At 69.9% G+C, this 55,533-nt stretch carries 50 protein-coding genes (1 of these 50 running past the window's edge); 29 read left to right on the forward strand and 21 right to left on the reverse strand.

The annotated features are described in order from the left end of the window. Nucleotides 1-26: 26 nt before the first annotated feature. From AC07PR_RS03345 to AC07PR_RS03360, 4 genes are read left to right on the forward strand one after another with little or no spacing between them, the layout of a single operon-like run. Complete coding sequence (locus tag AC07PR_RS03345; RefSeq protein WP_495134402.1) at nucleotides 27-563, forward strand: ferritin-like domain-containing protein; 537 nt, start codon at nucleotides 27-29, stop codon at nucleotides 561-563. 4 nt (nucleotides 564-567) lie between these two features. Beyond that, the gene (locus AC07PR_RS03350; protein ID WP_495134403.1) at nucleotides 568-2,064 is read left to right on the forward strand and encodes a phospholipase D-like domain-containing protein; all 1,497 of its coding nucleotides are present in this window, start codon (nucleotides 568-570) and stop codon (nucleotides 2,062-2,064) included. Then, complete coding sequence (locus AC07PR_RS03355) at nucleotides 2,055-4,328, forward strand: AsmA family protein (protein ID WP_495134404.1); 2,274 nt, start codon at nucleotides 2,055-2,057, stop codon at nucleotides 4,326-4,328. Before AC07PR_RS03350 ends, AC07PR_RS03355 begins: the two co-directional genes overlap by 10 nt. Nucleotides 4,329-4,357: 29 nt before the next feature. Next, nucleotides 4,358-4,771 carry a response regulator gene (locus AC07PR_RS03360; protein ID WP_377155262.1) on the forward strand — a complete coding sequence of 138 codons (414 nt, stop codon included), beginning with the start codon at nucleotides 4,358-4,360 and terminating at the stop codon, nucleotides 4,769-4,771. Nucleotides 4,772-4,899: 128 nt separating this feature from the next. Here the strand turns inward: AC07PR_RS03360 and AC07PR_RS03365 are convergent, their stop codons facing one another. From AC07PR_RS03365 to AC07PR_RS03380, 4 genes are all read right to left on the reverse strand, one after another. Then, nucleotides 4,900-6,528 (reverse strand): DHA2 family efflux MFS transporter permease subunit, encoded by a 1,629-nt coding sequence (locus AC07PR_RS03365; RefSeq protein WP_495134405.1) that lies wholly within the window; start codon nucleotides 6,526-6,528, stop codon nucleotides 4,900-4,902. Further along, on the reverse strand, nucleotides 6,525-7,772 hold the full coding sequence (locus AC07PR_RS03370; RefSeq protein ID WP_495134406.1) for an HlyD family secretion protein: 1,248 nt from the start codon (nucleotides 7,770-7,772) through the stop codon (nucleotides 6,525-6,527). Before AC07PR_RS03370 ends, AC07PR_RS03365 begins: the two co-directional genes overlap by 4 nt. A 96-nt stretch (nucleotides 7,773-7,868) precedes the next feature. Next, complete coding sequence (locus AC07PR_RS03375; protein ID WP_495134407.1) at nucleotides 7,869-9,332, reverse strand: efflux transporter outer membrane subunit; 1,464 nt, start codon at nucleotides 9,330-9,332, stop codon at nucleotides 7,869-7,871. Between the two features lie 74 nt (nucleotides 9,333-9,406). After that, nucleotides 9,407-9,931, reverse strand: coding sequence for a MarR family winged helix-turn-helix transcriptional regulator (locus tag AC07PR_RS03380; RefSeq protein WP_483106259.1), 525 nt, complete (start codon nucleotides 9,929-9,931; stop codon nucleotides 9,407-9,409). A gap of 285 nt (nucleotides 9,932-10,216) precedes the next feature. Between AC07PR_RS03380 and AC07PR_RS03385 the strand changes: the two genes are divergently transcribed. Then, entirely contained in the window at nucleotides 10,217-11,956 is a 1,740-nt protein-coding gene (locus AC07PR_RS03385) for an ABC transporter transmembrane domain-containing protein (protein ID WP_377161946.1), read from the forward strand. A 195-nt stretch (nucleotides 11,957-12,151) separates the two neighbouring features. Here the strand turns inward: AC07PR_RS03385 and AC07PR_RS03390 are convergent, their stop codons facing one another. After that, nucleotides 12,152-12,886 carry a response regulator gene (locus AC07PR_RS03390; RefSeq protein WP_377155269.1) on the reverse strand — a complete coding sequence of 245 codons (735 nt, stop codon included), beginning with the start codon at nucleotides 12,884-12,886 and terminating at the stop codon, nucleotides 12,152-12,154. A gap of 198 nt (nucleotides 12,887-13,084) precedes the next feature. On the opposite strand from AC07PR_RS03390, the gene AC07PR_RS03395 reads away from it, so the two are divergent. From AC07PR_RS03395 to AC07PR_RS03410, 4 genes are all read left to right on the forward strand, one after another. After that, a complete protein-coding gene (locus AC07PR_RS03395; RefSeq protein WP_495134408.1) occupies nucleotides 13,085-13,462 on the forward strand; it encodes a response regulator in 378 nt (125 codons plus the stop codon). 70 nt (nucleotides 13,463-13,532) lie between these two features. Continuing rightward, nucleotides 13,533-16,187 (forward strand): ATP-binding protein, encoded by a 2,655-nt coding sequence (locus AC07PR_RS03400; protein ID WP_495134409.1) that lies wholly within the window; start codon nucleotides 13,533-13,535, stop codon nucleotides 16,185-16,187. A gap of 24 nt (nucleotides 16,188-16,211) precedes the next feature. Further along, on the forward strand, nucleotides 16,212-17,399 hold the full coding sequence (locus AC07PR_RS03405) for a hypothetical protein (RefSeq protein WP_495134410.1): 1,188 nt from the start codon (nucleotides 16,212-16,214) through the stop codon (nucleotides 17,397-17,399). Then, complete coding sequence (locus AC07PR_RS03410; protein WP_495134411.1) at nucleotides 17,396-18,877, forward strand: hypothetical protein; 1,482 nt, start codon at nucleotides 17,396-17,398, stop codon at nucleotides 18,875-18,877. The genes AC07PR_RS03405 and AC07PR_RS03410 overlap by 4 nt, the downstream gene beginning before the upstream one ends. 254 nt (nucleotides 18,878-19,131) lie before the next feature. Here the strand turns inward: AC07PR_RS03410 and AC07PR_RS03415 are convergent, their stop codons facing one another. Next, a complete protein-coding gene (locus AC07PR_RS03415; RefSeq protein WP_495134412.1) occupies nucleotides 19,132-21,147 on the reverse strand; it encodes a putative bifunctional diguanylate cyclase/phosphodiesterase in 2,016 nt (671 codons plus the stop codon). 101 nt (nucleotides 21,148-21,248) lie between these two features. After that, nucleotides 21,249-21,938 (reverse strand): MCP four helix bundle domain-containing protein, encoded by a 690-nt coding sequence (locus AC07PR_RS03420; RefSeq protein WP_495134413.1) that lies wholly within the window; start codon nucleotides 21,936-21,938, stop codon nucleotides 21,249-21,251. A gap of 247 nt (nucleotides 21,939-22,185) precedes the next feature. Here AC07PR_RS03420 and AC07PR_RS03425 point away from each other — a divergent pair, with 247 nt between their 5' ends. After that, complete coding sequence (locus tag AC07PR_RS03425; protein WP_495134414.1) at nucleotides 22,186-23,025, forward strand: thymidylate synthase; 840 nt, start codon at nucleotides 22,186-22,188, stop codon at nucleotides 23,023-23,025. 94 nt (nucleotides 23,026-23,119) lie between these two features. Here the strand turns inward: AC07PR_RS03425 and AC07PR_RS03430 are convergent, their stop codons facing one another. Then, nucleotides 23,120-23,362, reverse strand: a complete 243-nt coding sequence (locus AC07PR_RS03430) for a DUF2061 domain-containing protein (RefSeq protein ID WP_495134415.1) — start codon at nucleotides 23,360-23,362, stop codon at nucleotides 23,120-23,122. 163 nt (nucleotides 23,363-23,525) lie between these two features. Then, nucleotides 23,526-24,092 (reverse strand): thermonuclease family protein, encoded by a 567-nt coding sequence (locus AC07PR_RS03435; RefSeq protein ID WP_495134416.1) that lies wholly within the window; start codon nucleotides 24,090-24,092, stop codon nucleotides 23,526-23,528. Nucleotides 24,093-24,354: 262 nt separating this feature from the next. Here AC07PR_RS03435 and AC07PR_RS03440 point away from each other — a divergent pair, with 262 nt between their 5' ends. Further along, nucleotides 24,355-24,759: a response regulator gene (locus AC07PR_RS03440; RefSeq protein WP_495134836.1), complete on the forward strand. Its 405-nt coding sequence runs from the start codon at nucleotides 24,355-24,357 to the stop codon at nucleotides 24,757-24,759. Nucleotides 24,760-25,034: 275 nt separating this feature from the next. After that, a complete protein-coding gene (locus AC07PR_RS03445; protein ID WP_495134417.1) occupies nucleotides 25,035-25,784 on the forward strand; it encodes a sugar nucleotide-binding protein in 750 nt (249 codons plus the stop codon). A 62-nt stretch (nucleotides 25,785-25,846) separates the two neighbouring features. On the opposite strand, the gene AC07PR_RS03450 is transcribed toward AC07PR_RS03445, so the two are convergent. Continuing rightward, nucleotides 25,847-26,392: a histidine phosphatase family protein gene (locus AC07PR_RS03450; protein WP_495134418.1), complete on the reverse strand. Its 546-nt coding sequence runs from the start codon at nucleotides 26,390-26,392 to the stop codon at nucleotides 25,847-25,849. A 57-nt stretch (nucleotides 26,393-26,449) separates the two neighbouring features. Between AC07PR_RS03450 and AC07PR_RS03455 the strand changes: the two genes are divergently transcribed. From AC07PR_RS03455 to AC07PR_RS03465, 3 genes are all read left to right on the forward strand, one after another. Next, nucleotides 26,450-28,021 (forward strand): cation:proton antiporter, encoded by a 1,572-nt coding sequence (locus AC07PR_RS03455; protein ID WP_495134419.1) that lies wholly within the window; start codon nucleotides 26,450-26,452, stop codon nucleotides 28,019-28,021. 202 nt (nucleotides 28,022-28,223) lie between these two features. After that, nucleotides 28,224-29,573 carry a glutathione-disulfide reductase gene (gene gorA, locus AC07PR_RS03460; protein WP_495134420.1) on the forward strand — a complete coding sequence of 450 codons (1,350 nt, stop codon included), beginning with the start codon at nucleotides 28,224-28,226 and terminating at the stop codon, nucleotides 29,571-29,573. A gap of 162 nt (nucleotides 29,574-29,735) precedes the next feature. Beyond that, nucleotides 29,736-30,290 (forward strand): tetratricopeptide repeat protein, encoded by a 555-nt coding sequence (locus tag AC07PR_RS03465; RefSeq protein WP_495134421.1) that lies wholly within the window; start codon nucleotides 29,736-29,738, stop codon nucleotides 30,288-30,290. Nucleotides 30,291-30,397: 107 nt separating this feature from the next. Here the strand turns inward: AC07PR_RS03465 and AC07PR_RS03470 are convergent, their stop codons facing one another. Continuing rightward, on the reverse strand, nucleotides 30,398-31,291 hold the full coding sequence (locus AC07PR_RS03470; protein ID WP_495134422.1) for an AraC family transcriptional regulator: 894 nt from the start codon (nucleotides 31,289-31,291) through the stop codon (nucleotides 30,398-30,400). A gap of 102 nt (nucleotides 31,292-31,393) precedes the next feature. Here AC07PR_RS03470 and AC07PR_RS03475 point away from each other — a divergent pair, with 102 nt between their 5' ends. Further along, a complete protein-coding gene (locus AC07PR_RS03475) occupies nucleotides 31,394-32,137 on the forward strand; it encodes an SDR family oxidoreductase (protein ID WP_377155288.1) in 744 nt (247 codons plus the stop codon). An 11-nt stretch (nucleotides 32,138-32,148) separates the two neighbouring features. Here AC07PR_RS03475 and ppk2 read toward each other — a convergent pair whose 3' ends face one another. After that, nucleotides 32,149-33,072, reverse strand: a complete 924-nt coding sequence (gene ppk2 / locus AC07PR_RS03480) for a polyphosphate kinase 2 (protein WP_431103370.1) — start codon at nucleotides 33,070-33,072, stop codon at nucleotides 32,149-32,151. 206 nt (nucleotides 33,073-33,278) lie between these two features. Between ppk2 and AC07PR_RS03485 the strand changes: the two genes are divergently transcribed. From AC07PR_RS03485 to AC07PR_RS03495, 3 genes are read left to right on the forward strand one after another with little or no spacing between them, the layout of a single operon-like run. After that, entirely contained in the window at nucleotides 33,279-33,749 is a 471-nt protein-coding gene (locus AC07PR_RS03485) for a (2Fe-2S)-binding protein (RefSeq protein WP_495134423.1), read from the forward strand. 3 nt (nucleotides 33,750-33,752) lie between these two features. Continuing rightward, nucleotides 33,753-35,927 (forward strand): xanthine dehydrogenase family protein molybdopterin-binding subunit, encoded by a 2,175-nt coding sequence (locus tag AC07PR_RS03490; protein WP_495134424.1) that lies wholly within the window; start codon nucleotides 33,753-33,755, stop codon nucleotides 35,925-35,927. Beyond that, on the forward strand, nucleotides 35,924-36,646 hold the full coding sequence (locus tag AC07PR_RS03495; RefSeq protein WP_495134425.1) for an Isoquinoline 1-oxidoreductase subunit: 723 nt from the start codon (nucleotides 35,924-35,926) through the stop codon (nucleotides 36,644-36,646). Before AC07PR_RS03490 ends, AC07PR_RS03495 begins: the two co-directional genes overlap by 4 nt. Here the strand turns inward: AC07PR_RS03495 and AC07PR_RS03500 are convergent. After that, nucleotides 36,586-37,404: a LuxR C-terminal-related transcriptional regulator gene (locus AC07PR_RS03500; RefSeq protein ID WP_483106238.1), complete on the reverse strand. Its 819-nt coding sequence runs from the start codon at nucleotides 37,402-37,404 to the stop codon at nucleotides 36,586-36,588. The genes AC07PR_RS03495 and AC07PR_RS03500 overlap by 61 nt on opposite strands. Before the next feature lie 142 nt (nucleotides 37,405-37,546). Here AC07PR_RS03500 and AC07PR_RS03505 point away from each other — a divergent pair, with 142 nt between their 5' ends. From AC07PR_RS03505 to AC07PR_RS03525, 5 genes are all read left to right on the forward strand, one after another. Continuing rightward, on the forward strand, nucleotides 37,547-39,283 hold the full coding sequence (locus AC07PR_RS03505; protein ID WP_495134426.1) for an FAD-dependent oxidoreductase: 1,737 nt from the start codon (nucleotides 37,547-37,549) through the stop codon (nucleotides 39,281-39,283). Continuing rightward, complete coding sequence (locus AC07PR_RS03510) at nucleotides 39,280-39,582, forward strand: antibiotic biosynthesis monooxygenase family protein (protein WP_431103364.1); 303 nt, start codon at nucleotides 39,280-39,282, stop codon at nucleotides 39,580-39,582. Before AC07PR_RS03505 ends, AC07PR_RS03510 begins: the two co-directional genes overlap by 4 nt. A gap of 144 nt (nucleotides 39,583-39,726) precedes the next feature. Further along, entirely contained in the window at nucleotides 39,727-40,233 is a 507-nt protein-coding gene (locus AC07PR_RS03515; RefSeq protein ID WP_495134427.1) for a dihydrofolate reductase, read from the forward strand. Nucleotides 40,234-40,320: 87 nt separating this feature from the next. Continuing rightward, nucleotides 40,321-40,899 (forward strand): DUF4337 domain-containing protein, encoded by a 579-nt coding sequence (locus AC07PR_RS03520; RefSeq protein ID WP_495134428.1) that lies wholly within the window; start codon nucleotides 40,321-40,323, stop codon nucleotides 40,897-40,899. Between the two features lie 142 nt (nucleotides 40,900-41,041). After that, a complete protein-coding gene (locus tag AC07PR_RS03525; protein ID WP_495134429.1) occupies nucleotides 41,042-42,700 on the forward strand; it encodes a hypothetical protein in 1,659 nt (552 codons plus the stop codon). Nucleotides 42,701-42,717: 17 nt separating this feature from the next. Here AC07PR_RS03525 and AC07PR_RS03530 read toward each other — a convergent pair whose 3' ends face one another. Both AC07PR_RS03530 and AC07PR_RS03535 read right to left on the reverse strand, forming a co-directional pair. Further along, complete coding sequence (locus AC07PR_RS03530; RefSeq protein ID WP_483106232.1) at nucleotides 42,718-43,335, reverse strand: 2-dehydro-3-deoxy-6-phosphogalactonate aldolase; 618 nt, start codon at nucleotides 43,333-43,335, stop codon at nucleotides 42,718-42,720. Then, the gene (locus tag AC07PR_RS03535; RefSeq protein WP_495134430.1) at nucleotides 43,332-44,246 is read right to left on the reverse strand and encodes a 2-dehydro-3-deoxygalactonokinase; all 915 of its coding nucleotides are present in this window, start codon (nucleotides 44,244-44,246) and stop codon (nucleotides 43,332-43,334) included. The genes AC07PR_RS03530 and AC07PR_RS03535 overlap by 4 nt, the downstream gene beginning before the upstream one ends. Nucleotides 44,247-44,357: 111 nt before the next feature. On the opposite strand from AC07PR_RS03535, the gene AC07PR_RS03540 reads away from it, so the two are divergent. Beyond that, nucleotides 44,358-46,061, forward strand: a complete 1,704-nt coding sequence (locus AC07PR_RS03540) for an SMP-30/gluconolactonase/LRE family protein (protein WP_483106230.1) — start codon at nucleotides 44,358-44,360, stop codon at nucleotides 46,059-46,061. Between the two features lie 115 nt (nucleotides 46,062-46,176). On the opposite strand, the gene AC07PR_RS03545 is transcribed toward AC07PR_RS03540, so the two are convergent. Beyond that, complete coding sequence (locus tag AC07PR_RS03545) at nucleotides 46,177-47,082, reverse strand: SDR family NAD(P)-dependent oxidoreductase (RefSeq protein WP_377155300.1); 906 nt, start codon at nucleotides 47,080-47,082, stop codon at nucleotides 46,177-46,179. Between the two features lie 277 nt (nucleotides 47,083-47,359). Here AC07PR_RS03545 and xth point away from each other — a divergent pair, with 277 nt between their 5' ends. Further along, on the forward strand, nucleotides 47,360-48,124 hold the full coding sequence (xth, locus tag AC07PR_RS03550) for an exodeoxyribonuclease III (protein WP_377155301.1): 765 nt from the start codon (nucleotides 47,360-47,362) through the stop codon (nucleotides 48,122-48,124). A gap of 27 nt (nucleotides 48,125-48,151) precedes the next feature. Here xth and AC07PR_RS03555 read toward each other — a convergent pair whose 3' ends face one another. Further along, nucleotides 48,152-48,643, reverse strand: coding sequence for a MarR family winged helix-turn-helix transcriptional regulator (locus tag AC07PR_RS03555; protein ID WP_377155302.1), 492 nt, complete (start codon nucleotides 48,641-48,643; stop codon nucleotides 48,152-48,154). A gap of 108 nt (nucleotides 48,644-48,751) precedes the next feature. On the opposite strand from AC07PR_RS03555, the gene AC07PR_RS03560 reads away from it, so the two are divergent. After that, nucleotides 48,752-49,330 carry a PaaI family thioesterase gene (locus AC07PR_RS03560; RefSeq protein WP_495134431.1) on the forward strand — a complete coding sequence of 193 codons (579 nt, stop codon included), beginning with the start codon at nucleotides 48,752-48,754 and terminating at the stop codon, nucleotides 49,328-49,330. 199 nt (nucleotides 49,331-49,529) lie between these two features. On the opposite strand, the gene AC07PR_RS03565 is transcribed toward AC07PR_RS03560, so the two are convergent. Continuing rightward, a complete protein-coding gene (locus AC07PR_RS03565) occupies nucleotides 49,530-50,165 on the reverse strand; it encodes a bifunctional 4-hydroxy-2-oxoglutarate aldolase/2-dehydro-3-deoxy-phosphogluconate aldolase (RefSeq protein ID WP_495134432.1) in 636 nt (211 codons plus the stop codon). 44 nt (nucleotides 50,166-50,209) lie between these two features. Continuing rightward, complete coding sequence (edd, locus tag AC07PR_RS03570; protein ID WP_483106226.1) at nucleotides 50,210-52,030, reverse strand: phosphogluconate dehydratase; 1,821 nt, start codon at nucleotides 52,028-52,030, stop codon at nucleotides 50,210-50,212. 183 nt (nucleotides 52,031-52,213) lie between these two features. Between edd and AC07PR_RS03575 the strand changes: the two genes are divergently transcribed. Next, nucleotides 52,214-52,837 carry a gamma-glutamylcyclotransferase gene (locus AC07PR_RS03575; RefSeq protein WP_377155306.1) on the forward strand — a complete coding sequence of 208 codons (624 nt, stop codon included), beginning with the start codon at nucleotides 52,214-52,216 and terminating at the stop codon, nucleotides 52,835-52,837. Between the two features lie 45 nt (nucleotides 52,838-52,882). Here AC07PR_RS03575 and AC07PR_RS03580 read toward each other — a convergent pair whose 3' ends face one another. After that, entirely contained in the window at nucleotides 52,883-53,527 is a 645-nt protein-coding gene (locus AC07PR_RS03580) for a nucleotidyltransferase family protein (RefSeq protein WP_495134433.1), read from the reverse strand. A gap of 189 nt (nucleotides 53,528-53,716) precedes the next feature. Here AC07PR_RS03580 and pdxH point away from each other — a divergent pair, with 189 nt between their 5' ends. Beyond that, on the forward strand, nucleotides 53,717-54,352 hold the full coding sequence (pdxH, locus tag AC07PR_RS03585) for a pyridoxamine 5'-phosphate oxidase (RefSeq protein WP_377155308.1): 636 nt from the start codon (nucleotides 53,717-53,719) through the stop codon (nucleotides 54,350-54,352). Between the two features lie 96 nt (nucleotides 54,353-54,448). On the opposite strand, the gene AC07PR_RS03590 is transcribed toward pdxH, so the two are convergent. Further along, on the reverse strand, nucleotides 54,449-55,533 hold the 3' portion of the coding sequence (locus AC07PR_RS03590) for a TonB-dependent receptor (RefSeq protein WP_495134434.1). 1,081 nt of this gene lie beyond the right edge of the window; the window shows 1,085 of its 2,166 coding nt (coding positions 1,082-2,166); its start codon lies beyond the right edge, outside the window; it ends in the stop codon at nucleotides 54,449-54,451.

The following is a 55,533-nucleotide window of genomic DNA, read 5'->3' on the forward strand; positions in this document are numbered from 1 at the left end:
ATTCTTGAATCCAGAGGAGCCAGCCCATGAACGCCCCCGGACACAAGCACCTGAAGCTTGACGAACAGGCCTTGCAACGCGCTCGCCAGCACCTCGACGAAGGCCCGGTCACGCCCAGCTACGGCCCGTGGCGCGAAGACGTGATCCGCCTGCTCAACGACGCGCTCGCGACCGAGCTGGTCTGCGTGCTGCGCTACAAGCGCCACTACTTCACCGCGCACGGCCTGAACGCGCCGCGCATCGCCGAGGAGTTCCTCGAGCACGCGACGCAGGAGGCGGTCCACGCCGACCGCATCGCCGAGCGCATCGTGCAGCTGGGCGGCGATCCGGACTTCAAGCCGGACACGCTGACCCAACGCAGCCACGCCGAGTACGACGAGTCCAAGGACCTGAAGGAGATGCTGCGATCGAACCTGATCGCCGAGCGCATCGCCGTCGAGGCCTACCGCCAGATGATCCAGCTCATCGGCGACAAGGATCCGACGACGCGACGCATCCTCGAGGAAGTCCTCGCCGAAGAGGAAGAGCACGCCGACGACCTCGCCGACCTGCTGAGGGACTGACAGCATGCGCCGGCGCGTCGCGGCCCTGCTCTTCGCGCTCGGCGCGAGCGTCGGTCTCGTGGCCTGCGGCACGCCGCGCGCGCCGGTCAACGGCCGCGTCCCGGAGCCGCCGTCCACGGCGCCGACGCTGACGCGGGTGGCCGCGCAGGTCGACGTCGTCGGCCCGCGCGGCCAGATGAACCAGGCCAGGCGCGAGCAGGCCCTGCAGGCGGCGGCCGCACAAGGCAAATCGGACCTGCTGAAGCGGCAGCTCGCGGCGATGTCCGCGTTCGGGGATGTCGACCTGTATGCCGGCAACGATGCGCAGCTGCTCGTCGATGGGCCGGCCACCTTCGCCGCCATGTTCGCGGCCATCGAGAAGGCACGCCGGCAGATCGTCCTGGAGAGCTACATCATCGAGGACGCCGACGTGTCGCGACAGCTGGCCGACCTGCTGCTGAAGCGACGCGCGGACGGCCTCGAGGTCGCGGTCCTCTACGACGGCGTCGGATCGATCGGCACGGACGAGACCTACTTCGACCGCCTGCGTCAGGGCGGCATCGCGGTCTGCGCCTTCAATCCGGTCAACCCGCTGAAGCAGCGCACGCGGTACCACAAGATCACGCAGCGCGACCATCGCAAGATGCTGGTCATCGACGGCGAGACCGGCTTCACCGGTGGCATCAACATCAGCGCGGTGTACTCGTCGGGCTCGGGCGGTTTCGGCGGCCGAAGCGCGTCGAAGGCGCCCCGGCCCCAGGCCGCATCGAGCGAAGCCAGCGGCAGGACCGGAGGCAAGGCCGGTGACAAGGGGGATGACAAGGCCGACGAGAACGGCTGGCGCGACACGATGATCCAGGTGCGCGGCCCCGCGACGCAGGCGTTGCACACGATGTTCCGCGAGGTCTGGTCGCAGCAGCACTGCGAAGGCACCGTCGCGGCGATCGAGCCGCCACCCGGCCCGCCCGCGGGCCAGCAGTTGATGCGCGTGATCCCGTCCACGCCGCAGGACACCGAGAACCGCATCTACACGCTGCTGCTGGGCAGCATCCGCGCCGCGCAGCGCAGCGCGTACCTGACGATGGCCTACTTCGCGCCCGGCCAGGACATGGTCGACGCCTTGTGCGAGGCCGCGCAGCGCGGCGTCGACGTCCAGTTGATCCTGCCCTCGCGCAGCGACTTCGGCCCGGTGATGCACGCAGGCCGCAGCCACTACGAGCGCATGCTGAAGGCCGGCGTGCGCATCCATGAACTGCAGGACGCGGTGCTGCATGCGAAGACCGCCGTCATCGACGGCGTGGTCTCGACGGTCGGCTCCAGCAACATGGACTGGCGCAGCTTCGTGCACAACAACGAGGTCAACGCGGTCGTGCTCGGCGAGGACTTCGGCGGCGCGATGACGCGCATGTTCGAGCGCGACCGCGGCGCGTCGAAGACGATCGAGCTGCAGCGCTGGCAGGACCGCGGCCTGTGGCAACGGGGCAAGGAATACTTTTCCAGGATGTTTGAGCAATGGTGGTGAACAACGCGCCCTCCTCCGCGCCGGCGCCTTCGCCGGGTCCGCGACGACATCGTTTCCATGGCTGGGCCCTGGGCCTGGGCGTGCTGCTGGCGATGCTGCTGATCACGGTCGGCGTCTGCGAATGGCTGGGCTGGCCCTTCCTGCGCCGCCCGGCGGAGCAATGGCTGAGCCAGAAGCTCGACCGCCAGGTGCGCTTCGACGGCGACGAGGACAACACCGCCTGGCAGCTCCGGCTGATCGGCCACCTGCGCCTGCGTTCGCACAGCCTCACGATCGCCGGCCCCAGCTGGAGCACGCTGGGCGGTCCGATGCTGCAGGCGCAGGACGCCGCGCTGACGCTGCGTTATTCGGACCTGCTGGCCCTGCGCCACGAGGGTCAGGCCTTGCAGGTGAAGTCGCTGCGCGCGGGCGAACTGACCCTGCGGCTGGAACGTGACGTCGAGGGCCGCGCGAGCTGGCAATTCGGCAAGCAGCCGCCCAGCGACACGCAGGTGCGCAAGCGCCCCAACATCGACGGCATCCGGTTCGACCTGCTCGAAGTGGGCCAGGGCACGGTGCTGGTGGACGACAAGATCCAGCAGCTGTCACTGCTGGGCCGCTTCGCGTTGCGCGAGACCTGGGCGACGCCGGAGGACGCTGCTTCCGCGGTGCGCTCGGGCCTTGCCGCATCGGGCGCGGCGTCCGGACAGCGCGCGCCCGCGGCGGCGGCGCGGGTGGCCAGCGCGGCCGCCTCCGGCACCCGGCTCGCCGTGGACTTCGGCGAACGGGTGGCGGGCAAGCCCAAGGGCGCCTCGGCGCCCGCCGGCGAACCGGGACCCGGCGAAGGCGGCCGCAACGGCGTGACGGCGCAGGCCGAGGGCCATTGGCGCGACCTGCCGATCAAGGCCAGGCTGCAGACCGGTTCCGCGCTGCCCTGGATGTCCTCGGACCCGAACGCACCCGCCGTGCCGGTCACGCTGCGCGGCAACATCGGCAAGGCCCAGTTGAGCTTTGACGGCCAGGTCCGCGACCTGCTGGTCAGCCAGGGTCTGTCCGGGAAATACACGCTGTCGGGGCCGTCGCTGGCCGCGGTCGGCGAGCCGCTCGGCGTCACGCTGCCGACCACGCCGGCCTTCGCGATGGCGGGCAAGTTGACGCGCGACGGCTCACGCTGGACCACGGCGGTCAGCAAGGCCACGATCGGCAAGAGCCAGTTGAGCGGCGAGTTCCAGTACGACAAGCCGGAGAATGGCCGCCCCACGCTGACCGGCGAACTGCGCGGTCGCGAGCTGTGGCTGGCGGACCTCGGACCGGCGGTCGGTGTGCCTGCGGAGCCGGGTGCGCGCAAGGCGAAGAAGGGGCCTTCGCGCGTGCTGCCGGACAAGCAGTTCGACCTGCCCTCGCTGCGGGCGATGGACGCCAACGTGAATGTGAAGCTGGCGCGTTTCGAATCCGGCAGCGCGCTCCTGCAGGCCGCCGAGCCGCTGAACGCCCGGATCGTGCTGCAGGACGGCGTCCTGGAATTGCGCGACATCGATGCGCGCGTGGCGCGCGGCCAGGTGGCAGGCAACATGAAGCTGGACGGCCGGGGCCCGCAGGCGAAGTGGCAGGCGCGGCTGCGTGTCGGCGGCGTGCATCTGGAGCAGTGGCTGAACCTGGAGCGCAAGAACGGCCAGCGCTGGGTCACCGGGTTGATGGGCGGGCGCGTCGCGCTGGATGGCGAAGGCAAGTCGACGGCCGAACTGCTGGCGAGCGCGGACGGCCGCATGGTGCTGTACTGGACCGAAGGGACCATCTCCCATCTGATCGTGGAGGCGGCGGGCATCGACATCGCGCAGGGCCTGGGCATGCTGGTGCGCGGCGACGAACCACTGGAGGTGTACTGCGGCGTCGCCGATCTGCGGGTCAAGGACGGCGTGGTGACGCCGCGGCCGATGGTCATCGACACGAAGGATTCGGTGGTGCTGGTGGATGGCGGCATGTCGCTGGCGACGGAACGGCTGGCGTTGACCGCCAAGGTCGATCCCAAGGACAAGAGCCCACTGACGCTGCGCACACCGCTGAACATCCAGGGGACGTTCGGCGACCCCCAGATCAGCCTGCAAAAGGGGCCGCTGCTGCGCAAGCTGGTGCCCGCGGCCGTGCTGGGCGTGGCCCTGGCGCCGCTGGCGGCGATCGTTCCGCTGATCGACCTGGGCGAGGAGGCGGACCCGGAGAGTCTCAAGGCGCTGTCTGAATGCAACGCGCGGCTGGCGCCGGCTTCGAAGCGGGGCTCGGGATCGTGATAATGAGCGCCTCGCTCACGCCCATGCCCATGTCCACCGTTCCCGTCACCGCACCGACGCCCGGCACGCTGAACTGTTTCCTGGTCGAGGACAGCCCGCTGATCCGGGAGAACCTCGTCGCGACGCTGCAGGAGATGCTCGACCTCGACGTGGTCGGCTGGGCCGAGGACGAAGCCAGCGCGCTGCGCTGGCTGCACGACGAGGCGGTCCCCTGCGACATCCTCATCATCGACCTCTTCCTCAAACGCGGCTCCGGCATGTCGCTGCTGCCCAAGGCGCGGCAACTGCAGCCCGAGGCCAAGGTCATCGTGCTGACCAACTACGCCACGGCCGACATGCGGCAGCGCTGCGAGCAGCTCGGCGCCGACCGCGTCTTCGACAAGTCCAGCGAACTGGACGAGCTGATCGCGTACTGCCTGGATCTGGCGTCCTCCAAGGCTTGAGGCCAAACGCAGGCACGAATCACTGCGCAAATCGCAACCCGACGAAGCGCCAATCGCACAGCAGAAAGGGGTCCCGCGGGACCCCTTTCGACGTTGGGGCGATATCTGTCGCCTCGGCGATCGATTCGTCAGTGCGCCCCGCCCGCATCCACCGGCGCGCCCATCTTCGGGGGCCGCTTCGTGAGCCACACGAAGGCGATCAGCACGACGAACAGCACCGCGGACGCCAGGAAGATGTCGTCCGCCGCCCGCGTGAACGCCTGCTGGTCGACCAGCCGGTTCAGGTAGGCCAGCGCCTGGTCGTGGCTGAAGCCCTGGCGCTGCAGCGTGTCCAGCGCCGCCGTCTCGGCCGGATCGCCCAGCGACAGCCGCTCCGCCAGGTGATGGTGGTGCAGCGCCGCCCGGTTCTCCCACAAGGTCGTGGAGATCGACGTCCCCATCGCGCCCGCCGTGATCCGCACGAAGTTCGACAAGCCCGCCGCCGCGGCGATCCGCTCCGGCGTGATGCCCGACAGGGTCAGCGTCGTCAGCGGGATGAAGAAGAACGCCAGCGCCCCGCCCTGCAGGATCGTCGGGATCATGATGGTCCCGAGGTCCGTGTCCGTCGTGAACACCGACCGCATCCACAGCACGATCGCGAACATCACGAAGGCGAAGCTCGCCATCATCCGCGGGTCCCACACCGAGACCTTCTTCCCCACCACCGGCGACAGCAGGATCGCCAGCACGCCCACCGGCGCCAGCGCGAAGCCCGCGGCGGTGGCCGTGTAGCCCATGTGCTGCTGCAGCCACAGCGGCAGCAGCACCACGTTGCCGAAGAACAGCCCGTACGCGATCGACAGCACCGAGGCGCCGAACAGGAAGTTCCGCCGCGCGAAGAGCCGCAGGTCCACCACCGGATGCTTGTCCGTCAGCTCCCAGACGATGAACACCGCCAGGCCCACGACCGCGATCACGGCCAGCGCGATGATCTGGTTCGACTCGAACCAGTCCAGCTCCTTGCCCTTGTCCAGCATCACCTGCAGCGAGCCCACCCACAGCACCAGCAGCGCCAGCCCGATGGTGTCGATCGGCAGCTTCTTGGTCGGGGTCTCGCGGGTGCGGTAGATGCTCCAGGTCAGCCCGGCCGCAAACAGCCCCACCGGCACGTTGATGTAGAAGATCCACGGCCAGGTGACGTTGTCGGTGATCCAGCCGCCCAGCAGCGGCCCCACCACCGGCGCGACCAGTGTCGTCATCCCCCATAACGCGAGCGCCGTGCCCGCCTTGTGCTTGGGATAACTCGACAGCAGCAGCGTCTGCGACAGCGGGATCATCGGTCCCGCCACCAGGCCCTGGAACACGCGCGCCGCCACCAGCATCTCCAGCGAGTGCGCGAAGCCGCACAGCCAGGACGCCAGCACGAACAGCAGCACGCTGGTCGTGAACAGCCGCACCGCGCCGAAGCGCTGCGTCAGCCAGCCGGTCAGCGGCACCGAGATCGCGTTGGCCACGCCGAAGCTCGTGATGACCCAGGTGCCCTGCACCGGGCTGACGCCGAGGTCCCCGGCGATCGCGGGCAGCGACACGTTCGCGATGGACGAGTCCAGCACGTTCATGAAGGTCGCCAGCGACAGCGAGATGGTGCCCAGCACCAGCGCGGTGCCGGTCAGCGGCGCGGGACCGGCCGGCGGCCCGGAAGGCGCCGGCGATGCCTGCGGCGAGGCGGGCCCGGGGGCCGCCGGCGCGCCGGGCGCGGTTGGAGTGGAGTCGCTCATTGCACGCGCGTGGTGGTCGTCTTGGCCGCGGCCTTGCCGAGGTTGGTCGCGATGATCTTGTTCACCTGCTCGTCGGCGGCCTTCTCCTGGACGTCGAAGATCGTCGTCTGCAGGCGCGGCGCGCTGGCGCCGGTCGCGGCGGCCAGCATCGCGCCGCCCTGGTCACGGATGTCGACCTGCACGTCCATCGACAGGCCCACGCGCAGCGGATGCTCCTGCACTTCCTTCGGGTCCAGCGCAATGCGCACCGGCACGCGCTGCACGACCTTGATCCAGTTGCCGGTCGCGTTCTGCGCCGGCAGCAGCGCGAACGCCGCGCCCGTGCCGGCACCCAGGCCCTGCACCGTGCCGTGGTACTCGGTCTTCTTGCCGTAGACGTCCGCCTCCAGCGTCGCCTTCTGGCCGATGCGCAGCTTGGCCAGCTGGCTTTCCTTGAAGTTGGCGTCGACCCAGACCTGCTGCAGCCCGACCACCGCCATCAGCGGCGCGCCGGCCGCGACGCGCTGGCCCAGTTGCACCGAGCGGCGCGCGACCCAGCCGTCCACCGGCGCGATCAGCTCGGCGCGCTGCAGCGAGAGGTAGCTCTCGCGCAGACGCGCGGCGGCGCGCAGCACGTTCGGGTGTTCCTCGACCTTGACGCCGTCCGTCAGCACCTGGTTGGAGGTCAGTTGATCCTTCGCGGCCTGCAGCGCCGACTGCGCGGCGGCGGCTTGCGCACGGGCCGAGGTCAGTTGCGACTGCGCGTGTTCCAGCTCTTCCTTGCCGACGGCGCCGGTGGCCACCAGCGGCTGGCGGCGCGTGACGTCGGATTGCAGGCGATCCAGGTCGACGGAGACGCGCTTCAGGTCGGCCTCGCGGACCTTGACCTGCGCTTCGAAGCCGCTGTTGTTCGCGTACAGCGTGCGGACCTCGCGGACCGTCTGGGCCAGTTGCGCCTGTGCCTGCTCCAGCGCGACGCGGGCATCGACCGGATCCAGGCTCACCAGCTTCTGGCCGGCCTTCACGAAGTCGGTGTCGTCGGCATAGACCGCGCGCACCGTGCCGCCGACCAGCGGCGTGATCTGCACGACGTTGGCCTGCACATAGGCGTTGTCGGTGGACTCGTAGCGGCTGCCGACGATCCATTCATACCCGGCGTAGGCCAGGCCCGCCACGATGACGGCGGCGGCGATGATCGTCAGGCCCTTCTTGCGGGAGCCGTTCTTGGCGGGAGCTTGCGTGTTGGTCGGGGGCGTTGCGCTCATGGTGTGCTCTTCGGGATTCTTGTGATTCGGGGCTCGTCAGCGGCATGACCGCCGGCGTTTCAATGTCGTGTTCGATGCCTGTCGGAGGAACCGGTGTCAGCGGCGATCGGCGGAGGCGGTCGTCTGCGCGGCGTCCCGGGTAGGCTCGGCATAACCGCCCCCCAGCGCGCGCATCAGGTTGATCTGCGCATCGACCGTCAGGGCTTGCAGGTCGATCCGGCCGCGCTGCTGCAGCAACTGGTTCTGCTGCGCGCTCAGCACCGCGATGCGGCCCGTCAAACCGGCGCGGTGGCGCTGATCGGCCAGCGCGGCCTGGCTGTCGGCGTTGGCCACCAGCGCGTCCTGCTGCGTGCGCTGCTGGCGCAGCGACTCGAGCGTGGTGAACTGGTCGCTGGCGTCGCGCACGGCGTCCAGCACCGCGACGTTGTAGCTCGCGATCGCGGCGTCCTGCTCGGCGGCGCTGCCGCGCAGGTTGGCGCGCAGCCGGCCGCTGTCGAACAGCGGCAGGTGCAGCGCCGGACCCGCGCCGTACTGGCGGCTGCCGCTTTTGAACAGCTCATCCAGGCCGATCGAGTTCAGGCCGACGAAGGCCGTCAGGCTCACGCTCGGATAGAACTGCGCGCGGGCGACGCGGATGTCCTGCGCCGTCGCCTCGACCCGGGCGCGCGCGGCGGCCAGGTCCGGGCGGCGGCCCAGCAGGTCCAGGTGGGGCGCCTGCTGCCAGTCGAGCGCGACCGGCAGCGCGGCCTCCAGCGAATCGGTCGCCTTCGGGCCCTGCCCCGTCAGCGCGGCGATCTGGTGACGCAGCAGCGCCTGCTGCTCGCGCAGCACGACCTGCTGGCGCTGGATGTCGGGCAGCGGCGCCTCGGCGACGCGCAGGTCCTGGCCGTTGTCCAGGCCGGCGGCGCTGCGCTGGCGCACGAGTTCGAAGGACTGGTCGCGCAGCGTCTTCTGCTGCTCCAGCAGACGGCCCTGCGCCTGGCTGCGCGCCAGCGCGACGTAGGCCTTGGCCACGGCGTTGGACACGCTCAGCCGCGCGGCGGCCGCGTCGGCCTCGGCCGCGCGTTGCTGGCCGAGCGCGGCCTGCAGCGCCGCGTCATGCTTGCCGAAGAAGTCGAACTCGTAGCTCAACCCGGCCTGGATGTTGGCCAGCGTGCGGACGCTGCCGGCCAGCGGCGGCGGGTAGATGCCGTTCTCGGTGATGCGCTGGCGGGTCACGTCGGCCTCGAGCTCGGCTGCCGGACGCTTCGCGGCCTCGGCGTTCTCGGTCATCGCCGCGGCGCGGGCGATGCGGGCACGGGCCAGTGCCAGGTTCGGCGAATTCGCGATCGCCTGGTCGACCAGCGCATCCAGTTGCGGATCGCGGAAGGTCTTCCACCAGGACGCGTCGAGCGCCTGGCTCTGGCCGGCGTCGAGGCCCAGACGGGCGGCTTCGGCGCCGTCGATCGGCCGGCCGGGTTCGGCCAGCTTGGGGATGGGCGCGCAGGCGGTGAGCACCATCAGCAGCGCCGCGCCCATGGCCAGGGCCAACGTGGTGCGATGAAGGAAACGGGAGGTCATCGGAGGTTCCTCAGGACTGTTGTTCTTGTGGGGAGAGCAGGCAATGGAAAAGGTCGGCATCGGGTCCGTCGCGATCATTCGAACTTGTCGACCAGCGTGGACGACTCGCCCGTCAGGTCGGCGTCGCGGATGCCCTGGCCGTTGACGACGATGCGTTGCAGCAGGCCGATCAGCGTGCGGAACTCCTGGTCGGTGAAGCCGGCCAGGTGGTCGTTGAACACCTTGGACAGCACGCCCGGGGCGGCCGCCATCGCGTTCACGCCGACCTCGGACAACGACACCATCACCACGCGCCGGTCCTCGACCGAGCGCTCGCGGCGCACCAGGTTCTTCGCTTCCAGCCGGTCCAGCAGCCGCGTCATCGCGCCGCCGTCCATCGCCAGCTCGCGGGCGAGCGCGGCACTGGACATCGGGCCGTTGAAACGCAGCCGCAACATCGGCGCCCATTGCGCGTGGGTCAGGTCGAGTTCGCCGAGCATCTTGTCGGCCTGCAGCACCATGGACTGCTTGATCTGCCGCAGCAGCCAGCCCAGGCTCGGCTCCGACGTGAAGCTGTCGGCGCTGTAGAAATCGGCGGGCGGGGGCAACTTGGCACTCATGACGTCGTCTTTCATGACTTCGGATTTCCGGGATGGCGCTGACGGAAATGCTTGATGACAATTATTGCTTAGGCAATGATTGCCTTGCCAATCACTGCCTGGGATGGACTTTCCGCGTGTAGGGACATTCCCGCAACACGCGGCCCCTAAACTGACCTCATGTCCGCCATGTCCCCTTCTTCTCCCGGCTCGTCCCCCTCGGCGACGGCCTCCCGCCACCCCGAACCGGCGCCCTCTTCGAGCGGACAGGCAAACGCCGTGCGCACGCCGCCCCCCTTGCGGGCGATGGGCCCGGCGCTCTGGCCCTTCCTGCGGCCATACCGGGGGCGGATCGCCGCGGCGATCGTCTTCCTGGTCCTGGCGGCGGCAGCGACGCTGGTCTTCCCGCTCGCGCTGCGCCAGTTGATCGACCAGGGCCTGGTGTCCGCCGATCCGGGCGACCGGCTGATGGCATTGCGCGAGCATTTCGTCTGGCTGTTCGCGACCGGCGCGGCGCTGGGCGTGTTCTCGGCCCTGCGCTTCTACGCGGTGACCTGGCTGGGCGAGCGGGTCAGCGCGGACCTGCGCACCGCTGTCTACAGCCACGTGCTGCGCCAGAGTCCCGAGTTCTTCGAGACGACGCAGACCGGCGAGGTCATCAGCCGCATCACCACCGACACGACGGTGATCCAGGGCATCGTCGGCTCCAGCCTGTCGATGGGGCTGCGCAACGTCATCATGGGCCTGGGCGCGGTGGCGCTGCTGATCTTCAGCAATCCGTGGGTGATGACGCAGGTGCTGGGCATCCTGGTGCTGGTCGTGGCGCCGGCGATGTTCTTCGGACGCCGCGTGCGGCGGCTGTCGCGGTCGAGCCAGGACCGCATCGCCGACACCAGCGCGATCGCCGCGGAGATGCTCAACGCGATCACCGTCGTGCAGTCGCATGCGCAGGAGGCGCGCGAGGCCGTGCGCTTCGACGCCGCCAGCGAGGCCGCCTTCGACACCGCGCGCAAGCGGACCAAGGTGCGCTCCTTCCTCGTCGCGTTCATCATCACGGCGACCTTCGGCGCGCTGCTGTGGGGGCTGTACCAGGGCACGCAGGCGGTGATGGCGGGCAAGATCTCCGCGGGTCACCTGGGGCAGACGGTGGTCTACGTGATCCTGCTGGTGTCATCGGTGGCGGTGCTGGCGGAGGTCTGGGGCGACCTGCTGCGCGCGGCGGGCGCGATGGAGCGGCTGATGGAGCTGCTCGCGGCGCAATCGCCGGTGGCGGACCCGGCGGCGCCGGTCGCCCTGCCCGCCTCGACCGGCCCGGCGCGCGTGGCCTTCGAACAGGTCCGCTTCCACTACCCGTCGCGCCCCGACCGCGCCGCGCTGGAGGACTTCACGCTGCGCATCGAGCCTGGCGAGACCGTCGCGCTGGTCGGCCCGAGCGGTGCTGGCAAGAGCACGGTGCTGCAGCTGCTGCAGCGCTTCTTCGACGTGCAGTCCGGCAAGCTGCAGCTGGATGGCGTGCCTGTGGACCGCGTGAAGCTGGCGGACCTGCGCGGCCGCATGGCGCTGGTGCCACAGCAGAGCGTGATCTTCTCGGCCAGCGCCTTGGACAACATCCGCTACGGCCGCCCGGACGCGAGTGCGGAGGAAGTCATCGCCGCGGCCAAGGCCGCACATGCCGACGAGTTCATCCGCCAACTGCCGCAGGGTTACGACAGCTTCCTGGGCGAGCGGGGCGTGCGCCTGTCTGGCGGCCAGCGTCAGCGCATTGCGATCGCGCGGGCGATGCTGCAGGACGCGCCGCTGCTGCTGCTGGACGAAGCCACCAGCGCGCTGGATGCGGAAAGCGAGCGGCTGGTCCAGCAGGCGCTGGACGAGGCGATGCGTGACCGCACGACCCTGGTCATTGCGCACCGTCTCTCGACGGTGCAGCGTGCCGATCGCATCGTGGTGATGGATCATGGTCGCATCGTCGAGCAAGGCACGCATGCCGAGCTCGTGGCGCGAGGCGGCCTCTACGCACGCCTGGCCGCATTGCAGTTCAACGCATGACGGAGGCTGCTCCGTCGATGGCAGTGCGCGAGGCTGCCCGAGGCCGGCGGCGGAGCCCGCTTCCAGGACTGACCAGGCGCGTTCTGTCTGAGAGCAGCGAACCGCAGGTGAGCGGATCGAGTTGAGCGCCCTGGCGGGCTCCGCCGCCGGCCTCGGGCAGTCTCGCGCGGGCTCTCCCTCGCCCCGCTCCCCGGGTTACTCCAGCACTTCCACCGGCACGCTGAACACGTACCCGGCCCCGCGCTCTGTGCAGATGTAGAGCGGCTGTGCTGGATCGCTTTCGATCTTGCGCCTAAGCCGCAGGATCTGGACGTCGATGGATCGGTCGTAGACCTCGGCGCCGTGAAGGCGGGAGAGGTCGAGCAGTTGATCGCGGGTCAGCACACGCTGGGGCGATGAGCAAAGCGCCTGAAGCAGGTTGAACTCCCCATTGGAGAGTTCCACGCGCGCGCCGTCGGGCGCGGTGAGCCTGCGGCTGCGAACGTTCAACTCCCAACCGTCGAAGCGATAGCCGCGTCGACGCTCGTCGCGCGCCGGGACGGCCTCCCGCAGCAGCTGATAGCGCCGCAGCACGGCGCGGATGCGCGCAAGGAGTTCCCGCGAGCTGAAGGGCTTGTTGATGTAGTCGTCGGCGGCCAGCTCCAGCCCCATCACACGGTCGGCCTCATCCTGCCGGCCGGTGACGATGATCACCGGCACCTGACTGCTCTCACGCAGCGTGCGCGCCAGCTGCATGCCGTCCTCGCGGCCCAGCCGCAGGTCCAGCAGCACGAGGTCCACCAGTTGCGCCTGCATCACGGCCTGCATCTCCGCGCCCGACCCCACCGCGGTCACGCGCAGGTCGTGCTCGGTGAGGTAGTCGGTCAGCAGCTCGCGGATGGCCGGGTCGTCGTCGACCGCGAGGATGTGGGGCGTGGTGGTCGCATTCATGGTGGCGGCCCGAAAGCTATCACGGGTTCTTCACGCGGCGGAAGCCACGTCCGGGTGTCTCCGCATTTCAGCTGTAACGCAGGAAATCTCCCGGAAATGATGGCGGAACAGCGCCCGGCGCCAATAGCGTCATTCCCGCCCTTGCGCGCAGGCTCTGCCCCGGACTTCCGGGACGGCCCCGCCACCCGCGCCCCGCCGATGTTCACCGTAGTTGTTCTTGACGACAATGCCGCGATCCGCGAACTGATCTCCGAGTGGCTGGCCGCCGCCGGGCACGACGTGATGGACGCTCGAACGATCGCCGCCTGCTGCGCCGCCGGAGAATCCGGTGCCGAGGCCGTCGGCCTGGTGCTGCTGGACCTGCCGATGCTGCGCGACGGCGTGCGCACGCTGATCGAGCGCGTGCGCGCCACGTATCCGCGCGCGGCCCTGCTGGGATTGTCGACGCAGGTCTCGGAAGCGCTCGGCGCCGCGTCGCCGGCCGCCCGGCAGCTCGGCCTCCAGGGCCTGCTGCCCAAGCCCTGCCTGCGCGAGGAACTGCTGGCCGCCGTCCGCCCGCTGCTGCGCAAGGACTGACCCCCTGCCCCGCCCACACAATCCACCCCGTCCGCCCCTTCAACGTCCACGCCGGCTCCCCTTCGCCCCCATGACCGAAACCCGCTCGCTGCGCCGTTGGATCGCCGTCGTCGGAAGCGGCGTGATCCTGGCGTTCGCCGCCTCGTCCGCCTATGACGCGTGGCGGCTGCACCAGCAGGTCACGCAGTCCACCGGCCGCGAGCTGAGCAACCTGGCCCGGGCGCTGTCGGAGGAAGCGGAGCGCAGCCTGCAGGCCGTCGACCTGCTCCTGACCGACACGGCGATCTGGTACCGCGACAAGGGTGCCAGGCAGACCGGCGCCGACATCGAAAACGCGCTGCGGATGCGCGCATCGGCCACCCCGCAGGTCAGCGTGCTGACGATCACGGATGCCGACGGCCGGCAGCGCTACCGCTCGCGCCAGACCGGCGAGCCGCTGGCCGACGTCTCCGACCGGCCCTACTTCGAGACGCAACGCGACTCGCGCGTGGCCGGCCTGTTCATCAATCCGCCGATCGTGACGCGGTCGGAGCGCCGCGCCGCGCTCGTCGTGTCGCGGCGGCTGGAGACGCCGAGCGGCGCCTTCGCCGGCGTGGTGACGGCCATCGTCACGCTGGACGAGCTGCGCGAGGTCTACAACGCGATCGACCTCGGCGCGGGCAGCGCCTTGATCCTCACCTTCGACGACGGCAGGCTGGTCGTGCGCCAGCCGCCGGACCCGCGCGCCGACGGGCAGGTCTTCAGCGACCTGACCTCGCAGCAGGCCAGCGCACCGCGGATTGCGCGCAGCCCCGTCGACGGGCGCGAGAAGTTCATCGTGTCGCTCCCGGTCTCGGACCGGCCGCTGATGATGTCGGTGACCAAGGACGCGCACGAGGCGATGGCGCCGTGGCGCGCGGAGATGGTCGGCCTGGCGCTGCGCACGCTGGCGCTGGTGGCGGTGGGCCTGCTGACGATGAGCCTGATGCTGCGACAGCTGCTTCGCGTCGAGCGCGGCGAGCAGGCGCTGCGCCGCAGCGAACAGCGCTACGCGCTGGCGATGGAGGCGGCCAACGAAGGCCACGCCGAGTGGAACCTGCAGGAGAACAGCTTCTTCGCCTCGGAGCGCTGGCTGCGCCTGCACGGCGCGGCGCCGTCGGCGCGGCCGATGGAAGCCCGCGCGCTGTTCCTCTCCCTGGATCTGCATCCGGACGATCGTCCGGTCGTCACGGACAGCTTGCACGAGCACCTGGCGGGCCGCACGCCGGAGCTCGACATCGAGTACCGCGTCCGTCTTTCCGGCGGCGGCACACGTCCCGCCGATGAGCGCCGAGACAGCGCGAGCGGAGCGAAGCACGAGGTCGGGAATGAAGCCGCGAATGAAACCCTGAGCGACACCCTGGACGACGGCGAGGACGACACCGTCTGGCGCTGGCTGCACCTGCGCGGACGATGCCTGAGCGACGCGGCGGGCCGGCCGACGCGCTTCTCGTGCGCCGCGATGGACATCACGCCGCGCAAGGACGCCGAGGCCGAACGCGAGCGCCTGCAGGCCCAACTGCGGACCGCGCAGCACATGGAGTCGCTGGGCACGCTGGCCGGCGGCATCGCGCACGACTTCAACAACATCCTGGGCGCGATCCTGGGCCACGGCGAGATGGCGCAGCGCCGCGCCGGCACTGCCAACGCCGACCTGGCGCGCCACCTGGACCGCATCATGCAGGCGGGCGCGCGGGCCCGGCTGCTGGTGCGCCGCATCCTGGACTTCAGCCGCAGCGGCGTGCATGACCGCAGCCTGGTCAACGTCGACCAGGCCGTCGAGGAGGCGCTGCAACTGGTGACGCCGACGCTGCCCGCGGACGTCGAACTCCACACCGCGCTGCGCGGCGGCAACGCCGGTCTGCTCGGCGACGTGCTGCAGATGCAGCAGTTGGTCAGCAACCTGTGCAGCAACGCCGTCGGTGCGATGCCTGGCGGCGGGCGGCTGGGCCTCAGCGTCGACGTGCTGGTGCGCGCGCAGCCCGTGCTGCTGAGCCACGGCACGCTGCCGCCGGGCCGGTACGCCGAGGTCCGCGTCTCCGACACCGGCACCGGCATTGCGCCGGACGTCTACGGCCGCATGTTCGATCCGTTCTTCAGCACGAAGGCGGTCGGCGAAGGCACGGGGCTGGGCCTGTCGGTCGTGCACAGCATCGTCGCCGACATGGGCGGCGCCATCGACGTGCGCACCGAGCCGGGCCGCGGCAGCAGCTTCGCGCTGTGGTTCCCGGTGGCCGGCGAAGCGCCGCGCGCGCTCCGGTCGAACGACGCGGAAGCGCCGCCGCGCGGCGACGGCCAGACGCTGCTGATCGTCGACGACGAGGCGCCGCTGCGCGAGTTCGCCGAGGAACTGCTGGCGGAACTCGGCTACGAGCCGGTCGGCTTCCCGAGCGCCGAGGCCGCGCTCGTCGCCTTCGAACGCGCGCCGCAACGCTTCGACGCGGTGCTGACCGATGAGACCATGCCCGGCATGAGCGGCGTCGAGCTGGCCAAGCGCCTGCTCGCGCAACGCCCCGGGCTGCCGGTGCTGGTGATGAGCGGCTACGGCGGCGAGGAGCTCGAAGCCCGCGTCGCCGCCTCCGGCGCGCGCGAGCTGGTGCGCAAGCCGCTGAGCGCGGCGGAGCTCGCGCAGGCGGTGGCCCGCGTGCTCGACGCATCGGCGGTTTCAGCTGAAACGTCCGGGTCGCCGGGGGTAACCGCGCGGTAGCCGCACCGCCGCACGATGCGGCGCATGGACACGCTGAACCCCGGCGCTGCCGTGGCCCCTCGCTGGGCACACCGTGGTGCACTCGTGCTGCTGGCGGCGCTGACCGCGACGACCCTCGTCGCCGTCCGCGCCGACCGCCCCTGGCCCGACCTGGCGCCGCTGCCGGCCTCGCGACGCGCGGCGTTGCTGCTGTCGGTCAGCGACGGCCTGCTGACCGCGCCGCTGCGCATCGTCGATGAACGCGACGACGGCCAGCTCACGCCCACGCAGGCCGCCTTCGCCGTGCAGGCGAGCGCCGAACGCGCGCGCAACGCCTTCCGCAAGCTCGGCGACGACCGTCCTCATGAACCCTCGCCTGAACTGACGACGGCGACCTCCGCCGCCGCGGCGCGGATCCGCACGCTGACGCTCGCGCTGGACCGGCTGGCCAACGGCCTGCGCGCCGACGACACGGCGGCGGTGCGGCACCTCGTCGCGACGCAGTTGGCGCCGGCGACCGTCGATGTCCAGCGCGCGCTCACCGATCTGGCCGCCGCGCAGTCGGAGGCGGAGCGCCGACACCAGGCCTGGGCCGCCGATCACGGCGACCGCGACCGCGCGCTGATCGACGCCGCGCTGGCGGCGGGTTGGGCGATGACGCTCGGGCTGCTGTGGCTGTCCAGCCGGCTGCGACGCCAGACCGCCGCGATCGGCGCGATGCAGGCGCGTTTCGAGGAGCCGGCCTGGCGCGATGCGCTGCGGCTCGGCGTGACCGGCGAGGCGCTCGAAGGCATCGGCAACGCGCTCGTGCGCGCGGGCGCCGCGGATCTCGTCTGCGTCGCGCGGACGGGCCCGGGCGCCGACGCGCTGCATCGCCTGCTGATCCGTCAGGTGGCGGCGCGCACGGGGCTGATCGATCCGCCGTGGGTGGGCGACCTGCTGTTGCTGCCCGGTCGCCAGGAGGTGCTGCGCGCGCTGCGCGCCGGCGAGCCGCAGGTGCTGGGACGACATCTCTCCGACCTGGGGACGACCTTCGCGTGGCGCGGCTGCGCGACCTGCGCGCGGGCGCTGCTGCTGCCGATCTGGCACGGGCCCGCCTGGTACGGCTGCCTGGCGCTGTTCTCGACATCGGCGGACGCCTTCGATGCCGGCGAGGTCCAGCGGCTGCAGGCGATCGCCGATGCGATCAGCACGACGCTGGGCCGGGATTCGCAGCTGGGGCATTCGACATGAGCGCCGCCGGCAACCCGGGCAATTCAGGCAAACCGCGCGACACGGGCAATCCAAGCAATCCGGGCAGGTCGGACGAGCCGGGCAACCCCCGCAGCGTCGATGACTCCGCTGGTGCATCAGCGCCGGAGAACTCCACGCTCGTCGCCGCGATCTCCGCACTGGCGGCGCGCCCCGGCGCCCGCCTGGGCATGGCCGGACTGGTGCTCGGCGCTGGCGTCGCTGCCTTCGGCACGGGCATGGCCCGATTCGAAGCCGGCATCGAGACCGACTTGCGCGTCATGCACGGCCTCGATCGGCTCGATCGCCTTGTCGACGAAGCCGGCGCGCAACTGATGCGGGCGCGCGTCGCCCCGCGGCGCGAGATCGACGCCGGCACCCGCGGCGCTTTCCATCGCCTCACAGCCTTGAGCTTCCAGGCCGAGCAGACGCGCAGCGACCTGATCGCCGGCGTGCGCGGCGGCACGTCGCGCGCGGAGATGGCGGACATGCTGTCGGCCGACCGACGCCTGTGGGACCTGCTGGCCGACGAGAGCGGCCTCGTGCGCGAGGGTTCGGTGGCGATGGCCACGCGTTTGCACGGGGACAGTCAGCGACAGGCGTTGGACGCCGCGCTGGCGGAACGCAAGACCGTGCGCGAGACGTATGTGACCCGCATGCGCGAAGCGTCGCATGACACCGCGGGCAGCTCGCGGGCCTGGGCGGTCGGCGGCCTCGCGGCGATCGCGCTGCTGGTGGCCGCCGCCGTTCGCGGTGTGCGACCTCGACGCACGTCGGCGAAGGATCCGTCGGACGCTTCAGACGCATCCCCCGGCGCGGCACCCCGCGTCCGGCCCGATACCACCGATCTCACGCTCGCCCAAGCCGCCGCCCGTCGACTCGAGGACGGGACGGCGGCGACGCTCGCCGGGCTGGAAGCGCGGATGGCACGGCTGGCCTGGCTGGAACTCCAGTCGGCCGGACACATCGCGCGCCTCGGCACACCGGGCCCGCGTCCGCAAGCGCTGGACCGGGCGGGCGCGCGCGCCAGCCTGCACGCGCTCGACATCGGCCTGCGCGACGCGATCGCGCAGGTGGAAACGCTGATCCACATGAGCAATGCGCTCGACGATCTCGTCGTCCAGCGCGGCAGCGCGGTGCGAAACGAGGCGGCTGCCGCCACCGCCAACACCGCCAACACTGCCGACATGACGGCCGAGTCAGCCGCGATCGCTCAGGAATGGAACCGCCTGCTGGCGCTGGCCTCGGCCGGCGCGGCCGCGGCCTCGCGCGTCGCGCATCAGACGCTGGACCGCCTTGAGATCAGCGCCGCACTGCTGGGCCGCTGGATCGGGCTGGTGGACGAAGCCATCGCGCTCGCCGAGCAGTCCGGCCTGGCGCCGCTGCCGGCCGAGGCCGGCTCGCTCAAGCCGGCAGACGCCGCCACCTTGTGGCAGGCGCTGGGCCGCGTCCGCGCACGGCTGAAGCGCGCGGCGGCCTGAACCTTCCGGAGACCGCGGGCACGACCCGCGCCATCAACACCCTGCCCGGTCCGGTCCGGGGATCCAGGCCGTCGAGTCGTTCGATCTCCTCCAGCGCGTCGATCACATCGAGGATCTCGGCCATCGCCAGCGGCGCATCGGCGTCGAAGGTCCACGTGCGCAAATGGGCACGATCGCGGGCCCGTTGATCGAGGGGACGCGCACCGATCGCGCGCCGTTGCCATCGGGGGTTCATCGACGATCGCCCGGCGCGCTCACGCCGCCGCCAGTGCCGGGAACGACAGGCCGAGCGCGGACGCGGCCGTGGCGCTTGTCGCGACCATCGGCGCCATCGCGGTCAGCGCCGCGCGGCGATCGTGCTGCGCGAGGAACTCCGCGGCCTTGTCCGCCGCCAGCGGGCGGCCGTAGAAATAGCCCTGGATCTCGTCGCAGCCCATCTCCACGAGGCGGGCGCGCTGCTCCTGCGTCTCGACGCCCTCGGCCAGCACCGTCAGCTGCAGGCTGTGCGCGAGGCCGACGACCGCGTGCACGATGCACGACGGATTCGCCTTCGGATCGAGGCTCATGCCGCGCACGAAGGACTGGTCGATCTTGAGCTTGTTCAACGGAAACCGCTTCAGGTAGGCGAGGCTGGAATAGCCGGTGCCGAAGTCGTCGATCGCCAGCGCCAGACCGAGCCCGCGCAGCGCTTCCAGCACGTCCATGACCTTCTCCGGGTCCTGCATTGCGGTGCTCTCGGTGAGCTCGATCTCCACGTGTGCCGGATCGACGCCGGACACGGCCAGCCCGTGGCGGATCGTGTCCAGGAAGCCCGCCTGCTGGAACTGCCGCATCGACACGTTGACCGCGATGACCACCGGTTCCGCGCGGCCCTCGTTCCACAGGCGCGCCTGGTGGCAGGCCTGCTCGAAGACCCAGGCGCCGATCGGCACGATCAGGCCGGACTCCTCGGCGAGCGGGATGAACTCCACCGGCGAGACCAGGCGGCCCTGGCGCTTCCAGCGCAGCAGTGCCTCGAAGCCGCGCAGCGCGCCGGTCGCGAGGTCCTGCTGCGGCTGGTAGTGCAGCGCCAGCTCGCCGCGCTCGATCGCGTGCTGCAGATCGGCTTCCATGTCGAGCCGCTCCAGCGTCTGCGTCTGCAGGTGCGCCGAGTACGGCACCAACTGGTCGCCGCCCGCGCGCTCGGCCGACTGCAGCGCGGCATCGGCCTTGCGCAGCAGCGTCTCGGCGTTGCCGCCGTCCTCGCGGCTGTCGACCTCGCCCAGGCTCAGCGTCAGGAAGACCTCGTGGCGGTTGACGCGGAACGGCCGGGCCAGTTCCTCGCGCAGGTGGGCGATGGCGGCGACGTGTTCCGCGCTCGGGCCCTCGTAGAGCACCGCGATCATCGCGCCGTCCAGGCGGAACAACTGGGCGCCGTGGGCGCGGGCCGCGGCCTCGAGTCGCCGTCCGACGTCGAGCATCAACTGGTCCGCGTGACGATGGCCGAGGCTGACGACGACGCGTTCGAAGCGGTCCAGCTTGCCCAGCACCAGCGTCAGGTCCGCGCCGTCCAGTTGGGCGAGCCGGCGCTCCAGGCTGCGGCGATGCGGCAGCCCGGTCAGCGGATCGTGGACGGCCTGGTGCGCGAGGACATCCTCCGAGCGCAGCCGCGCCCACACGTGGTGGATCATGAACAGCGCCGTCACTGCAGTGATCAGGTTGAAGACGTGGACGACGGTGCCGATCTGGTCGATGCGATGGGTGGCCTGCTCGCTGCTGCGGTAGACCATGGCGTCGATCTCGTCCTGGAGCGCGTCGATGTCGCCGCGGACCTGGTTGGTCAGCCGGTTCAGTTCGAACAGCACCGCCTCGGCCGCGCCGGGCTTGGGGTTGTCGGCGACGGCGTCGAAGCGCGGCGTCAGCGCGAGGATGGACTCGAAACCCACCTGCATCCGCCCGATGACGTCCTTGTGCTCGGTCTGCGCGCGCAGGGCCTGGAGGTTGGCGTCCATGTCGCGGCGCGTGTCGCGCTCGAGCATGACGAAGCGGTCATGGCTGATCGAGTTCGCGAAGTACTTGTTCATCGCCAGTTGATGCAGCAGCAGCGAGGACTCGAACTCCGAGAGGTGATGCAGCAGCGGCACCTTCTCCTTGAGCAGCGGCGTGGCGCTGCTGCGGATGCTGGCGGTCATCCAGTCCATGGCGACGGACATGCCGATGCTGAGCGCCACCAGCGCGGCCAGCAGACCGTAGACGCCCCAGCGGTAGGGCCGGCTCACCGTGTGATTCATGAGCGTTCTCCGTCGTAGCGGGTGTTCAGGGGTGTTCGGGGGTGCCGAGGCGTCCGGGTGTCCGGGCGTACAGGCTTCCAGGCGCTCGGCCATCGCGTCGCTCAGGCACTGAGTCGCGCGACCGCTTCGCCGGTGCCCGGCGCGAGGTCCCGGCGGATCCGCTGGCTGCCGACCACCGCGGCGCCCACCAGCATCGCGACGCACAGCGCGACCAGCAGGCCGCGGGCGTTCAGGTAGCCCTCCTCGCCCTCCTCCGCCGCGGCGCTGATGAGCGCGGTCTGGCGGTCCTTGAGGGCATCGAGGTCGGCCATGGTCTTCAGCTGCGCCGCGCGCAGTTCGCCCACGAGCAGCGCGCCGGCCTCCTCGCGGTGGCGGTCCTTGAGCAGCGCGACGAAGCGCTGCTGCAGCGGCACGTAGTCCGAGAACGAGCGCGACAGGCGCGCGATGTCCGCGGCGCCGTTTTCCAGTGCGGGCTGGTGCTTCAGCGACTCGATGGTGGCGGCGATCTCGCGCGTCTGGCGGCCGGTGTCCACGAGCGCGGCGGCGATGCGGGTCTCGTCCTCAAAGATCAGCGCGTTGCGCAGGCCGCGGCCGACGGCGTTGACCTGGTCGGACATGTCGCCCAGGCGCTGGACCAGCGGGAGGCGTTCGCGCTCGATCTGGCGCAGGCTGGCGCTGACGGCGGCCAAACGCGACACGACCACGCCGGTGCTGAGGGCCGACAGCGCGAGCAGGAGCAGGAACACGGCCGCGAGGCGCGTGCCGGTGCTGAGCGACTGGATGGATTTCATGCGGACCCCGCGTGGCTTGTCTCGATGGCCGGCGGCCGCTGGCGTACGAGCGACGTTGTCCGGGCTGCGGCGATGTTCGGAGGCGCACGTTGGGATCGGGTTACGACGGCTCACCGCGCGCATTACAGGCGTAATGCGGTGGGGCGCCGCCTACCTCTTCCGGGGGGTGACGACGTCCGGGCGAGGGAGCGGCCCGGGGAGACCGCGCGGCCTGGGGGCTCGGCGCGGGCCCTCTAGAATCGCCCTCATGACGACCCCGACCGCCCCTGCCTCGACCGCTGCGCGCCCCGTGCGCAGCCAGTACGAAGACTTCATGCGCCACGTGTACGAGCACGGCGTGGCCAAGGGCGACCGGACGGGGACGGGCACGCGCAGCGTGTTCGGGCACCAGATGCGATTCGACCTGAGCGAGGGGTTCCCGCTGGTCACGACGAAGAAGGTGCACCTGAAGTCGATCATCCTGGAGCTGCTGTGGTTCCTGCGCGGCGACTCCAACGTCAAGTGGCTGCAGGAGCGCGGCTGCTCGATCTGGGACGAGTGGGCGCGCGAGGACGGCGACCTGGGCCCGGTCTACGGCGTGCAGTGGCGCAGCTGGCCGAAGGCGGGCGGCGGGCACGTGGACCAGATCGCGGAGGTGGTGAAGCAGCTGAAGACCAATCCGGATTCGCGCCGGATCATCGTCTCGGCGTGGAACGTGGCGGAGCTGGACCAGATGGCGCTGATGCCCTGCCACGCGTTCTTCCAGTTCTACGTGGCGGACGGCAAGCTGTCGTGCCAGCTGTACCAGCGCAGCGCGGACATCTTCCTGGGCGTGCCCTTCAACATCGCGAGCTACGCGCTGCTGACGCAGATGCTGGCGCAGCAATGCGGGCTGGGTCTGGGGGACTTCATCTGGACGGGCGGGGATTGCCACATCTACTCGAACCACTTCGAGCAGGTGGAGACGCAGCTGTCGCGCAGCCCGTTCGCGTATCCAACGATGCAGATCAAGCGCAAGCCGGACTCGATCTTCGACTACGAGTTCGAGGACTTCGAGCTGCAGGACTACCAGCACCACGCGGCGATCAAGGCGCCGGTGGCGGTGTGAGCGGCGGAAGCTGAACTCACATGGCGCTGAGGCCGGAGGATCTCACCGAAGAGGAGATGCTTGCGGTCGAGGCGCGGTTTCCGGAGTTTGCCCTTCAGGCGACCTCGACCTTCGCCGTCGCGAGCGAGCGCTCATGCGCCCTCTTGCGGCGTGCCGACCACCACGCCTTGATCGACGGGTGCCCCCAGTATTTGTCGAAGAAGTAGTGGAGGACGGTGTTGACCAGCGGCTCGATGAACGTCACCAGGCCCGCGATGGCGATGCTTCCGGTGAGCAGGTAGGTCACCGTGAAAGAGGTCCCGAGGTGAAGCACTCCGAACGTTGCAGTCTTGGCCATCTCGCATCCCCTTCCAGCCGAGTTTGATCTTGCTCGAGATGGTACGGATCGCTGATGCGACCGGCCAATCGCCTTTGCTCATCGCGAAGATAGGTGCTGCACGACTGATGGTCTGGACTGGCCCCCTCCGCCCTTCTCAAAGCGGCAGGGCAAGACCTGGCACTCAGCGGGAGGACTCATGTTCCGCGGGAGCTCTGGCACCAGTCACTTTGCTGCGACGGAATTCCCACGGAGGGGTTGGCGTCGTCTCGCTCCATAGGCCGCGCCGCGCGCGCCGGGCATCGATCTCCTCGGCTGAGTACAGGGTGCGTTGTGCGGCCGGTTGCTCCCGCTCGTACGCCTTGTAGTGCCAGGCCAGGCCTGCTCTCAGTTGGGCTTGGCCGACATCGACCGAACGCACGCGGACAAGCCCGAGGATGCGGCCGTAGCGATCTCTCTTCTTCCAGTCCACGACAACCTCCTGCCGGAAGACCAGCTCCGAGAGGTGCTGCCGCGAACGCTCCCCAAAGGCTTGGCGCTTCTCCGGTGCATCGATACCCACCAGTCGCACGCGATGCGGATGGTGCTCGCTGTCCAGCACGGTCAGCGTGTCGCCATCAGAGAGGCCGACGACTTCGCCGCGGAGCGTCGCTGCGCCGGCGGTGCCGAGCAAGCTGCAAAAGAGGACGGCGATCCGAACTGCGTGGGGCGAGGAAAACGGAGAGAAGCATCTGCCGGAGGGAACGGACATGAACGGTGCGGAGTGGCGGCGGGACCCGGTTTGTAGGTCATTTCCCGACAGCGAGTTGATGGATTTGCCGGCATTCGCACAAATGATAAAAGTGCAAAATTCATTTCACGTTGTTACGTCGTAAAGAGCGGCGGCAACGTCCCCGCTTTTCCTCCCTGAGCGGGGTCGACATCAGTCGATTACGCCCGGCGGCGCGCAAGCGGTCCGGGCTTCTTTTTTTGCTCGCGCAGCGAAGAGGATGGCTGCCACCGACCGACAAGAAATGCGAATTCTGCTAATCGACGCATCGTCCTCGTTCCGACGGCGGCTTCGAGACCGACTGACCCGGGTGCCTGGCGCGGCAGTGGTGGGAGAGGCCGAGCATGAGGATCAAGCCGTCATGGCCGCAGGCCTGTGCAGGCCGGACGTCATCCTCACCGACTTGACCCTCTCCACGGGCAACGGCTTCTCGGCGGTCCAGCGACTCCGGGCCCAGGGGTTTCAAGGCACGGCGTATGCCGTCACCTGTGGGGACGAAAGCGTGTTCGGGCCACTGTGTATCGCCGCAGGCATCGACGGCTACTACGACAAGGTCCATGACCTGGACCGTCTGGTGCAGGCGCTGGCCGTGATCGCGGATGCCCCGACCCCACCCACGCGGTCGAGGCTCAAGATCGCTGACCTCTGACGGCTTGTGGCACGAACCGGCCTTGCGCCCATTCGTCGCGGAAAAACACGAGGTCTGAATGCTCCGCCGCATCCTGTACGTCGCCTCGATTGCTGAAGGCAAGACCGACCGGGTGCTGACGCAAGCGGGACGAACGACCCGCGGGCCTGCAGCTCTCCCCTGCCGCGATGCGAGGCATGGCGCTGGCCTCCTGAGCCGATGGCGGCGAGCCGCGCGCGAAGCCCCGGACGCGTGGCAGAGTCGGGGGGATCAACAGCCAAAGATCGACACTGGACATGAAGCTCCTCATCACCGGACTGAACGGCACCGTGGCTCCCTGGGTCGGCCGTGAAGCGGAAACGCGAGGCTGGGACGTGGTGGGTTGGGACCGCGGCGCGGTGGACCCTGCCGATGAGGCCGCCGCCCTGGCCTTCCTGCGCGCCGAGGCGCCGGAGGCCATCGTCCACCTGGCGATGGGCGCCGAGTCGTGGGCAGCTCAGCTGGCAGGCTTCGCGAGGCTGCACGGGGTGCCCCTGGTCTTCGTGAGCACCGCGATGGTCTTCGACGCTTCGTCAGGGGGACCTCATCGGCCAAGCGACCAGCGGACCGCAAAGGACGACTACGGGCAGTACAAGATTCGATGCGAGGACGCGGTGCTGACGGCTTATCCGTCGGCGACCGTGGCCCGCATCGGTTGGCAGATCGCGCCGGATGGTGTCGGCAACAACATGCTCCGTCACCTGGATGAGCAGCACGCCCGGGATGGGCGCATCCGCGCGAGTTCAGCCTGGCGTCCGGCGTGCTCGTTCATGTCCGACACCGCGGCGGCGCTCTGCGATCTCGTTCAGGAAGGCACCGGCGGGCCGGTTCATCTGGACAGCAACGCCTTGGATGCGCTGACCTTCGACCAGTTGGTTCAGAAGTTGGGAAAGAAGTTCGAGCGGAATTGGGTGGTCGAGGTGACGCAGGAGTACGTGCATGACCAGCGGCTCGTGAATGAGAGCGGCGGCTCGATGCTGCCGCCGCTGAGCGTCCATTTGGGGTGATGGGGCGCGCGTCCTCTGACTGAATGAGCGAGGCTTCAGCTTGCTCCGGTTCTGAACGCGGCTCAGGGCGCCGGAGCGGCCAACTGGCCCAGCACCTCTGCGCGTCCGTCGGCCCAGCGCAGCGCGACGCCTTCACCAGACGCGGGATGGATTCCGCTGAGCCCGGTGATCGTCACCTGGTGCGTGATGACCACCAGCACGCCCGGTCCGCGCCAACCGGCCAGCAGCGCGGTGGCATCGCGCAGTTGGCCGGCTTCGCGCTCCATCTGCCCGAAGAAGGAGCCGAAGGCCGGCTGCTCTTTCACCGGCAAGCCGGGGAAAGCCAGCCGCGCCGTCTCCAACGTGCGACACCAGGGCGACGCCCACACCGCGGTGATGCGCAATTTGCCCAGGCGCTGGCGCAGCGCCTCGCCGATGCGGCGCGCCTGATCGCGCCCCGCGTCGCTGAGGTTGCGCTGCGTGCCGCAATCACCGAGCTTGAGCCCCGGCGGGTCGCCGCCCCCTGGCGCCAGCGCATGGCGGTAGAGCACCACGTCGCCGTCGCGCAGGTCCACCGCCCAGACGGGCGCAAGCAGCAGACAAAGCAGGCAGGCTAGACAGAACTTCATGGCGGCCTATTGTGAACCGGGGGCGCGAAAGCCCTTTCGCACTGACATACTCGGCCCGTGCACGACCTAGAGCAGATCATCGTCCTCTTCGTCGCAGCGGTGCTTCTGGCCGCTGCCGCAAGAAGGATGGGCGCCCCCTACCCCGTCTTCCTGGCGGTAGGCGGCGCGGTGCTCGCATTGCTACCCGGCGCGCCTCATCTCACCTTGCCACCCGACCTGGTGCTTGCCCTCTTCGTAGCACCGATCCTGGTCGACGCGGGATACGACGCGTCACTGCGCGACCTGAAGGACAACTGGCTTCCGCTGGCAAGCCTGGTGATCGTCGCGGTCAGCCTGACCACCGCGGCGGTCGCGCTGGTCGCGCACACCTTGGTGCCGACCCTGCCCTGGGCCGCCGCCATCGCGCTCGGGGCCATCGTGGCTCCGCCAGACGCCGTGGCCGCGACCGCCGTCCTTCGCCCGCTGCATCCGCCGCAACGCATCCTCGGCATCCTGGAGGGCGAGAGCTTGCTGAACGACGCCAGCGCGCTCTTGATCTACCGCTTGGCCGTTGGCGCCGTCGCGGCAGGAAGTTTCTCCCTGCAAGCCATTGCGCCGGCCTTCGTCCTCAGCGTGGTCGGCAGCCTCGTCGCCGGGCCCGCGCTGGGCTTGCTGACGCAGCGGCTGCTCGAACGCGTCCAGCACATCCCGACGGCGATCATCATGCAGTTCGTCGGCGCCGTGGGGGTCTGGCAACTGGCCGAGCACCTCGGCCTGTCGGGCGTGCTCACCACGGTGTGCTTCGCCATGACATTGGCTCGCATCGCACCTGCCCGCATCGAGGCGCGCGTCCGCGTCCCCACCAACGCCGTGTGGGCGACGGTCGTCTTCGCGCTCAACATCTTTGCGTTCATCTTCATCGGCCTGCAGTTGCGCCCGATCCTCCTCGACCTGCCCGAGGCCACGCGAGACCACTATCTGACCGTTGCGGCCGCCGTGCTGCTGACCGTCATCGTGGTGCGGATTGCCTGGCACATGGCGTTCAACGCGATGCTCGGCGCGTTCGGCAAGAGACATCGCGTCAAGGTGGCGCGGCTGATGCTGAAGCCGACCGTCGGCAGCGGTCTCGTCATCTCGTGGGCCGGCATGCGAGGCATCGTCACGCTTGCCGCAGCCCTGGCGCTTCCAGCACAGTTCCCCGGGCGAGACCTCATCGTGCTCACCGCATTCCTGGTCGTCCTGGGCACCCTGCTCATCCAGGGCCTGACGCTCAAGCCGCTTCTTCGCTTGCTCAACCTGCGGGACGGCGACCCGGTGGGCGAAGAGGAAACGGCGGCGCGGCAGCGAATGCTCGAGGCCGCCTTTGCCCGGCTGCCGAAAGACTCGACACCCGTGCACGACCTGGTGCGCAAGAACCTGAAGATGCACCTGGGCCGGCCACTTCACGACACCGGCAGCGCCTTCGCGTCGTTCGGCGCCGAGTACGACGACGCCTATGAAGGGGCGCTCGACGCCGCTCGGCAGACGCTCCTGACCATGCGCGACGCGGCGGAGATCGGCGACGACGCCTTCCATACCCTGGAGAACGAACTGGACTGGCTGGAGGCGTCAGACCCACTGCGCGCAGCCAACGCGGACTCGACGGAGTAGCTGCCAAGCTGCACCAGTTGGCCAGCGCCTCAATGTCGCGCCAGCCATCGACCGGTGTCTGCCAAACATTCGCGCTGCAGCACGCGATTGTTCCGACCCGCACAATGACCTGTTCCCCCGCCCACCGTTGATGGGCAGAGCGCGCGTCGTTACGCTGTCGTATCGATAGGAGCGCCCGGATCGACCTCCGGGCCATTGACGTATGCAGCAGTTCGACTTTGATCTCTTCGTGATCGGCGCTGGTTCCGGCGGCGCACGCGCCGCCCGGGTCGCCGCAAAGCACGGCGCGCGCGTGGGCATCGCCGAGGGCGCCAATTTCGGCGGCACCTGCGTCAACCGCGGTTGCGTCCCCAAGAAGCTGATGGTCTACGCGAGCCGTTTCCCCGATGCGTTCAAGGCCGGCAAGGCGTTCGGATGGGACGCGCCGGAGGCCCGCTTCGACTGGCACGCGTTGATGAACAACAAGGACACCGAAATCGACCGCCTGGAGAGCGTCTACGAGCGCAACCTCCACGGGGTAGGCGTGCAGACCTTCCCCGAACATGCCACGCTGCTGGGCGCCCACACCGTGCGGCTGCGCAGCAGCGGCAAGGTCGTGACGGCCGAGCGGATCCTGATCGCCACCGGCGCGGCCCCTGACCGCCCCAGCTTCCCCGGCGTCGAACTGGCGATCACCTCGGACGAGCTCTTCCATCTGAGCGAGCAGCCGCGGCGCCTCCTGATCGTCGGAGGCGGCTACATCGCCGTCGAGTTCGCCAGCGTCTTTGCCGGCCTGGGCAGCCAGGTGACCCAGCTCGTGCGGGGCCCGGCGCTGCTTCGCGGCTTCGACGGCGAGATCGCCGAGACACTGCGCGAGCATCTGTCCATGCGCGGCGTCGACCTGGTCTTCGATGACCGCATCGAAGTGCTGCGGCGGGAAGGCGCGGCCCTGCGCGTCGCCACGACCGGCGGGCGCTCCTTCGAGGTGGATGCCGTCCTGCTCAGCACCGGCCGCCGCCCGAACATCGAAGGCCTGGGGCTCGAGGCGGCCGGCGTCGAGGTCAACGACAAAGGCGCCATCGTGGTCGGCCCCGGCGGCAGCACGACCGTCGCATCGATCTTCGCCATCGGTGACGTCACCGATCGTCTGAACCTGACGCCGGTGGCCATCCGCGAGGGTCAGGCGTTTGCGGACCGCCACTACGGCCACATCGAGGTGCCGGAGATCGACTACGCGCTGGTCCCGACCGCGGTCTTCACCACGCCCGAGATCGGCGTCGTGGGCCTGACCGAAGCGCAGGCGCGCGAACGCTTTCCCGGCCTGCGCGTGCTGAAGACCCGGTTCCGCTCGATGGCGCAGGCCTTCGCCGGCTCGCGGGATCAGGTCTTCTTCAAGGTGCTCGTCGATGACGCGACCGACCGCGTGGTGGGCGTGCACCTGCTCGGCGACGGGGTCGCGGAGATGATCCAGTTCATCGCCGTCGCCTTGAAGGCGAACGCGACCTGGCAGGACTTCCGCAGCACGGTCGCCCTGCATCCGACCATCGCCGAAGAACTCGTCACGCTCAAGTGAGATCGGCGAGGCGGATCGCCCCCGCCTCGCGCCTCGCCTTCTCGCCTCGCGCGGACCATGCACGGGGCCCTTCCGCTTGTCCTACACGCACTCGCACCGCTCTCCGGCAGAGGCAAGTCCCGACCCCCGGCACCATTCACGGCAACTCACCAGAGCACTGCCATGACCACCAACCCGCCGATCTCCGCCGCCGACATCCTCCTGGCCCACATCACGTCCGCGCGCCCCGCCGTGCGCGTCGAAGACGTCGAGCTGCACAGCTCGGCGCGCCGCCTGAGCAACGCCGCGCTGGACGCGCTGGTCGAGCTCGCGGCACTGACCGAGACGACCGACGAAGCCGCCGCCGAGGCAGGCTATCGCAAGGCCATCGCCAACGATCCCTGCCACATCGAGGCCTTCGCGCAGCTGACCTCGCTGCTCAGCCGCCAGGGCCGTCATGACGACGCGCTGGAGCTGATCGACCAGGCCGTCGGCTGGTGCAGCGACATCGCGTCGCTGTACTTCTTCGCCGGCAAGGTCCAGGAGAGCGCCGGCCGCCTGACGCAGGCCATCGCGGCCTTCGAGCAGGCGCTGGACCTGAACCCGGCGCTGGCTGAAGCGCATTACCGCCTGGGCTCGCTGTGCGAGCAGCTCGGCGAGCCGCGCGCCTCCGCCGCCCACTTCCGCGTCTATCGCCGCCTCGTGGACGAGAACCAGTCCAACCTGCGTCTGAGCTGAGGGCCCTCGCGCCGCTTCAGCGGCGACGCGCCCCCTCTGCCGCCACTGCTGGACTCGACGTGTCTGCTGGCGCGAACCGCGCTCACACACGCTGTGTTCCGCGCGGCTCAGCCGCGCGCATGACGACTCGGCGCCATACCCACGTGCCGGCTGAACGCCGTGCTGAAGGTGCTCGTCGAGCCGTAACCGACGCGCTCCGCCACTTCCGAGACCGGCACCTTGCCCGCCCGCAGCAGCTCCTTGGCGATCTCCATGCGCCAGGCCAGCAAGTATTCCATCGGCGCGACGCCGACCGTGCGCGTGAAGCGCTCGTAGAACGCGGACCGCGACAGCGCCGCGAGCTTCGCCAGTTGCGCCACCGTCCACGCGCGCTCGACCCGGGCGTGCATCTGCTGCAGCGCCTTCGCGAGCCGCTCATCGGCGAGCCCGCGCAGCAGGCCCGCCGGTGCGTCCGCGGTGGAGCTCGCCCGCATCGCCTCGATCAGCATGGCTTCGACCAGGCGCGACATCATGAATTCGCCGCCGGGCTTGGGCGCCATCGCCTCCTCGCTGACCAGTTGCACGAGCAGCGCCAGTCGGGATGAGCCTCGCACGTGCACCACGCGCGGCAGCAACGCCACCAGCAGGCCTGGATCGGTACAGTCGAAGGCGAACGCGCCGCCGAGCGAGCGCATGTCAGCCGGACCGCGGCGCTCGCCATAGCGCAACTCGCCGCGCGTCTTCGCGGCTTCCCGCGGATCCATCGGCATCACCGGCACCGCGTCCACGCTCGATAGCGTGAAGGCCGGTGTCGTCGGCAGCAGGACGAAGTCGCCGGCCTGCAGCGTCACCGCGTCATGGCCATCGACCGCCAATCGGCTGTGCCCTTCCAGCACGATGCAGAAGCTCGGCTGGCCGTACTCGGTGTACCGCACCGCCCAGCCGCCCTTGCCGCTGATCAGGTTGGCCATGACCGCGCGCGGGCGCAGCAGGCGCACGACATCGGAAAGCGGATCGCTCATGTCCGGACGATGGCCAAAGAAATGCGGACGATACACCCTCGTTCGTCCGGCGACGGATCTCTATCGTGGCTCCCTGTTCCCACCCACCCATGGAGATTCCCGATGAAGACCGTCCTGATCACCGGCTGCTCGTCCGGCTACGGCCTCGCCACCGCCCGCCACTTCCACGCCCAGGGCTGGCAGGTCATCGCCACCATGCGCACCCCGCGCGACATCGACATCCCGCCCTCCTCCCGCTTGCGGGTCGTGGCGCTGGACGTCACCCGACCGGAGAGCATCGCCCGCGCGCTCGAGGACATCGGGACCATCGATGTGCTGGTGAACAACGCCGGCATCGGCCTGTTCGGCGCCTTCGAAGCGACGCCGATGACCACCGTGCGCGACGTCTTCGAGACCAACACCTTCGGGACCCTGGCGATGTGCCAGGCGGTGATCCCCCGCCTGCGCGAGCAGCGCTCGGGCACCATCGTCAACGTGACGTCCAGCGCGACGCTGGCGCCCTTCCCGCTCGTGGCGGCCTACACGGCCAGCAAGACGGCGATCGAGGGGTTCAGCGCCTCGCTGGCGCTGGAGCTGCGCGACTTCGACGTGCGCGTGCGCCTCGTCGAACCCGGCTACGGCCCGGGCACGAACTTCTCGGCGAACGCCGGCGAACGTATCCAGGGCCTGATCACGGCGCCCTACGCGGCCTACGCGCAGCGCATCTTTGCGGAGTTCGTCGGCGCTTCGCTCACGACGACGCCGGAGGACGTCGCCGAGGCCGTCTGGCTGGCCGCCAACGACACGACGGATCGCCTGCATCGCGCCGCCGGGCCGGATGCGGTGGCGCTCGCCGAGCGCCGTTGATCGATGCCTGCTCAGTACTTCGCCGGCACGAACATCGACTCCGGCACCGGATGCCGCATGTAGTCGTCGTGCCGCTCGCGATCCGGCAGGCGGATCTCGGTGCGTTCGACCTCGTGGTACGGGAACTGGTCCAGCAGATGCTGGATGCAGTTCAGCCGCGCGCGCTTCTTGTCGTCGGCCGCCACCACCCACCACGGCGCCTCGGGGATGTGCGTGCGGTCGAGCATCACTTCCTTGGCGCGCGTGTAGTCCTCCCAGCGGCGGCGCGACTCGAGGTCCATCGGCGACAGCTTCCACTGCTTGAGCGGATCGTGGATGCGGCCCAGGAAGCGCAGGTGCTGCTCCTCGTCGCTGATGGAGAACCAGTACTTGATCAGCGTGATGCCGGAGCGCACCAGCATGCGCTCAAACTCGGGCACCGAGCGGAAGAACTCCTCGACGTCGTCCTCGCCGCAGAAGCCCATCACCCGCTCGACGCCGGCGCGGTTGTACCAGCTGCGGTCGAAGAGCACGATCTCGCCGGCGGCCGGCAGATGCGGCACGTAGCGCTGGAAGTACCACTGCGTGCGCTCGCGGTCGTTGGGCGCGGGCAGCGCCACCACGCGGCACACCCGCGGGTTGAGCCGCTGCGTGATGCGCTTGATCGCCCCGCCCTTGCCGGCGGCGTCGCGGCCCTCGAAGAGGATCACGACCTTCTGCCGCGTGTGGTGCACCCAGTCCTGCAGCTTCACCAGCTCGCGCTGCAGGCGGAACAGGTGCTTGAAATAGGCGATGCGCTCGCCGTGCGCGCTGTCGGAATCGCTCTCGTCCAGCGCGCGCAGCGCCTCGTCGACGTGGCGGTCCTCGATCTCCAGCTCCAGTTCCTCGTCGTAGCCGTCCTGCAGGTCGCGGCGGATGCGTTCGACGAGATCGTCGCGGTCGGATGCTGAGCTCATGGTCGGCGGGGACGGAATGGTGGAAGCCTCGATCATCCGCCAGCGCGGTGACGGCGGCGTGACGATGCCCCGGCCGACCGATCCGGCCTCATCCCGAGGGATGAGGCGCGTCTCCCCGCCCCGAACGAGCCGGCATGCATCCCCCGTGCTGACGACACCGCCCCGCCATGGCCGGACAGTGGGTCTTCCACAGGAGGATCCCGCTCATGGCCTACCAGCTCAAGATCAACGGCAAGCTGCGGAGCGTCGATGTCGACGGCGACACCCCGCTGCTCTGGGTGCTGCGCGACGTCGTCGGCCTGACCGGCACCAAGTTCGGGTGCGGCATGGCGATGTGCGGCGCCTGCACCGTGCACCTCGACGGCAATCCCGTCCGCTCCTGCTCCTTCCCCGTCGAGGGCGTCGGCAAGCAGGCCATCACCACGATCGAGGCCATCGGCCAGACCCCCGTCGGCAAGCGCATCCAGGCCGTCTGGGTCGACAAGGACGTGCCGCAGTGCGGCTATTGCCAGTCGGGCCAGATCATGTCGGCCTGCGCGCTGCTCAAGCAGAACCCGCGCCCCACCGAGGCCGACATCGACGCCGCGATGTCGGGCAACCTGTGCCGCTGCGGCACCTACCCGCGCATCAAGTCCGCCATCCTGATGGCGGCCGCCGGCGCGCCGGTCAAGGGGTGAGCCATGGAACGCCGTGATTTCCTCAAGATCGGCGCCGGCACGGGCGGCGCCTTCGTCGCCTCGTTCTGCCTGCCCCTCCGCGCAGACGCCGCCGGTGCCGCGAAGGCCGCCAAGGGCGGGACCGCTGCTTCCTCCGCGGTCGCCTCCTTCGAACCCAGCGTCTACATCCGCATCGCGCCGTCCGGCAAGGTCACCTATGTGATCCCCTTCGTCGAGATGGGCCAGGGCTCCTTCACCGCCATCCCGATGATGCTGGCCGAGGAGATGGACGTCCCGCTCTCGACCGTCACCATCGAGCAGGCCCCGGCCGACGAGAAGCGCTACGCCAACCCGGTCTTCGGCATGCAGATCACGGGCGGGTCGGCCTCGATGATCGCCGCGTGGAAGGCGGTGCGAACCGCCGGCGCGACCTGCCGCGCGATGCTGGTCAACGCCGCCGCCGACACCTGGCAATGCACGGCGCAGGAATGCGTCACGCGGGACGGCAAGGTCGTGCAGGCGGCCACCGGCAAACAGCTGGCGTACGGCGCGCTCGTGACCAAGGCCGCCGGGATGCCCGTGCCCAAGGACGTGCCGCCGAAGGACCCGAAGGCCTACCAGCTCGTCGGCACGCCGGCCAAGCGGCTGGACACGAGGAGCAAGACCAACGGCAGCGCCCAGTTCGGCATCGACACGCGCCTGCCCGGCATGAAGGTCGCCGCGATCACGCACTGCCCGGTGGTCGGCGGCAAGGTGCGCCGCGTGGACGACAGCAAGGCGCTGGCCGTGCGCGGCGTGCGTCGGGTGCTGGTCGCGGACGACATCGTCGGCGTGGTCGCGGACCACTACGGCGCCGCGCGCAAAGGCCTCGCCGCGCTGGTCATCGATTGGGACGAGGGGCCGAATGCGGGTTTCTCCACCACGGCCTGGAAGACCTCGGTGCGCGACGCGCTCAAGCGCAAGGGCATCGTGTCCAAGCAGGAGGGCGACTTCGCCGCGGCCAAGGCCGCGCCGGGCACCCGGCTCGTCGAGGTCGAGTACGACGCGCCGACGATGGTCCACGCGCCGCTGGAGCCGATGAACTGCACCCTGCACTTCCACGACGGCGCCTGCGACGTATGGCTCGGCACGCAGGCGCCGGTGAAGGCGCAGCAGGCGATCGCCGCCGTCAGCAGCGTGCCGGTCGAGAAGATCCAGGTCCACAACTTCCTGATCGGCGGCGGCTTCGGACGCCGGCTCGACGCCGAATACGTCGGCCAGGCCGCGAAGCTCGCCCGGCAGGTCGACTTCCCGCTCAAGGTGATCTACAGCCGCGAGGAGGACATCCGCCATGGCAGCTTCCGCCCGCTCTACTGCGACGAGATGGCCGCGACGCTCGACAGCGCCGGCAAGATCACGGCGATCTCGCACCGCCTGTCCGGCTCGTCGATCGTGGCTCGCTACGCGCCGCAATGGCTGCAGCCCGGCGTCGCCGATCCCGACGCCGTCGAGGCCGCCGAGACGCCTTATTCGATCCCCGCGAAGATCGTCGAGTACGTCCCGGTCGAGCCGCCGTCCGGCTACATGACCGCGTTCTGGCGCGGCGTCGGCCCCAACCACAACGCCTGGGCCGTCGAGGGCTTCATGGACGAGCTCGCCGTCACGGCCAAGGCCGATCCGGTGGCCTTCCGCCTCGCGCACCTGAACGACAACCCTCGGCTGAAGGCGGTGCTGGAGACCGCCGCTGCGAAGTCCGGCTGGGGCACGCCGCTGCCGGCGCGTACCGGCCGGGGCGTGGCGGTGCTCAACGCCTGGGGCAGCCACATCGCGATGGTGATGGAGCTCAGCGTCACGCCCGACGGCGCGGTGATGCTGCGCCGTCTGACCACGGCGCTGGACTGCGGCATCGCCGTCAACCCGGACAGCGTCGTCGCGCAGATGGAAGGCGGTCACATCTTCGGCCTGACGGCGGTGATGCTGGGCAAGCTCACCATCGACAAGGGCCGCGTGGAACAGAGCAACTTCCACGACTTCCCGCTGATGCGCATCGACCAGACGCCGCGGATCGACGTGCACCTGGTCCGCAGCGGCGCGGAGCCCGGCGGCGTCGGCGAGATCGGCACCGCAATCATCGCGCCGGCCTACATCAACGCGCTGTATGCCGCGACCGGCAAGCGCTTCCGCAGCTATCCCGTCGCCGTCGAGGAGCTGAAGGCATGAACCACCCGATCTCCCCCTCCACCGGTCGTCCGGGCTCGGCGATCATCCCGACGACCACCTCGGCGATCACCTTGGCAGCCGTCGCAACAGCGATGCGCGGCGCGCTGGTGGTGCTGGCCGCGTCCGCCGGACTCGCCGCCACCGCGCACGCTCAGGACGCCCGCCCCGCCGCCGCGTCGGCCGCGGTCGCCCCGCTGCGCACGGTGCAGAGCTTCGACGCGATCGCCGATCCGAAGGAGCGCTCGCGGGCGATCTTCGTCGAGGCCGGCCGCGTCATCCAGAGCCCGCGCTGCGTGAACTGCCACCCTTCCGGCGACCGGCCGCTGCAGGGTCAGGGCGTGCAGACGCGGCTGCACATCCCCAACGTCACTCGCGGTGCGGACGGCAAGGGCGTGCCGGCGCTGCGCTGCTCGAGCTGCCATCAGGCGAAGAACAACGACGCGTCCGGCGTGCCGGGTCATGCGATGTGGCACGTCGCGCCGCGCGAGATGGCCTGGCAGAACCTGTCGCTCGGCGAGATCTGCGAGCAGATCAAGGATCCCGCGCGCAACGGCAAGCGCACGCTGGCGCAGATCCACGAGCACATGGCGCACGACACGCTGGTCGGCTGGGCGTGGATGCCCGGCGCGCAGCGCGAGCCGGCGCCGGGGACGCAGGCTCAGTTCGGGGAACTGGTCGACGCCTGGATCAAGACCGGCGCCTTCTGCCCGGCGAAGTGACCGGCGCGCGCGGCCTCCGCGAAGGCGGTCCGCGCTGTCTGGGCTGCCGTCTGAGCCGCCGCCGTCCGGGCCGTCGGGTCCGCCTGTGCCAGGAGCGCCGACTCCTGCGGCGGTCGGGCCGTCAGCCCGCTGCGGGCGGCGATCGCGACGGCCTCGGTGCGCGCGCCCGCGCCGACCTTGCTGAGGATCGCGCGCACATGCGTCTTGACGGTGGCGCCGGTGATGCCCAGCCGCTGCGAGATGTCCTTGTTCGACGCGCCGGTGGACATCGCGACCAGCACGTCCATCTCGCGCTTGGTGAGCCGGTCCTGCGTCAGGCTGCGCGCGAGCTTGGGCGCCAGCTCGACGGACACGAACTGCACGCCGAGCATCACCGCGTCGACCGCCTCGACCAGTTGCTCGGGGCGGCATCGCTGCAGCAGGTAGCCGTGCACGCCGGCCTCCATCGCGGCACGGACGTCCCACTCGCGGTCCATCGCGGTCAGGACGAGGATGCGGGGACATCGGCCGCCGGGATGGCCGCCGGGCCGCCGCGCCGCCTGACGCGCGGTCAGGGCCAGCGCCAGCGCGCTGGTGTAGTCGGCGATGAGGACGTCGCATCGTTCGGGCGACTCGCCCGACACGATCCGCACCGCGTGCGCCAGACTGCAGATCGAGGCCGCCAGGTCGGCGCGGCGGCTCAGCACCGCCGCGCATCCCGCGCAGGTCAGGGCTTCCTCGTGGACGATCTGGACGAAGGTCGGTCCAAGATGGGACATGGTCGCGCACCTCGTTGTGCTGGGCGGGTGACCCCCGGTGCTCGAAGGCCACTCCGCGAGACTCCCCCACTGTGGGGGCCACTGTAGACCCGCGATCAGCGGTACCGCAACCATCCCGAACACCCGACGCAGGGGACACGCCATGATCGCAGAGGCCTCGCACCACTCGCTGGAAACCCGCCGCCATCAGATGTATCCGCGGCTGAGCGCCTGCGACATGGCGCGCATGCAACGCTTCGGCACGCCGCAGACCTTCCAGCCCGGCCAGACGCTGCTCAGCGCGGGCAAGCCCGGCCCGGGGCTCTACCTGATCCTCGCCGGCACGGTGGACGTGTGTCATCGCGACGGCATGGGCAACACCACGCCGCTGGTGCAGCACACGCGGGGCAACTTCTCGGGCGAGCTGGCGGCGATGTCGGGCAAGCCGTCGCTGGTCGACGCGATCGCGGTGGACACGGTCGAGACGCTGCTGCTGCCGCCGAGCCAGCTGCGCGCGCTGATCATCGCGGAGGCCGACCTCGGCGAGCGCCTGGTGCGGGCGATGATCCTGCGCCGCGTGGGCCTGATCGAATCGGGGGCGAGCGGGCCGGTGCTGATCGGCCGCCCCAACTCGGCCGCGCTGCTGCGGCTGCAGAGCTTCCTGCACAGCAACGGCGAGCCGTATCGCGTGGTCGACGTGGCGCAGGACGCGGCGGCGGCCGCCTTGATCGAGGAATACGGCGCCGCGCCGGGCGACGTGGTCGCCGTCTGCCCGGACGGCGCGGTGCTGGTGAATCCGCCCGAGGCGACGCTGGCGCGCTGCATCGGCATGGTGGACACGACGCCGCGCGAGGAGCTCTTCGACGTCGCCATCGCCGGCGCCGGCCCCGCGGGGCTGGCGACGGCGGTGTACGCCGCGTCGGAGGGGCTGCGCGTGGTCGTGCTTGACCGCCGCGCCTATGGCGGCCAGGCGGGCAACAGCGCGCGGATCGAGAACTACCTCGGCTTCCCGACCGGCATCTCCGGCGGCGCGCTGACCGGTCGCGCCTGCGTGCAGGCCGAGAAGTTCGGCGCCGAGCTGCTGATTCCCACCGAGGTCGAATCGCTGGACTGCGCCCGCGAAGGGCCGGAAGGTGAGCTCCTGATCGCCTTGACCGACGGCCGCAAGCTGCGCGCACGCACCGCGGTCATCGCCAGTGGTGCGCGCTACCGCCGGTTGGCGGTGCCGCGCCTGAACGACTTCGAAGGCCGCGGCATCTGGTACTGGGCTTCGGCGCTGGAGGCGCCGCTGTGCGTGGGCAGCGAGGTGGTGCTGGTCGGCGGCGGCAACTCGGCGGGACAGGCGGCGGTCTTCCTGTCCGAGCACGCCTCGCGCGTGCACGTGCTGGTGCGGGGGCCGGGTCTTGCCGACAGCATGTCGCGCTACCTGATCGACCGCATCGAGGCCACCTCCAACATCGTGTTGCGTCCTTACACGGAGATCACCGAGCTGCACGGCGATCCGCTGCGCGGGCTGGAGGCGGTGACCTGGCGCTGCGCCCGCACGGGCACCGAGTCGCGCCAGGACACGCGCAACGTCTTCCTCTTCGTCGGCGCCGAGCCGGAGACGGATTGGCTGGCGGGCTGCCCGGTGTTGTCCGACGCCAAGGGCTTCGTGCTGACCGGGGCGGACGTGCGACGTGCGCAGCGGCGGGCGGACCCGACCCTGGCCGCGGACCTGGAGTGGCAGATCGAGAGCGGCCCGGCGGCGCTGGAATCGAGCGTGCCGGGCGTGTTCGCGGTGGGCGACGTGCGCTCCGGCTCGGTGAAGCGGGTCGGCGGCGCGATCGGCGAAGGGGCGGCGGTCGTCGCACAGATTCATCAATGTCTGGCGAGAATGCGACCCCGGAGGTCCCCATGATCCTTGAAGTCGCCCCGCTCCCCGTCCGCGCCGGCCACGAGGCCGCGTTCGAAGCCGCGTTCCTGCAGGCGCAGGCCATCCTCTCCGCCATGCCCGGCTACCTGGGGCACGAGCTCCAGCGCTGCGTGGAGCGGCCGGGCGAGTACCTCCTGCTCGTCCGCTGGCGCACGCTCGAGGACCACGAGGTCGGCTTCCGCAAGTCGCCGCAGTACCAGGACTGGCGCGCGCTGCTGCACCACTTCTACGACCCGTTCCCGGTGGTGTCGCACTACGAGTCGGTGGCCGGCGCGGCGGGATGAGCGGCGCTGGGCCGTCTTCCCCCGCCGCGCACTCGCACGCGTGCTCGCGCATCCGCGCTCAGTTGTTGCCAGACTTCACCAGCGCGGCCCCGCGCAGTCCGTAAACTCCCGTCCCTGCCCCGTCCGCGCTCCGCCTGAAGCCCCATGCCCCACCTGACCCTCATCGCCGCCCTCGACCGCATGCGCGGCATCGGCCGCGACAACGAACTGCTGGTCCGCCTGCCCGAGGACATGGCGCGCTTCAAGGCGCTCACGATCGGGCACACGGTCATCATGGGACGCAAGACCTGGGACTCGATCCCCGCGAAGTTCCGGCCGCTCGTGCAGCGCCGCAACCTCGTGCTGTCGCGGCAGCCGGGGCTCGTGCTCGACGGCGCGGAGGTCTTCGAGACCTTGGACGCGGCGCTCGCCGCCTGCTCGGCCGACGAGGCCGTGTTCGTCATGGGCGGTGCCCAGGTCTACGAACTCACCCTGCCCCGCGCCGACGCCCTGGAACTCACCGAGATCGACGCCGCCTTCGACGCCGACGCGTTCTTCCCCGCCGTCGACCCGCAGGTCTTCGCCGAGCTGCGCAGAGAGCGCCACCACAGCCCCGCCGATCGCGGCCACGACTGGCACTACGACTTCGTGCGCTACGAGCGCCGGCGCTGACGCCTGCGCCCCGACGCCTGCCTCGGCCGTCCTGGCGCCTCGGCCGTCCACCCCGCCTTCCTCATCGACTTCCACATTCCGAACCCCATGTCCGGCAACCATTTCCACGTCCACGGTCCGCACGACCACGAACTCGAACACGCCGCGCAGCACGAGCCCCACGGGCTCGCCGGCCAGTTGGCGGTGATCACCGCCGTGCTCGCCACGCTGGGCGCGTGCTTCTCGTACATGGGCGGCGCCACGCAGGCCAACGCCGGCCTGTTCAAGAACAACGCGGCGATCACCAAGACCGAGGCCGCCAACCGCTGGAACTACTTCCAGGCCAAGAGCAGCAAGCAGAACCTGGCCGAGTTCGCACTCGACCTGACCCCCAGCGAGGAGCAGCGGGCCAAGTACCGCGAGAAGATCGCCCGCTACGAGACCGAGAAGAACGACATCAAGGCGCAGGCCGAGAAGCTCGAGGCCGAGTCCGCCGCGTGGGACCACAAGAGCGACGAGCAGTTGCACCTCCACCATCGCTGGGCACAGGCCACGACGGCCTTGCAGGTCGCCATCGCGCTGGCCGCGATCGCGCTGCTGACCAAGCGCCGCTGGATGGAGTTCGCCACGCTGGGCGCCGGCGCGATCGGCGTCGGCCTGGGCATCGCCGCGTGGCTGCACGTCTGATCGCAGGTCGCACCACACGGGCGATCGCGACCCCCACCGCCGGGGGAGATCACTCAAGTTCCTGAGCGCCCGGCCGATAGCGAAGGGATCACCGCCACGCCATCAGAGCACCGCGGGATTGCCGCCAGGGAGGCGCTTCGCAATGACCCTCATCACCTCGACCGGCGCGAGCGTGCTCGACCGCATCGCCGCGAGCCGCACGGCGTCGACGTACCGCCCCGCGGGCGTGTCGGCGCAGGCGGCCAGCGCCGCCGCCAGGACCGCGGCTTCCGCGTCCTCGGCGTCTGCCGCCTCGTCCGCCCCCACGCGCCTGACGCTCGACGCAGCGGCGGCCAGCGACCTCGTCTACGCGAAGCCGAAGACGCCAGGGTTCGGCCCCCAGCGCTTCTGGGCCCATGCGCGCGACGACAGCCTCAGCGAACTCATGACCCGCAACAGCGGCAAGGACGCCGTCACCTTGTCCGACCGCTGGCGCGGGCTCGGCAGCGGCTTGCTGAAGCAGTTGGCGGACACCGGCACGGCGTACAAGCAGACGCTCGCCGACTACGTGCCGCCCGCCGACGGCGTCAGCGCGATGGACGGCGCCAGCGGCAGCGAAGCCGCCGCGGCGGCCGCGGCGCTCCAGGAACAGGCCATCGGTGGCGTCAGCACGAACGCCGCCGAGGTGAATCTCAAGATCCAGACGCGCTCCGGCCAGACCGTCGAGCTCACGATCGGCGTCAACAGCGGCGACCAGGGCGGCACGCGCGGCCTGCAGGTCGAGGTCAAGAGCTCGGGCGCGCTCAGCAGCGCGGAGCGCAAGGCGCTCGCCGAGCTGGGCGACGGACTCGACCGCGCCCTCGAAGGCCTGGGCGAAGGCGCACCCACGCTCGACCTGTCCGAACTGATGGCCTTCGACCGCGGCGGCGTGCTGTCCGGGCTCGATCTGAAGGTCGAGAACCCGAACGCGCCGGCCGACGTGCCCGGCGTGATGCGGGCGTTCTCGCTGCATCTGGGCACGGACACGAAGTCGGTGTCGATGCGCACCACCAGCGGCGAAATGAACCTGGAGGTCGACGCCACGCCGCCCAAGGGCGGCGTCAACAACGGGCAGCGCTGGTCCGCCATCGATCAACTGCTGAAGCAGATCGATGCGGCCGCCGACCGCGGCCACGCCGACGCCGCCATGACGAAGTCGTTCAAGGACGCGTTCCAGCAACTGCAGGCGCCGCCGGTCGATGGCGAGGTGTCGAGCGCCGTGCCCGTCGGCGCGAACGACGCCGCGAAGCCCACCGCCATCGCCGTCAACACGACGGCAGCGAAAGCCGCCGAGGCGGACGACGCCGCCGCGGCCCCGCCGCCGATGAGTGACGGGCTGCGATCGCAGGTGCAGTCGCTGCAGAGCGGCCTGGCGGACTTCAAGGCGGACTTCAGCGCCGACTCGCAGCGCACCAGCCGCATCGGCAGCATCAAGGAAGCCGGCCACGCCGACTACCGGATCGGCCAGACCACCACCGAGCGTCCGAACACGGTGACCGGCGGCCGCGCGATCACGCAGACGCAGACCGAGGAGATGGACGCCCACTTCGAGAAGTCGCGCACCTTCACGCTCGACCGTGACAACGGCAACTACGATGCCTCCACGGTCAAGGACAGCAAGACTGTCACGACGCTGATCGACACGGTGAAGGACTCGCTCTCGCGCGCCCTGCGCAAGACCGACGAGCAGCGGCTCAAGACTTTCACGCAGGTCGAGAACTTCAAGGCGACGGCGCACAACGAGTGGCCCTCGCAGCGCAGCGTCACGGAACGTCTGCGCTGAGCCGGATCTCCTCGGCGTCAGCCGGACGCCGCCCGAAACCCGGCGGCGTCCCAGGCGACCCGCATCGCACGGGCGCGCTGACGCAGTTCCGCGGCGGAGATCCCCGGCGTGTACAGCGACGACCCCAGTCCTGCACCGCTGGCCCCGGCTTCCCGGAAGCTGCCCAGATTGTCCCGACCGATGCCGCCCACGCCGAACATCGGCGTCCCGTCCGGAAACACCGCGCGCCACGCCCGGATCGCCGCCGGTCCCAGGGTATCGGCCGGGAAGAGCTTGAGCGCATCCGCCCCCGCCGCCAGCGCGGCGAAGCCCTCGGTGGGCGTGGCCACGCCCGGCATCGATCGCAGGCCCAGCGCCTTGCTGCGGCGGACCACGCCCGGATTCACATTGGGCGACAGCACCAGCCGTCCGCCGGCCTGCTGGACCCGGGCCACGTCGTCGACATCGAGCACCGTGCCCGCACCGATCTCCGCCTCCGGCCCGAAGCGCCGGGCCAGCAGTTCGATGCTCTCCAGCGGACGAGGCGAATTCAGCGGGACCTCGATGATCCGGATGCCGTGCTCCAGCAGGATCTCGCCGACCGCCAGCACGTCGTCGGGGAGCACGCCCCGCAGGATCGCGATCAGGCCGTTCATCCGGCGGCCTCCACCAGCCCGGCCAGCACCGCGATGCGCCACTGGCCGCGTGCCGTGGCGTCGGCCGGCGCCGGTGCCGCCACCGTGCCGGCGCGGCGCAATACCCGCTCATAACGCGCGCACAGGTCGGGCTCGCCCAGCAGCTTGATGCCGCCTTGTGGCCAGTAGGCCAGCGCGCTGCCGACCTCCGCGCCGATCAGCAGGCCCGACAGGAAGTCCGGCAGGCCCTCGGGCGGCACACGGCCCAACAGGCTGGCTGCGCGGGCGGAAAACAGCGCCACGGACAGGCGGTCGTACTGCGCCAGCCCCAGCGCCGCGCCTTCGTCGAAGCAGTCGAGCCGCTCCCCGTCGAAGCGCATCAGCTTGGCCAGCATGCCGTGCCGGGTCAGCAGCGCGTACAGCTCGCCGGTCAGGCTCGTCTCGAAGCTGGTGACCCGGCCCCAACCATCGAGCCTGGCCCACTTGCTGTGCGTGCCCGGCAGCAGGCAGCACGCGGGATCGCCCGGCTCCAGGCCCCAGAGCTGAGTCTCCTCGCCCCGCATCACGTCCTCCTGCCCCGACGGGGACTGGCACCGCAACCCGGGCACGATGTGCAGCTCCGCCCCGTCCGACAGCGTCACCTTCACCAGCGCGCCCGCGGCATCCAGGGCCGTCGCGGGGCACTTCAGGTAAGGCGCCTCCACCCATCCTTCACGGGCGCCGATCATGCCGTTGGCGATGAGCGGTACCCGGCTCCCCCGGAGCCAACCGCCACACAACGCCCGCAGGGCCGATTCGAACGAGCGTTCCCGCAGGTTCAGCAAGCCTTGGGCGCTGGAGCGGATCTCCACCACCTTCCCCTGCCGGTCGAACAGGCGCGCCCGCAGATTGGAAGAACCCCAGTCCAAGGTGATCAAGGCCGTGGATTCCATGTCGCCCCCTGAAGTTTCACTAATTGGAACTATAGCCAGCTTCGGGGCGACCGAAAGACGAAATGCCTACAATCGCGCGATTCAAAAGTTCCGGGGAGCGGAAGACAGGACATGTCAACGGGAGATCGATCCGCCAACGGTCAACAGGGTCTCGGGGTCCTGGAAAAGGCGATGGGCCTGCTCAACATCGTGTCCGCCAAGCGGGCGCCGATGACCTTCACCGACCTGTTGCGCGCCTCGTCGCTGCCCAAGGCCACGCTGCACCGGATCCTGGGCACGCTGGTGCGGGAAGGCCTGCTGCGCCACGATCCCTACAACAGGAGCTTCCAGCTCGGGTTCCGGCTGCTCGAACTGGCCCACGAGGTCTGGAGCGATTTCGACCTGCGGCTGGCCGCCCAGGACGCGCTGGTGCGGCTGCGCGACAAGCTGGGCGAATCGGTGCAGCTCTCCGTGCTGAACGGCCAGCAGGTCGTCGTGGTGGCCAGCGAGCAGGCGGGTCGCGACGTCGCGCCCGTGTCCAGCGTCGGCGTGCGGCTGCCGGTGCACGCCACCGCGGCGGGCAAGGCCATCGCCGCCAACCTCGACCCGCTGCGGCTGCGCCACCTGCTGGAGAACCTGGACTTCCACGCGTTCACGACGAACACGCTGCGCGACGCGGCCGGCCTCCAGGGCGACCTGGCGCTGGCGCGGGCGCGGGGGTATGCCGTGGACGAAGGCGAGTTCGACGAGACCAGCGTCTCCGTCGCCGCGCCGATCTTCGACTACGAGGGGCGCCCGATCGGCGCCCTGTCCGTGACCGGACCGGCATCCCGCCTGGGCGGCGCCCGCGCCCACAGCCTGAGCGCGGCGCTGATCGCCACCGCGCGGGGCATCTCCCACGCCGCCGCCGGCGACGCCACGACGATCGCGATGTCCGGCAGGCCCGCGCCCGCCGCGCCGCCGGTCGACGTGCGCTGCATCAACGAGACGCGGGCGCTGCTCGGCGAAGGACCGATGTGGTCGCCGCGGGACAATGCGCTGTACTGGGTCGACATCCTGACGCCGTCGGTGCACACCCACCGCGCGTCCGGCGGCGTCAATACCGAGATCAAGCTGGGCACCATGGCCAGCGTCGTCATCCCCAAGGCCACCGGCGGCCTGCTGGTGGCGACGCCGGGCGGACTGATGACGCTGGATCCGGACACCAAACGCATGAGCCTGCTGAGCCATCCCGAGGCCGACCGCCCCGGCAACCGCTACAACGACGGCAAATGCGACCGTCGCGGCAGGCTCTGGGTCGCCTCGATGGACATGGGCACGGCGGCCAATCGCGGCAGCCTGTTCCGCGTCGACGCGGACGGCTCATGGAAGCGGATGGACACCGGCTTCACCGTGCCCAACGGCCTGGGATGGAGCCCGGACGACCGCAAGATGTACTTCACCGACACCTATCGCCGGACGATCTACCAGTACGACTTTGACCTGCTGTCCGGCACGATCGCCAATCGCCGCGAACTCATCGTCTTCGGTGCCGACGACGGCCGGCCGGACGGCCTCACGGTCGACGACGCCGGCTGCCTCTGGGTGGCGCTGTGGGACGCGTGGCACATCGCGCGCTTCTCCCCGGACGGACGCGAGATGCATCGCATCCGCATGCCCGTGCCCCGCCCCACCAGTTGCTGCTTCGGCGGCGCCAGCCTGGAGACGCTGTATGTCACCAGCGCCTCCGTGCGCCTGAGCGAGGAGGCGCTGGCCAACGCGCCCTTGTCGGGCTCGCTGTTCGCGCTGGAGATTCCCGACGTGCGGGGACTGCCCGAAGCCACGTTCGCGGGCTGACGGACTTGCGGCTCCCCGAGGGCTGACCAAGACGCAGGACTCGCCGTCGGCGACCTGCGGATCCACGCCCTGGATCACGGGGAGGAAACCGAAGGTCCGGCGCACGCCCTGGCGTTCAAGCCTCGCCATGGGGGCTCTCCTGGGTGGCCTCGGGGTGGTCGACGATGTCGAGGCAATCAGCGCGTTCGGCGCGTTCGACGGGCTCGGGGCGCTCGGGCGGCGGCTCGATCGGCGATCGCCCCCACCAGCCGCGGATGCGGGTGGACAGCAGCGCGCTCGCGGCCATCGAGGTCAGCCCACCGTCCACCACCAGGTCGGTGCCGGTGATGAAGGACGCTTCATCGGACGCCAGGAACAGGACCGCGGAGGCGACGTCCGCGGGCGTGCCGATGCGCCCCGCCGGATAGCACTCGCGATTGAGCCGCATGTCGCGTTCGGTGGCGCCGCGCAAGGTCCGCTCGGTGGCGATCAAGGCCGGCGACACCGCGTTGCAGCGGATGCCGCGGGGGCCGTACTCGACCGCGATCTGCTTGGTCAGCGCGTGCACGCCGCCCTTGGCCGCGGTGTAGGCTGCCAGGCCCGGATTGGCCACGATCTGGTGGATGGACGCCAGGTTGACGATGGCGCCGCCCCCGCTGGCCAGCATCGCAGGAATGGCGCCGCGGCAGAAGCGGAACGTGGCGCCCAGCGCGGAGTCCAGCGTGGCGGCCCAGTCCTCATCGCTGCAGTCGACGACGCTGCGCTCGCGGTACGACACCGCGTTGTTCACCAGCAGATGCAGCCCGCCGAAGCAGTCGCGCGCATGACGCAGCGCCTCGTCCACCGTGCGTTGCGCGTGCGCGTCGCGGCACAGCAGATGCACGGCGCTGGTATCCAGACCCCGCAGCGCATCACGGGCAGCGACTTCATCCCATTCCACCGCCACCACGCGGGCGCCTTCGCGCACGAAGCGCCGCAGCACGGCCCGTCCGATGCCGTGTCCGACGCCGGTGACGATCGCGACCTTGCCTTCAAGCCTCATGATTTGACCGCTCCGCGCCGTGACTCCGCTTCAGAGGTTCCATTTAATGGAACTCTATCGACGGTGCGATTCTGCCATTCGCACAAGTTTGAAGATTCAGGGGTTAACCCTTCACCCTCGCCCCCCGCGGACTGCGGCCCCAAGACAAGCGATAGGCGTGTTCCCCGTCTGGCCCGTCGGGCCCGTGTTGGCGATGGAGGTGCGATCAAGGGGTGACAATCAGGCCCATTCCTCTCGCCTGAACTCCGACGCGCGGCCCACCGCGCTCCGCCCGCCCATGAAATTCGCCACCTGGAACGTCAACTCCCTGGCCGTGCGCCTGCCGCAACTGCTCGACTGGCTGGCCGCCAATCCCGTGGACGCGCTCGTGCTGCAGGAGACCAAGCTCACCGACGACAAGTTCCCGACGATGGAGATCGGCGACGCCGGCTACCAGGTCCAGTGGTTCGGTCAGAAGACCTACAACGGCGTGGCCCTGCTGAGCCGGACGCCGGCCCAGGACGTGGTCAAGAACATCACCGGCTATGCCGACGAGCAGGCGCGGCTGATCGCGGGAACGGTGGGCGATGTGCGCGTGATCGGCGCCTACTTCCCGAACGGCCAGGCGCTGGACAGCGACAAGTTCGTCTACAAGATGGCCTGGCTGGACGGCCTGCGCGCCTGGCTCGCCACCGAGATGCAGCAGCACGAGAAGCTGGTGCTGATGGGCGACTTCAACATCGCCCCCGAGGACCGCGACTGCTATGACCCGGCCGCCTTCGTCGGCCAGACGCACACCTCGCCGCAGGAGCGCGCGCACTTCCAGGCGCTGATCGACATGGGGCTCACCGACGCCTACCGGATGTTCGAGCAGCCGCCCAAGAGCTACAGCTGGTGGGACTACCGGATGCTGGGCTTCCAGAAGAACAAGGGCCTGCGCATCGACCACATCCTGGTGAGCGCGGCGCTGAAGTCCAGGGTCACCGCCTGCACGATCGACCGGCAGATGCGCAAGCTGCCCAAGCCGAGCGACCACGCGCCGGTGATCGTCACGATCGACTGAGCGCCCTGCCCGAACGCTGCGCGCCGGTCAGTCCGGCGCGAGCTCGCCGCGCATCAACGCGGCACATTCGTCCAGCAACGCATGCAGGCGCTGCACGCGTTCGTCGCCGAGGCGCTCGTTCAGCGAGAGCTGCGCGCGCTTCCACGTCGCCTTCATCTGTCTGCGCCGCGCGTGGCCCTCTTCCGTCGCCTGCAGCTGTCGGCTGCGCGCGTCCGCGCCGGGCAGTGTCTCCACCAGGCCCAAGGCCTGGAGCGGCTGCACGTTGCGAGACAGTGTCGAGAGATCGATGTCCATGCGCCGCGCGAGCTCGCTGGGCTGGATCGGCCCCAGCACCACGATGTGCGACAGCAGCGCGTACTGCGTCGTGGTCAGGCCGGACTCGGCGAACTGCGCCTCGCAGTGGTTGGACACCAGCCGCGTCACCTGACGCAGCTTGAAGTTGGTACAGCCCTTGGGCGAGATCGGCTCCGCCTGCGTCTGCGAAGGCGTTGTCTTCGAGGGAGAGACGGAAGCGCTCATTGGAGTGATCTCTCAAGGTGTCGCCGGGAGGCTTGACAGCGGAAGATTGTAGCTGCAACCATTGCAGCCACAAGCTTTCACCCAGCCCCACCGCCACAGGACTCCATCATGAGCGCAGCACTGACACCCTCGCCCACCGCCTCATCCGTCGTGTCCCACGACGAAGCGCTGGCCCAATGGCAGGCGGAAGAGAAGGAGGTTCGCGCCCGGCTCCGCCCTGAACACGGCGTGGCCACGATGGCCGAGATTGCCGGCATGAACGGTCTGGAGCAGATGCTGGCGATGCTCGACGGCAAGCTCCCGCCGCCGCCGATCGCGCAGACGCTGGACTTCACGCTGCTGCGCGCGAGCAAGGGCGAGGTGATCTGCCAGGGCACGCCGAAGTTCCGGCACTACAACCCGATGGGCACGGTGCACGGCGGCTGGTACGCGACGCTGCTCGATTCGGCGCTGGGCTGCGCGGTGCACACGACGATGGATGTGGGCCGCGCCTACACGACGCTCGAACTGAAGATCAACCTTGTTCGCGCGCTCAACGAGAAGGTGCCGGTCGTGCGCGCCATCGGCCGCGTGCGTCACGTCGGCCGCCAGATGGCGACCGCCGAGGCCGACCTGCTTGGCCACGACGGCAAGTTGTATGCACACGCCAGCACCACGTGCCTGGTGTTCGACCCACCGAAACGCTAAGCCCGTTGCCGCTCACCCGCCCCACGGGGGCGGGCCGGGGTGGGGTGACTTCTGCCCCGCCCGCTTGGAGGGCGGGGATGGGGTGGGAGCGAAACGATAAAGAGGGCTTCCAGAGCTTCGTTCACCGGGTGAATGGAGGCTTCCAGAGCTTCGTTCACCGGGTGAATGGAAGCTGCCAGAGCCTCCTTCACCGGGGATTTCAAGCGCGCAGCGCGCTGGCCTCCTTGGCCAGTTGCGTGATGCGGGCCCAATCGCCCGCCCTCACCGCATCCGCCGGCGTCAGCCACGAGCCGCCGCAGACCTTCACGTTCGGCAGCGCCAGGAAGTCCGGCGCCGTCTGCACTGTGATGCCGCCCGTCGGACAGAACGCGACGTCCGGGAACGGGCCCGCCAGGGCCTTCAACAGGCTCGTGCCGCCGACGGCCGTGGCCGGGAACAGCTTCAGGAAGCGGAAGCCGGCATCGCTGGCCATCATCACCTCGCTGGCCGTCGACACGCCCGGCAGCAGCGGCAGGAAATGCGCCGAGCAGGCACCCGCCACATCCATCGTGAAGCCGGGACTGACGGCGAAGCTGGCGCCGGCCTTCTTCGCGGCGATGGCATCGGCCGAGGTGCGCAGCGTGCCGGCGCCGACGAGCGCTTCCGGCACCTCGCGCGCGATCGCGGCGATCGCCTCGAGCGCCACCGGCGTGCGCAGCGTCACCTCCAGCACCTTCACGCCGCCCGCCACCAGCGCGCGGGCCAGCGGCACCGCGTCCTCGACGCGGTCGATGACGATGACCGGAATGACCGGGCCGTGTTCGGCCAGGCTCAGGGTGTCCTTGATGGCAGTCATGTGAGTGTCCTTTTAGTCGAAATCAGTGGGCGTTGAGCTCGGCCTCACAGCCAGCTGATCGCGCCCTCCTCCGCCGTCGTCACGTTGCGCCGCATGCCGGCGAAGAGCTCACGGCCCAGGCCGGCGCCGTTCTCGATCACCGCATCGGCGGTGATCTGCGCCAGCTCGCGGCGATCCCATTCGGCGGCCGGCACCAGCGCGCTCAGCACGCCGGTGTTGGCGCAGACGCGCACCAGATCGCCGTCGCGCAGCTTGGCCAACGGACCGCCGGCCAGCGCCTCGGGGCTCACGTGGATCGCGGCCGGCACCTTGCCCGAGGCGCCGCTCATGCGCCCGTCCGTCACCAGCGCCACCTTGAAGCCCTTGCCCTGCAGCACCGCCAGCGGCGGCGTCAGTTTGTGCAGCTCCGGCATGCCGTTGGCCTGAGGCCCCTGGAAGCGGACCACGACCACCACGTCGCGCTCCAGTTCGCCGGCCTTGAACGCGGCCTGCATCGCTTCCTGGCTGTCGAAGATGCGCGCCGGTGCTTCGACCGTGTGCCGGTCCTCCGGCACCGCGGACACCTTGATCACCGCGCGGCCCAGGTTGCCCGCCAGCAGCTTCAATCCGCCGGTCGGCGAGAACGGCGCGGCGGCCGTGCGCACGACGGTGTCGTCGCCGCTCTTGGCCGGCAGGTCGGTCCACGTGACCGAGCCGTCGTCCGCACGATGCGGCAGGCGTCCGAAGGCGCTCAGGTTCTGACCCGACACCGACGTCAGCACATCGCCGTGCATCAGCCCGGCGCCGATCAGCTCCTTGATCACGAAGCCCGGACCGCCGGCGGCCTGGAACTGGTTCACGTCGGCGCTGCCGTTCGGGTACACGCGCGACAGCAGCGGCACGACGCCCGACAGCTCGGAGAAGTCGCTCCAGTCGATCAGGATCCCCGCCGAGCGCGCCACCGCGACCCAGTGGATCAGGTGGTTCGTCGAGCCGCCCGTGGCCAGCAGCGCGGCCATCGCATTGACGATGCTGCGCTCGTCGACCATGCGGCCGATCGGCGTGTAGTCGCGCTGCGGAATGATCTTCAACGCCTGACGCACCGCTTCGCGGGTCAGCGCCTCGCGCAGGCCATCGTGCGGATGGACGAAGGCCGCGCCCGGCACGTGCAGGCCCATCGCCTCCAGCAGCATCTGGTTGCTGTTGGCCGTGCCGTAGAAGGTGCAGGTGCCCGCGCCGTGATAGGCCTGGGACTCGGCCTGCAGCAGCTCGTCGCGGCCCACCTTGCCTTGCGCGTAGAGCTCGCGCACCTTGGCCTTGTCGTTGTTGGACAGCCCCGAGCTCATCGGCCCCGCCGGCACGAACACGCAGGGCAGATGCCCGAAGTGCAGCGCGCCGATCAACAGACCGGGCACGATCTTGTCGCAGATGCCCAGCAGCAGCGCCGCGTCGAACACATCGTGCGACAGCGCCACCGCCGTGCCCATCGCGATCGTGTCGCGCGAGAACAGGCTGAGCTCCATGCCCGGCGTGCCCTGCGTGACGCCGTCGCACATCGCCGGCACGCCGCCAGCGACCTGCGCGGTCGCCCCCAGGCGATGGACCTCGTCGCGGATGATGCCCGGGTAGGTCTCATACGGCTGGTGCGCCGACAGCATGTCGTTGTAGGCCGTGACGATGCCGAGATGCGGCGCCTTCTCCGCCACGATGCGCAGCTTGTCGTTGGCCGGCATCGCGGCCACCGCATGCGCCACGTTCGCGCAGCCCAGGCGTTGCACGCCGCGCTGCCGACCCGCCATGCGCTCGATCAGGTCCAGATAGCGCTCGCGCGACGCGGCGCTGCGCGCCTTGATCCGCGCGGTGACATCCAGAATGGTCTTGTTCATGCCGACTGCCGATGTAACTCGGCCAGGGTTAGATTGGTAACCATATTACACGCCCCAGAGCGTGTGTGGCCCTCCCTGGCCGGTTTCCCGGGTACAAGGTGGTTACAGAAACAGGGCGCACGCCACACCTTCGCGGCAGGCCACGTACCCGACGCGGGCGGCCGGTATGGCAGCATTCGATTCATGATTCACGACCCCCTTGCGGAAGCCCGCCTGGAAGACCTGCCCGCCCACAGCCAGCAGCTGCTGGAAGTGGCGGAACGCACCTGGGACCGCGAGCACGGCCTGATGATGTTCGCTTATGGCTCCCTGATGTGGAACCCTGGCTTTGACCCTGCGCAGACGCTGGTGGCCAGGGTCCAGGGGTATCACCGCGCGCTGCGGTTGCGCTCGCTGGTGAACCGCGGCAGCACCGAGCAGCCCGGCCTGGTGATGACGCTGCTGTCGGGCGGCAGTTGCCGGGGCTTGATGTACCGCGTCGAACCCAAGGACAGCGAGGCGACGCTGCGTCGCCTGTGGCTGCGCGAGATGGTGGTCGGCACCTATGTGCCGCGTTGGCTGGACTGTCATTGCGCCGACGGTCTGGGCACACGCAAGGCGCTGGCCTTCACGCTGTCGCGACGCAGTCCGGGCTGGGTGGGCGATATCGCCGACGACCGGTTGCTGCACATCCTGCGCCACGCGCGTGGCCGTTACGGCACGACGCTCGATTACCTGCAGCGTGCCGTGACCTGCCTGCGGGAGCATGGCATCCGCGATCGCGCGTTGGAACGGCAGCTGGCGCTGGCCCGTTCGAACGGTCTCTGAGACCGATGGCGGGATGGCTTCGGAGCCGCCCGATCGAGGCTCGCCTCAGCCCAAGGACCGCAGGCCTTCGCTGCTCGGACGTGGCTTCGACGAATCGACGGCCAGGCGCTGCAGGTCCTCGACGGTGTCGACGTCGATGAGCACCCCCGGATCGTCGACGTCCACGGCCTGTGCCGGATAACGCGCCAGCAGCCGGCGCGCGCCCTCGTCGCCTTGCAGGCTGGTGAGCTCGGAGAAGAGTTCCGCATTGAACCCCACCGGATGTCCGCGCCGTCCGCGGTGCTGGGCATACGCGATCGGATCGTGCTCGATCGCCTGCGCGACGGCCGTCAAGGTGGTCGACCGCACCATCGGCATGTCCGCGGGCAGGATCAGCCAGCCGGGCGCGTCCCCGGTCGCGGCCACGCCGGCCGCGATCGAATGCCCCATGCCCAGCGGCGCGGGGCGCCCGAGGCGGTCCTGGTCGGGCAGCACCAGCATGTCGCGCGAGGCCACATGGCGTCGGACCAGAGGCGCCAACGCGGTCGAGGTCACCACGAGCATCGGCAGGCCGGAGGCCATCGTCTGGCGCAAGGTCAGCGCCAGCACGGTATCTCCGTTCAAGACCTGTTCCAGCTTGTGGCCCTCGCCGCGAAAGCGCTGGCCGCGCCCTGCCGCGAGCACGACGACGGCGGGTCGTCGCTGATTCATGCGAACTTCCTTCTGGTTTGGTCCCGATCCCCCTGGGCCGGCTCTGTGGCGCGGCTGGATGGGAGCAAGCATGCCTGTGGCGCGAAAGCGCTCCCACCCGGAGTTTCACGATTGGGAGCTCTACTTAAGGGATGCCCTGCATAACTCCCCTCGGCAGGGCGTCCCGAGGATTCACCCGATACTTGCAAGATGGACAAACTCTCCGACCTTCGAAAGAGCTACGAGCGCGCCGAGCTCGACGAACACCAGTCCGCGGGCGAGCCGCTGCGCCAGTTCCGTGAATGGTTCCAGCAGGCGCTGGACGCCCAGGTGCCCGAACCCAACGCGATGACACTGGCAACGGTCGGGCCGGACGGACGTCCGTCCACGCGCATCGTGCTGATCAAGGACATCGAGGAACGCGGCCTTGTCTGGTACACCAACTATGACAGCCGCAAGGGCCGCGAGCTGGCGCTGCATCCGTTCGCCGCCCTGCAGTTCCACTGGGTCGAGCTGGAACGCGTGGTCCGCATCGAAGGCGCCGTCGAGCAGGTCGACGCGGCGCAGTCCGATGCCTACTTCGCGTCGCGGCCGCTGGACTCGCGCCTGGGCGCATGGGCCTCGCCGCAGAGCCAGGTGATCTCGTCGCGCGCCGTGCTGGTCGCCAATGCCGCGAAGGCCGCCGCGCAGCACGGATTGAATCCGGGCCGGCCGCCGCACTGGGGCGGTTACCGGCTCGTGCCCGAGCGCTGGGAGTTCTGGCAAGGGCGCAAGTCGCGGCTGCATGACCGGCTCGTGTATCGCCGTGAAGGCGACGAGTGGGTCCGCGAACGGCTCGCGCCTTGAACCAGATCAAAGCCCAAGAGGCTTCAGTACTGCCGCGGCCGCTGGCCCTCACCCCTGCCCTCTCCCGCAAGCGGGAGAGGGAGAAGAGCAGGCCGCTCAGAACTTGACCTGCAGCCCCGCGAAGAGGCTGCGGCCGGGCAGCGGCGTCAGCTCGCGGATCGTCTGCACGCTGCTCGCGTTGTAGGCGAGCTTGTTGGCCAGGTTGTCCAGCTTGACGTACCACATCGCGTCCAAATTGCCGATGTCGAAGTGGCGCGCGATGTTCAGACGCAGGATGCCGTAACCCGCCGTCGGCGTGTCCAGCGCCGGCACGCGGTCCTGGCGCATCGCGCCGCGCAGCTCGGCCTGGACCAGCCACGGGCCACGTTCCGCCTGGAGCGAGATGCTTCCACGCACCGGCGCCAGGCGCGGCAGCGGCTCGTTGGTGTCGCGGTTGGTGCCGCGCACGAGGTCGATCGTCGTGCCCAAAGTCAGGTCCCAACCCGCCAGCCTGGGCAGCGGCTGCTTGCCTTCCAGCTCCACGCCGTGCATCCGGGCACGCACGCCGCGGTAGAGGTACTCGGGCACCGATTCGATCCCGCCGTCCTCACCGACCTCGTCGATGCTGCGGCCGCTCGCGTCCAGCGCGATGTAGTTGGAGAAACGCGTCTGGTAGACCTGCACGCTCCACTTCGCGTCGCCCTGCTTCCAGTGCAGGCCGAGGTCGACCGCCTTCGCGCGCTCCAGGCCCAGGTTGATGTCGCCCACCTCGTAGGCACCCGACGCCACGTGCACGCCGTTGGCGAAGAGTTCGTAGAAGGTCGGCGCGCGCTGGCTGCTGCTCAGGTTGCTCGACAGGCTGAAGCCGTTGCCCAGTTCGTAGGCCCCGCTCAGCGAGAAGCTCTTCGGGCTGAAGCGCCGCGTCACCGGGTCGCCGAAACGCTCCTCGTCGCCGCCGGTCGAGCCGATGTTGACGCGCTCCGCGCGCGCGCCAGCCTGCAGACTCCAGGGACCCGAGCGGAACTGCTCGATCAGGAACAGCGCGTTGTTGCGGGTCTTGGTGCCAGGGACCAACGCCTCCTCGCCGAGGGCAGAGAAATCGCTGAGTTCCCATTGCCAGCCGAGCACGCCCTGCATCGAGCCCCAGTCGCCCTGGAAGGCGGCATGCGTCGCCTCGACACGGCCGTCCTTGCCGTCGGACG

The sequence above is a fragment of the Roseateles sp. GW821-FHT09H11 genome (assembly GCF_059415845.1).

Excerpts from the sequence above, each read along its gene's own strand:
- AC07PR_RS03345 (WP_495134402.1), top strand. The coding sequence starts at position 27 with ATGAACGCCCCCGGACACAAGCACCTGAAGCTTGACGAACAGGCCTTG.
- AC07PR_RS03350 (WP_495134403.1), top strand. The coding sequence starts at position 568 with ATGCGCCGGCGCGTCGCGGCCCTGCTCTTCGCGCTCGGCGCGAGCGTC.
- AC07PR_RS03355 (WP_495134404.1), top strand. The coding sequence starts at position 2,055 with ATGGTGGTGAACAACGCGCCCTCCTCCGCGCCGGCGCCTTCGCCGGGT.
- AC07PR_RS03360 (WP_377155262.1), top strand. The coding sequence starts at position 4,358 with ATGTCCACCGTTCCCGTCACCGCACCGACGCCCGGCACGCTGAACTGT.
- AC07PR_RS03365 (WP_495134405.1), bottom strand. The coding sequence starts at position 6,528 with ATGAGCGACTCCACTCCAACCGCGCCCGGCGCGCCGGCGGCCCCCGGG.
- AC07PR_RS03370 (WP_495134406.1), bottom strand. The coding sequence starts at position 7,772 with ATGAGCGCAACGCCCCCGACCAACACGCAAGCTCCCGCCAAGAACGGC.
- AC07PR_RS03375 (WP_495134407.1), bottom strand. The coding sequence starts at position 9,332 with ATGACCTCCCGTTTCCTTCATCGCACCACGTTGGCCCTGGCCATGGGC.
- AC07PR_RS03380 (WP_483106259.1), bottom strand. The coding sequence starts at position 9,931 with ATGAGTGCCAAGTTGCCCCCGCCCGCCGATTTCTACAGCGCCGACAGC.
- AC07PR_RS03385 (WP_377161946.1), top strand. The coding sequence starts at position 10,217 with ATGGGCCCGGCGCTCTGGCCCTTCCTGCGGCCATACCGGGGGCGGATC.
- AC07PR_RS03390 (WP_377155269.1), bottom strand. The coding sequence starts at position 12,886 with ATGAATGCGACCACCACGCCCCACATCCTCGCGGTCGACGACGACCCG.
- AC07PR_RS03395 (WP_495134408.1), top strand. The coding sequence starts at position 13,085 with ATGTTCACCGTAGTTGTTCTTGACGACAATGCCGCGATCCGCGAACTG.
- AC07PR_RS03400 (WP_495134409.1), top strand. The coding sequence starts at position 13,533 with ATGACCGAAACCCGCTCGCTGCGCCGTTGGATCGCCGTCGTCGGAAGC.
- AC07PR_RS03405 (WP_495134410.1), top strand. The coding sequence starts at position 16,212 with ATGGACACGCTGAACCCCGGCGCTGCCGTGGCCCCTCGCTGGGCACAC.
- AC07PR_RS03410 (WP_495134411.1), top strand. The coding sequence starts at position 17,396 with ATGAGCGCCGCCGGCAACCCGGGCAATTCAGGCAAACCGCGCGACACG.
- AC07PR_RS03415 (WP_495134412.1), bottom strand. The coding sequence starts at position 21,147 with ATGAATCACACGGTGAGCCGGCCCTACCGCTGGGGCGTCTACGGTCTG.
- AC07PR_RS03420 (WP_495134413.1), bottom strand. The coding sequence starts at position 21,938 with ATGAAATCCATCCAGTCGCTCAGCACCGGCACGCGCCTCGCGGCCGTG.
- AC07PR_RS03425 (WP_495134414.1), top strand. The coding sequence starts at position 22,186 with ATGACGACCCCGACCGCCCCTGCCTCGACCGCTGCGCGCCCCGTGCGC.
- AC07PR_RS03430 (WP_495134415.1), bottom strand. The coding sequence starts at position 23,362 with ATGGCCAAGACTGCAACGTTCGGAGTGCTTCACCTCGGGACCTCTTTC.
- AC07PR_RS03435 (WP_495134416.1), bottom strand. The coding sequence starts at position 24,092 with ATGTCCGTTCCCTCCGGCAGATGCTTCTCTCCGTTTTCCTCGCCCCAC.
- AC07PR_RS03440 (WP_495134836.1), top strand. The coding sequence starts at position 24,355 with ATGCGAATTCTGCTAATCGACGCATCGTCCTCGTTCCGACGGCGGCTT.
- AC07PR_RS03445 (WP_495134417.1), top strand. The coding sequence starts at position 25,035 with ATGAAGCTCCTCATCACCGGACTGAACGGCACCGTGGCTCCCTGGGTC.
- AC07PR_RS03450 (WP_495134418.1), bottom strand. The coding sequence starts at position 26,392 with ATGAAGTTCTGTCTAGCCTGCCTGCTTTGTCTGCTGCTTGCGCCCGTC.
- gorA (WP_495134420.1), top strand. The coding sequence starts at position 28,224 with ATGCAGCAGTTCGACTTTGATCTCTTCGTGATCGGCGCTGGTTCCGGC.
- AC07PR_RS03465 (WP_495134421.1), top strand. The coding sequence starts at position 29,736 with ATGACCACCAACCCGCCGATCTCCGCCGCCGACATCCTCCTGGCCCAC.
- AC07PR_RS03470 (WP_495134422.1), bottom strand. The coding sequence starts at position 31,291 with ATGAGCGATCCGCTTTCCGATGTCGTGCGCCTGCTGCGCCCGCGCGCG.
- AC07PR_RS03475 (WP_377155288.1), top strand. The coding sequence starts at position 31,394 with ATGAAGACCGTCCTGATCACCGGCTGCTCGTCCGGCTACGGCCTCGCC.
- ppk2 (WP_431103370.1), bottom strand. The coding sequence starts at position 33,072 with ATGAGCTCAGCATCCGACCGCGACGATCTCGTCGAACGCATCCGCCGC.
- AC07PR_RS03485 (WP_495134423.1), top strand. The coding sequence starts at position 33,279 with ATGGCCTACCAGCTCAAGATCAACGGCAAGCTGCGGAGCGTCGATGTC.
- AC07PR_RS03490 (WP_495134424.1), top strand. The coding sequence starts at position 33,753 with ATGGAACGCCGTGATTTCCTCAAGATCGGCGCCGGCACGGGCGGCGCC.
- AC07PR_RS03495 (WP_495134425.1), top strand. The coding sequence starts at position 35,924 with ATGAACCACCCGATCTCCCCCTCCACCGGTCGTCCGGGCTCGGCGATC.
- AC07PR_RS03500 (WP_483106238.1), bottom strand. The coding sequence starts at position 37,404 with ATGTCCCATCTTGGACCGACCTTCGTCCAGATCGTCCACGAGGAAGCC.
- AC07PR_RS03505 (WP_495134426.1), top strand. The coding sequence starts at position 37,547 with ATGATCGCAGAGGCCTCGCACCACTCGCTGGAAACCCGCCGCCATCAG.
- AC07PR_RS03510 (WP_431103364.1), top strand. The coding sequence starts at position 39,280 with ATGATCCTTGAAGTCGCCCCGCTCCCCGTCCGCGCCGGCCACGAGGCC.
- AC07PR_RS03515 (WP_495134427.1), top strand. The coding sequence starts at position 39,727 with ATGCCCCACCTGACCCTCATCGCCGCCCTCGACCGCATGCGCGGCATC.
- AC07PR_RS03520 (WP_495134428.1), top strand. The coding sequence starts at position 40,321 with ATGTCCGGCAACCATTTCCACGTCCACGGTCCGCACGACCACGAACTC.
- AC07PR_RS03525 (WP_495134429.1), top strand. The coding sequence starts at position 41,042 with ATGACCCTCATCACCTCGACCGGCGCGAGCGTGCTCGACCGCATCGCC.
- AC07PR_RS03530 (WP_483106232.1), bottom strand. The coding sequence starts at position 43,335 with ATGAACGGCCTGATCGCGATCCTGCGGGGCGTGCTCCCCGACGACGTG.
- AC07PR_RS03535 (WP_495134430.1), bottom strand. The coding sequence starts at position 44,246 with ATGGAATCCACGGCCTTGATCACCTTGGACTGGGGTTCTTCCAATCTG.
- AC07PR_RS03540 (WP_483106230.1), top strand. The coding sequence starts at position 44,358 with ATGTCAACGGGAGATCGATCCGCCAACGGTCAACAGGGTCTCGGGGTC.
- AC07PR_RS03545 (WP_377155300.1), bottom strand. The coding sequence starts at position 47,082 with ATGAGGCTTGAAGGCAAGGTCGCGATCGTCACCGGCGTCGGACACGGC.
- xth (WP_377155301.1), top strand. The coding sequence starts at position 47,360 with ATGAAATTCGCCACCTGGAACGTCAACTCCCTGGCCGTGCGCCTGCCG.
- AC07PR_RS03555 (WP_377155302.1), bottom strand. The coding sequence starts at position 48,643 with ATGAGCGCTTCCGTCTCTCCCTCGAAGACAACGCCTTCGCAGACGCAG.
- AC07PR_RS03560 (WP_495134431.1), top strand. The coding sequence starts at position 48,752 with ATGAGCGCAGCACTGACACCCTCGCCCACCGCCTCATCCGTCGTGTCC.
- AC07PR_RS03565 (WP_495134432.1), bottom strand. The coding sequence starts at position 50,165 with ATGACTGCCATCAAGGACACCCTGAGCCTGGCCGAACACGGCCCGGTC.
- edd (WP_483106226.1), bottom strand. The coding sequence starts at position 52,030 with ATGAACAAGACCATTCTGGATGTCACCGCGCGGATCAAGGCGCGCAGC.
- AC07PR_RS03575 (WP_377155306.1), top strand. The coding sequence starts at position 52,214 with ATGATTCACGACCCCCTTGCGGAAGCCCGCCTGGAAGACCTGCCCGCC.
- AC07PR_RS03580 (WP_495134433.1), bottom strand. The coding sequence starts at position 53,527 with ATGAATCAGCGACGACCCGCCGTCGTCGTGCTCGCGGCAGGGCGCGGC.
- pdxH (WP_377155308.1), top strand. The coding sequence starts at position 53,717 with ATGGACAAACTCTCCGACCTTCGAAAGAGCTACGAGCGCGCCGAGCTC.